We start from the raw sequence: 56,521 nt of genomic DNA on the forward strand, positions 1-56,521 counted from the left end.
CAATGGCTTTCACCCACCCCCCAACCATTGAGCAATACGCGATCGCCTGGCTGGTATCGAGGGTCGTCACTCGCTTCGACAGTGCCCGCGAGGTCGATGCCCGGCACCATCGGAAATTGACGAACAACCGGCCCCTTGCCGGTGATTGCGAGCGCATCCTTGTAGTTCAAGGTGCTGTAGGCCACCTTCACCGTCACGTTCCCGGTGGGTAGCTGGTCATCCTGCAATTCGGTGACTCGGGACGAATACTTGTCTTCCAGCTTTTCGATCAGAATGGCTTTGAACATGCTTTATCCTCATTTAGACCGTTTGTCTTTAAATTGCCCCAGAGAATCATCGAGTGATTCCCATCAGAAATCCTTGGAAAAAAATGTCCAGGGGGCGGACATGCTGCGTCAGTCGCGCGCGAAGCACGGCACCCTCCCAGCCAACCCAGAAAAAGGCCGCCAAGGCTTTGCAGTCATGTTCGCAAGATACCTCGCCCAGCTTGACCGCTTCCTCCAGGCAGGCAGACAAGCGCTGCTCCCAGTCCAGCAGGGTCAGTTCCAATTGTTCACGGAAGCTGTCTGGCAGCACCAATACCTCCTGGCCGAGATTGCCTACCAGGCAGCCCCTTCGGAACTGGTACTTGGCCATCCCGACCTTCGCTTGTTCAACGAAGTTGGAAAGCCTTCGTAGCGGCGACACGCTCAGGTCGCTGAAGCAACGATCGAGTTTTCGGGCGAAGTAGTCGGCATAGCGCTGCAATACCGCTTGGCCGAATGCTTCTTTGCTGTCGAAGTAGTGATAGAACGAGCCTTTGGGCACCTGGACGCGTTTGAGCACAGTATCGATGCCGGTGGCAGCAAAGCCCTGTTCGGTAAGGATTTCCATGCCGCAGCGCAGCAAAAGCTCTAGCGTTTCGCCATGCTCACGTGCGATTTTGGGCGGTCGGCCCCTTCGAGGAACAGGTTTGGAGTCATTCATGCGTTGTAATTTAGACTGTCCGTCTCTAATGTCAACCACTGAGCGACTCGATCTCCGATTAGCCTTAGCGTTGGATGCGTCATGAAAAAGCGTTTACCTCCCCTGAACTGGCTTCGAGCTTTTGAGGCTTCTGCTCGGCTCCTGAATTTCACCCATGCCGCCGAAGAGCTCAATCTCACGCAGGCAGCGATCAGTCAGCAGGTCAAGGCTTTGGAATCGCAGCTAGGCCAGGCGCTTTTCAAGCGTCTCCCGCGCGGGCTTGAGCTTACGGAAGCAGGAAAATCCTACTTTCCAGTAGTGAGAGAGTCGGTTGAGCGCCTCGCTGCATCGACGGATGAGATCTTCGGGCAGGGGCATCGAAGCGCGCTCAGTATCCGCAGCAGCCTGGTGTTCTTCACTCATTGGATCGCTCCCCGGTTACCCCGATTCAAAGCATTGCACCCGGATGTGGGCATCCGCGTCGCGAGTAACATCTGGGTAGATGAAACAGAATTCGATGCCGACCTCGAAATCAGGTACGGACAAGGGCGCTGGCCTGGCATGAAGGCCGAGCGTCTGACGTGGGACACGCTGGTGCCGGTATGTTCACCGGCATTGATCACTGCGCAACGTCCGTTGCAGCGTCCTCAGGACCTTGCAAAGCACCCGTTGCTGCACGTGCTGGGCTATGAAGAAGGCTGGGGTTATTGGCTCAAGAGGAGCAACGCAGAGAGCGTCGACTCTTCTCAGGGGATGCAGTTCGACACCCTTATTTCGGCATTGACGATGGCTGAACTGGGTCAGGGCGTTGCGTTGGCGCGGTCTTCATTGGTCAGGCATCTTCTGGACGAGGGCCGGCTCGTCGCACCCCTTGGGCGTCATGTACCGACCAAGGAGGCGTTCTACCTGGTCTATTCAGCACACAGCATGGTCAATCCGGATGCAGCGGCGTTTGCCCAGTGGCTGTGCGAAGAGGCGCAGGCTTTCAAGGTCGAGCCCGGCGCCGACGAGGACGAGCACCCTTAGTGATAAGCAAAGTACCCGAGCAATAAAAAAAATGGCCTCTTAGGGCCATTTTTTATTGCTTTCGCGATGCCTTCGAATTTCTGAAAGTGGCAATCACATCGCAAGCCCTTGGATGGTGCAGTCGTCCAGGTGACCGGTTAGTACGAGGTCTCAATAACAACAATAACCGCGCCGACGAATCTCGTTGGCACGGGGCTACCTAGGGTTATCGTCATGGCACACTCCAACCAATTGCCTTTGCAAGGCGTCAATGTCATCGATTTCGGACAATACATCGCAGGCCCCGCAGTAGCGATGATCCTCGCTGATCTGGGAGCGACTGTCGTTCACATCGACCCGCAGGCAGGGCCTCTCTGGGATAGCCCGGCAAATGCCACACTCAATCGCAACAAGCTGTGCATGCGCCTGGATCTGAAAACGCCAGAGGGGCTGCATCAGGCGCGTGAACTCATCTCCCGTGCCGATATCGTGATTGAAAATTTCCGGCCTGGTGTCATGCCCAGGCTGGGCCTCGATTTCGCAGAGCTGCGGCGTGCTCGTCCTGAGTTGATCACGTTGTCGATTCCAGGGTTTGCCAGTGATGACGTACTGCGTGCGCAATGGCGTGCTACCGAGGCGGTGATCGCTTCGGCCTCCGGTGTGTTCACCGACATGGGTCAAAACCGCGTACTGATGGGTATCAACCCTAGTTTCTCGCCACTTCCCTTGGCGTCAGCGTACGGCACCATGCTTGCTGTATCTTCTGTAGTGCTTGCTCTGCAGGCGCGTGAAAAGAATGGCGTTGGCGATCAGATCGAAGTTCCCTTGGCATCAGCGGTGATGGAAGGTCTGTCGTACAACTCGATCAAGATCGATGGTTACCCGCTGCGCTACAAGACCCTGCGAGAGAAGGAGAGTGAGCGTCGTCGCGCTGAGAACCTGCCGATGAACTTGAGCTATCAGGATCTGCAGGAGTTCCTCGACCCGTTCTACCGTACCTATGAATGTGCGGATGGTCGTAAATTCTACGCCGTTTGCCCATCGCATCGTGAGCATGCCAAGCGCTGCCTGCAGGCAATGGGCATCTACGAGGAAATGGTTGCCGCCGGCTTGCCGAAAGTTGATGACCCCTACCTGCCGATTGACCAGTGGGCAGGAAATGCATCCCTGGGGGTTTACCCGTTGCCTGCTGATTGGGCCGCACGCATCTCCGCGCGGATGAAAGAAGTATTCCTGACCAAGACAGCGGCGGAGTGGGAAGTCATCTTCGGTGAGGGGCGTTTCCCTGGGGCTCCGCACAGGTCGACCCAAGAGTGGCTCCATGACGAGCATTCGAATACCGCCGGGCTGATCGTTGAGGTCAATGATCGCGAGTTCGGCGTCATGAAACAGCCTGGCCCGATTGCGTGGTTGGAGGGGTGCTCAGAGCCAATGCTGAAACCTCTTTCGCGTCGCGAGGTGAGCTATGAGCAAGCGTTGGCAACACTGTCCGAGCGTTCGGCTCCTGCCTTGCCGCCTGCCAAGCTCGACAAACCTGCCGGCTGGCTGGAAGGCGTCAAGATTCTGGACCTGACCAACGTCATCGCGGGGCCCCACTCGACGTCTTTCCTGGGCCGCTTCGGGGCAGACGTCATCAAACTCGACCCTGTCGTTCCTAATTATGATCCCTGGAATACCGTGGTCTTTGGTATGTCTTCGGCACGGGGCAAGGAAAGTGTCCTGGTTGACTTGAACTCTTGCGAAGGGCGAGAGGTGTTCAATCGTCTTGTGCGGGAGGTCGATGTCATCGTCATGAACGCGCCCGATCGCCAACTGGCGCCGCTGGGTCTGGATGAGGCCAGCCTTCAGGCGGTGAATCCTGGAGTGATCTTCTGCCAGCTCGATTGTTTCGGTGGCCCCCGCCGTGGCCCTCGCACCGATTATCTGGGGTATGACGATCTCATCCAGGCCACGACCGGGATCATGCTGCGTTTTGGTGGTGGCATGGAAACCCCGGAAGAACATGCCCACGTCGGTACCATCGACGTGATGTGTGGATTTGCTGCCGCTCTGGGCGTCGCAACGGCGCTTTATCGCAAACACCACTCCGGCGAAGCCTACCGGGCGCGCACCTCTCTGGCTTCACTGGGGAATCTGGTGCAGATCCCGTTCTGCTATGACTACGCAGGTCGAGCGCCATTCAATGAGCCGTCCGGGCGCGACGTGGTTGGCTACAGCGATCTTTCTCGCTTCTACAAGACGGCGGATGGCTGGATCTACCTGGATGCTTCCGAGCCAGAACTGCACAAATTCGCCGACATCACAGAGTTCAGCGGCTTGGCATCCGCCAGTGATCGCGCTGCCTATCTGCAAGCGGTCATTGCCCGCATGAGCAGCTCTTTCCTTCAGGAGCGTCTGCAGGCGGCCAACATCGCTGCCGCGGTGCCGGACAACATCGATCACCTGCGCAGCCAGTACAGCCGAGCCGCTGATGGCCTGCCAGGTACCGAGAATGGCAGCTACTCCTTCAGCGTCTACAGCGACCATCCGAGCGGTCATCGGGTCACGCAGCTGGACCCCTACGCCATTCGCCCACGGGTAGCGCGTATTCGAGCGCTACCACCCGCTGAGAAGTTTGGCACTTCGACCCGCAAGGTGCTGGGCCGCTACGGCTATACCGAGGCTCAGATTCAGTCACTCCTGGACGCCGGCGCAATCGGCGAATCCTGGAGTGAGGAATATCTGCCGAGCTGACTGCTGAAGGCAGGTCAGGGGGCAGGCCTTTGAAACGCCCCCTTGCTTGCCGATTGACCGATCAAGCGAACACGAGCCCGAGGCTGCTCGCGGGCGCGTTCATGCCCAGGAAATGAGATAGAGCCATGACTTACAACAGCATCCTCCCACGTATCCTGCAAACCGGTGCCGGTGCCAGCCAGCAGATCCATCAGGTACTGGCCAGCCTCGGCTGCCATAAACCACTCATCATCACTGACCGAATGATGGTTGAGTTAGGTTATGCCGGTCGTATCAGCGCAGTTCTGGCAGAACACGCAATAGAGGTCGACGTATTCTCCGATACCGTCCCCGAGCCTACCGTCGCTTCGATTCAGGCCGGCGTCGCGACCGCCAGGGAAGGGGGCTATGACAGCATCATCGCACTGGGCGGCGGAAGCCCGATCGACAGCGCCAAAGCGATCGGCATCCTGGCCAGGTTCGGCGGAGTCATGCGCGATTACAAGTTCCCGCGCAATGTCACCGAGATGGGCTTGCCGATCATTGCCATTCCAACGACTGCCGGCACTGGCTCCGAAGTCACCCGTTTCACCATCATCACCGATGAGTCGACTGACGAAAAAATGCTGTGCGTCGGCGCAGGCTTCATGCCTGTCGCTGCACTGGTCGACTACGAGCTCACGCTCTCGTTGCCGCCCCGCGTGACGGCGGACACCGGTATCGATGCGCTGACGCATGCCATCGAGGCTTACGTCAGCAAGAAAGCGAATCTGTTCAGTGATGCCCAGGCGCTGGCTGCCATGCGCCTTATCGGGCCAAACCTTCGCAAGGTCTACCACGACGGGGCGGACCGTGCCGCGCGGGAGGCTGTGATGCTGGGATCGACCCTGGCGGGCCTGGCGTTCTCGGCGGCTTCTGTTGCCCTGGTGCATGGCATGAGCCGCCCAATTGGCGCCGCATTCCATGTGCCTCATGGTTTGTCGAACGCCATGCTGCTCCCCGAAGTGACGGCATTCTCGATCCCTGCTGCCCGTGACCGGTATGCCGATTGCGCGCGTGCAATGGGCGTCGCCACTGAAAGCGATACGGACCAATCCGCCGTGGAAAAACTGCTGGAAGAGTTGGTGGCTATCAACGAGGAACTGAATGTGCCCACCCCTGCGCAATTCGGAATCGACCGCGAGAAATTCTTCGAGCTGATGCCAACCATGGCCGCCCAGGCGCTGGCTTCCGGCTCACCTGGCAATAACCCGCGTGTGCCGACCGAGGCAGAGATGGTCGAGCTTTACCGCAGCCTTTGGTAATCCGGCACCAACGCATTATCTGAATAACAAAAAGTGGAGATTCACATGAATACTGTCGGTCATCTGATCAACGGCGAAGTCGTTTTCGAATCCAGGCGCACCCAGGATGTTTTCAATCCCGCTACCGGCCAGGTGGCACGCCAAGTCGCCTTGGCATCCAGCCAAACGGTAGAGCACGCCATCGCGACTGCTGAAGCTGCTTTCCCGGCCTGGCGTGATACGCCGCCGATCAAGCGGGCCCGCATCATGTTCCGTTTCAAAGAGCTGCTGGAGCAGAACGCAGATGCGATCTGCAAACTCATTGGTGAAGAACACGGGAAAATTTCCCATGATGCTGCAGGCGAGCTGCAGCGTGGCATCGAGAACGTCGAGTACGCCTGTGGGATCGCCGAGCTTCTCAAAGGCGAACACAGCAAGAATGTTGGCCCGAACATCGATGCCTGGAGCGAATTCCAGCCGTTGGGCGTGGTTGCAGGCATCACGCCATTCAACTTCCCTGTGATGGTACCGCTGTGGATGATCCCTGTGGCCATTGCAGCGGGGAACTGCTTCATTCTCAAGCCTTCCGAACGCGACCCAAGCTCCACGCTGTTCATTGCGCAACTGCTGCACGAAGCCGGTCTGCCCAAGGGCGTGCTGAACGTGGTGAACGGGGACAAGGAGGCGGTCGACATCCTGCTGCACGACTCGCGCATTCAGGCGGTCAGCTTCGTGGGTTCGACGCCGGTTGCCGAGTACATCTACGCCACCGCCACCGCCCACGGCAAACGCTGCCAGGCACTGGGTGGGGCCAAGAACCACGCGATCGTCATGCCAGACGCCGATATCGACAATGCGGTCAACCAGCTGCTGGGGGCTGCATTCGGCTCGTCCGGTGAGCGCTGCATGGCGCTGTCGGTCGCCGTTGCGGTGGGTGACGCGGCAGCCGATGCCTTGATCGGCAAGATGAAAGAAGCCATGAAAAACCTGAAGGTGGGCGCTTACACCGACAGCAAGAACGACTTCGGCCCGCTGATCACCCGGCAGCATCAGCAAAAAGTGGTTGGCTACATCAACAGTGCTGAACAGCAGGGGGCAACCGTGGTTGTCGACGGGCGTGAGCCAAACGTTGCTGGCTACGAGGAAGGTTTCTTCGTCGGTGGCACGCTGATCGATCACGTTACCCCAGACATGCAGAGCTACAAGGAAGAGATCTTCGGGCCGGTTCTGCAGGTCGTACGTGTCAACAGCATGCAGGAAGCAATGGCGCTGATCGACAAACACGAGTACGGCAATGGTACGTGCATCTTCACCCGGGACGGCGAAGCAGCACGCTATTTCTCCGACAACATCAAGGTGGGCATGGTTGGCATCAACGTTCCTTTGCCAGTGCCCGTCGCCTACCACAGCTTCGGCGGCTGGAAGCGCTCGCTGTTCGGTGATTTGCATGCATACGGGCCGGATGGCGTGAGGTTCTACACCCGACGCAAGACAGTCACCCAGCGCTGGCCATCGTCAGGTGTCCGGGAGGGCGTTGAGTTCTCCATGCCGACGATGAAGTAAGGATTGGACAAGGTGAGTGCCTGACTGCCGCCAGGCACCCATCTTTTTGTGGCAATGAGTTCCGCTCGCAGTCGTGCCGAATACCGGTGGTGTCAGTTGCGAATTGAGGTTTACCTGGTTGTGCCGCTGAAATAATAATTAAATACAATTCGAGGCGAATATGAATAATAAGCACAATATATGTTCGGGAAAGGCAAGCGGCCTTTCATTTCTCCATGGAACTAGATCTGTTTGAGCAGGGGTTTTAATTCGTGCTTGACATATTTGTATTCAACAGAGTCCTGGTGTTGAATCGAACGTTCTGAGGAGATATGCCAAATGAGTAAGTCAAAAGATGGTGCCTCGTTGGATGGTCGCGTATTTTGGCCATCGATTGCGGTGATACTTGGTGTCACGATTCCGCTTATTGTGTTTCCCGAGGCGGGGAGTGCGGTAATAAACCAGATGTTCGCGTTTGCGACCGGGAAGTTTGGCTGGCTCTACCTGGTTTCCGGCTTGATGACTGTCGTATTCCTGCTGTGGATGGCGTTCGGGCGTTACGGCAATATTCGCCTTGGACGAAAGAGTGACGTTCCGGAGTTTTCCTATTTCAGCTGGGTCGCCATGATTTTTTGCGGTGGTATCGGCATAGCCATTGTTAACTGGGCCTGGGTAGAGCCAATTTATTATTTTAATACCCCCCCTTTGAATGTGGCTGCTCACAGTCGTGAGGCGGCAGAGTGGGCGTTGACGTATGGGCAGTTCCACTGGGGGCTGACCCCGTGGGCATTCTACTGCTTGCCGGCGTTACCCATTGCCTACTCGATGTATGTTCGTCGACAGCCTGGTGTGAGATTGTCGGTGGCCGCGCGTGGTGTCTTGGGTGACAAGTCGAACGGTTGGATGGGTATTACGCTTGATACGGTGGTGGTTTTCGGTATTGTTGGCGGCGTGGGCACGTCCCTTGGTTTGGCTGTGCCCCTGGTCTCGACCTTGGCCAGCGACATCTTTGGAATACAGCAGTCCTTTGTATTTGACATGTGCGTTTTGGCGCTCTGGACATTGATGTTCGGCATGAGTGTCTGGTTTGGGCTGAGTAAGGGGATAAAGATACTCAGCGATATCAATGTCTATTTGGCTTTTGCGCTTCTTTTGTTCGCTGCGGTTGTTGGTCCCACCTTGTTGCTCATCAATGGTTGGGCCAACAGCCTGGGCCTGATGGTCAATAATTTCATCCACATGAGTCTGTGGACGGACCCTGTTGCAAAAGGTACGTTCCCTCAGGACTGGACGATTTTCTATTGGGCCTGGTGGATTGCCTATGCACCCATGATGGGATTGTTTGTTGCTCGTATTTCTCGAGGTCGGACAATCAAGGAACTCATCTTGGCGGAGCTGGTGTGGGGCAGCCTGGGTTGCTGGGTGTTCTTCGCTGTCTGGGGCGGCTACTCGCTTAATCTGCAGCTGACAGGCGAGCTGGATGTCAGTGCTATTCTGTCAGCACAGGGTATTCCGGCGGCAGTACTCGCCATCTTGAAAACCATGCCGTTTTCAAGTCTCGTTATTGGCGCTTTCGTTCTTCTTTGCTTTGTATTCCTGGCGACGACGCTTGATTCGGCAGCTTATGTGCTTGCGTCAGTTACATCCAATGAGCTGAGCGGTTATGAAGAACCTCAGCGCTGGCTGCGGATTGTATGGGCGCTGTTACTGGCGGTCATTGGCATCGGGCTTCTCAAGGTCGGCGGGCTGAAAGCTGTTCAGACTTCAACCATTGTCGTCGCGCTGCCTTTGATACCTGTGCTCGGTGTGCTGACCTGGTCTTTGCTTCGCATGATTCGTGCAGACCTTGAACATGAACTAGGATCCAGGGAAATTGTTTTGGAAGACGCGGTCGCGCTTGGCAAAACGCCCGAGATTGATGCGCTTCCGGCTGTGGAGGTTGATTTCTGCGCGACGTATCCTGAGCCTGGGCGTTAAAGCCGCCATCCAAGGTGCTACTTGCAAAAAAACCTAGGGTTTCCTAGGTTTTTTTGCTTTTTTGTTCGGCAGGGTATCGTCGAGCGTCTGTTGAGTCGGTTGATATATCGATGATCATTTATGTCCTGTTATGGCGCGCGCCGTAGAGTCATAAGGAAAACGCACCCTCAGAGATGTTTTTTATTGCGCGATGCTGGCGAGGTACGACAGTACAGCGGCGGCGGCCAAGGGCCTCACGGCTGTGACTTGCCAACCAGCACAGGCCCGGCCAGCAACAGGCTGACGTAGCCCGGCAGGGTGGTGATGGCGAAGGTCCTCAGGCCGGCGGCGGCATGATCTTCGTTGCGGTCTTTCTTGCGCTCGCGCTCGAGCCCCACCAGCATGCCGATGCTCAGCGCGACGGCACCATGGCTGACTTCACCGTGTCGAGCATGGCGCCTTCGGGGTGTCCTTGGGGCTGACTTCCGCGCCGCCTTGCTCGAGGGCTATCAAGGCTGGCAGATCGAGTATCTCGACGAGTCTGCCACGCATGCTGACGATGCCCAGCGCGCGCAAGCGGGCGACCGAGCGACACACGGTTTCCAGGCGCAAGCCCAGGTACGAAGCCATGTCTTCCCGGGACATGCGCAGCATGAAGCCGTGCGCAGAATAACCGCGGCTGACGAAGCGCCGTGACAACCCGACCAGGAAGCTTGCCAGGCGCTGTTCGGCGGTGAGATTGCACAGCATCAGCACCCGCTCATGCTCGCGCACGATTTCTCGGCTCATCAAACGGTTCAGGCTTTGCTGCAGGACGGGAAAGTCCCGCGCCAATGCCTGCAGCCGGCGATAGGGGACAGGGCACACCTCGCTGTCTTCCAGGGCAATGGCATCGCATACGTGATGCTCGGTGGCGATGGCGTCGAGCCCAAGTACATCGCCCGGCATCCAGAAATTGATCACCACGCCCTGGCCTTCGGCGCTGTTCAGGCTGGTCTTGAAGCTGCCGCAGCGCACGGCATAAAGCGTCGTCAGCGGATCGTTGGCGTTGAACAGTGCGGCGCCTTTGCGAATACGCATGCGCGGGCCGATCAGTGCGCCCAGGCAACTGTTGTCATGCACGGGCAGACCGGTGGGCAGGCACAGCCCGCTGACACGGCACTCTGTGCACAGGGTTGTTAGCGGTTTCAGGTGAATCGGGGTTGCCGGGTTCGACGCTGCAGGTTGGTCGAGCAAGGTCACCTTCAGTAGGCCAGTCATTTTCAGGCCTCCTTCGCGCATCGTAGATCTGCCTGGGCTGCCATCCCTGCATGGGCTTTGCCAACGCTGCCCATACCTGGGCGTGGTGACCAGTCGGCCAGCATGTCCCGCGAGTGGGGCGCGTTGAGGCGCGCATTCAACCGGTCGACAAAGGCTTGCGCTTCGGCGGACGTATTGAAGCTCACCCGGCAGTCGTCCATGCGGACCCACCAGCGGTTCTGCTGAGGATTATTTTCGACGTAGATTTTCATGGAAGCCTCCAAAAGCATGCATGAGCAAACCGACTGCAAATCCATGCGAAACGAAGGCATCCCTGCCGGCAACAGGGGTGTTCAGGGCGTGATGGCCATTTTCATCACGCTATCGCGCTGGTTGGCGAACGACCATAGGTGACTTCGATGGTTTTCATGAGCGCCATGGCACGCCTCCGGGGCATTCGATGATTGTTGTTGGTGTAGGGCCAGATTGCGCCGTTAACGGCCAGAAGCTTTGACCAGCATCAAATTTCCGCGCAGCGGGCGTTGCCGTTTGTCCGTCCAGTGGTTCAGTTGATAAACATCAAATCCGTCAGGTGCGGGTGATGGATGATCCAGGAACACTTCCCAACTGCTGAGGTGTGCCATGGACAACCCGCAAAGACTCCTGCTGATCGCCTCGCCCCTGATGCGGCGCACCCCGGCCTACGACCGTGCGGCTGCGCTGGCCAAGGCCAAGGGCATGGCCCTGCATATCGTTGCTTTCGACTATCTCGAAGGCCTTGCCACGGCGGGCATGGTCAACGACCAGGCGCTGGCTGTGATGCGTGAAGGTTATGTACAGCAACACCGTGCATGGCTGGAAACCCAAGCGCTTTCGATGCGCCGTAACGGGGTCACGGTCACCACCGAAGTGGTATGGGTGCAGCATCCGCTGGACGAGATCCTCGTCCACCTGCGCGAGCAGCCGTTCGCCATGCTGATCAAGGCCTTCGAGCATGAACCCTGGTGGGCGCGGGCGATGTTCACCTCGCTTGACATTCAGTTGCTGCGGGAAACCCGCATCCCCCTGCACCTGGTGCATCAGGCCAGCCACGCGCTGCCGCGCAAGATTCTGGCTGCCGTGGACCTGTCCCGCCCCGAGGACCAGTTTGAGGGGTTCAACGACCAGATCATCAGTGAAGCGCTGAAACTGGCATTACAGTGCAACGCTCAGATCGAACTGCTATATGCCTACGACCTCGGGTCCATGTACCTGGACTCAGGTGGCAGCCGCGAGCATTCGTTTCTGTTCGACTCCAACCTCGCCCAGACACTGCACGAGGCGCAAAGCGAGGCATTCCAGGCACTGGCCGAACGTAACGGTATCGCCGCCGAACACCGCCACCTGAGGCTGGGAGACCCGGCCAAGGTGCTGGCGCTGTTCATGGAGAACAATGATATCGATGTGCTGGTCATGGGCAGTTACCACCATCACGGCATTGGCTGGTTCATCGGCAGCACGGCGGAGCGGGTATTGCATCGATTGTCCAGCAGCGTGCTGGTGATTTCACCGGAGCATTCCAGAGGCTAGGCTGCAAGGCCCGAAAGGGCCTTGTTTTCAGGCGCGAAGGTCAAGTTCGTGAATGATTTCGCTGACATCGCCACCCAGGTAGCGTGAGCTGAACCCCAGTCCCTTGGTCAGCCGGTGCATGGCGTAGTTGTTCGCCAGGTCCCTGGAGATCATGCAGTGAAAGCCATTGCGCTTCGCGGCCGCGATCAGGTGCTGCATCAGCAGCCGGCCCAACCCCTTGCGTTGCCATTCTTCGTGTACGGCTATGGCGCATTCGCAGAGCCGGCTGCCGGGAACACTGGCATACCGACTGACCCCGATCTGCCGCAACTGGCCATCTGCATGGACCAGGGCAACGTAGGCTTCGCTCTGGTGATGATCCACAGGCATATGCTGCGCATCCAGGCTCGGAAGGCCGCCACTGAGGCCGGCGATGAAGCGGAAACGCCGTGCCTCGTAGGCGATCGTGCCGAGAAAGCGGCGGTCCCTTTCGCGGTCTTTCTCATCCAGCGGGCGGATCAGTACGGCAGAGCCGTCCGAAAGCTTTTCGATCCAATGCTCGCACGCGTCTGGCTGTTCAGTCTGCTGCCTGTTCATGTCGCCTCCCGGTCACCTGGTCGATGCTTGCTGCAGTGGTTGTACCGTGCTGGGCGGCGCCGGTTCTGACAATCGTCAAGTTCAGGCTCGACGGTGGTTTTTCTGATCTGCATCAAGCGCGAAGCGACCCGTCTTCGGACAATCGCCTACATCATCACGCCAGCCGCGCAAGCCCGGAGGTTCACCATGGGTCAATATCGACAACTGTTGGTGCTGCTCACCGAGGTCGATCCGCATTCGGCCGCACTGCGCAGGGCCCTGGCCCTGGCGCATGTCAGTGGTGCCAGTGTGCATGTGCTGGGCTTGTTCGAACCGACGCAGGAGCACCTGCTGCGCGAAGAGCGATTGAACGAGGCAGATATCCAGCGCCAGTTCGATCACTACCGTGTGCGGCTGGCGGGGTTGGTCGAGCGTCACCGTGGCGGCAGCATCGCCTTGACGGTCGACAGCCTGCAGGCGGACGACATCCGCAGCCAGGCCATCGACTACATCAGCGAACTGCAGCCCGATATGGTCATCAAGGACAGCGAAGCGACGCCAGCCATGGTGCGACTGTTCCGCACGCCTCTGGATTGCGCCTTGATGCGGGGTTTGAAGGGTGTCACGCATTTCGTGCCGGCGGCCGCGGTGTCGCTGCCCAAGCGCGTGCTGGTCGCCGTCGACACTTCTTTCAGCGAAACACCCGACGTCCAGGCGTCCTTCAACCGTGGGCTGATCCGTGCTGCGCAGGCGCTGGCGCTGCAATGCGATGCGCAGTTGCACCTGCTCTCGGCCTACAACCTGGCAGGCGTGTTCGCCTCGGACATGAACGTCACCCAGGCGTGGATCGATGAGATGCGCAGTGCCTTGAAGGAACCGTTCGACACCTTGGCGGACGCCGAGGGGGTCGCGGCGGATCGCCGCCACTTCATGGAAGGTGGCCCCGTGCATGTGATTCGCGAGCAGGTCGCTGCGCTGGACATCGACACGGTGGTCATGGGGGTCGTGCAACCCAAGGGCCTGGACAAGCTACTGGGCGACACTACCGAGCGCATCATCAGCCGTCCACCGTGCAGCGTCCTGGCGTTTCACCCGCAAGCGCTCGAAGCCCTGGAGCCCTGGCCATGCAACTGACATTTCTTGGTGGTACCGGGACCGTGACTGGCAGCAAGTTCCTGCTGACTCGCGACAGCAGCCGCGTGCTGATCGACTGCGGGCTGTTTCAAGGCTACAAGCAACTGCGCCTGCGCAACTGGGAACCGTTGTCGGCGGCGCTGAGCGCGCTCGATGCCGTGGTACTGACCCATGCCCATCTCGACCACAGCGGTTATCTTCCGGTGCTCGCGCGGGAGGGCTATACCGGGCCTATCTACGCAACCCCGGCCACTTGTGCCTTGGCCGAGATCCTGTTACTCGACAGTGCCCGGCTGCAGGAGGAGCAGGCCGAGCATGCCAACCGGCATGGCTACTCCAGGCATTCGCCGGCACGCCCGCTTTACACCGAACAGGATGCAAAGCGCGCCTTGGCACTGTTGCGCCCTGTGGCGCTGCATCAACCGATCATGGTCGCGCAGGGCATGGAGCTGCTGCTGCGTACGGCTGGACACATACTCGGCGCGGCGACGGTGCAGATCAAGGCCGATGGCCAGACCTTGGTCTTTTCCGGCGACCTGGGACGGCCACAAGACCCGATCATGCGTGCACCGGAACTGATCAGGACGGCAGATGTGCTGCTGGTGGAGTCCACCTATGGCGACCGCCAGCATCCAACCGAATCGACCGAGCAATTCCTGGCCCAGGTCATCAACCAGACCCTTCTGCGTCATGGCATCACCTTGGTGCCGTCGTTCGCCGTTGGCCGTGCCCAATTGCTGATGTACTACCTGTACAAGCTCAAGCGCGATGGCCTGATACCTGATATCCCGGTCTACCTCAACAGCCCGATGGCCACCGACGCAACCGTCCTGTACCAGCAGTTCAGGAGCGAGCATCGGTTGACACCGGAGGAATGCGCCGCAATGTGCAGGGGCACGCATATCATCCGCACGGTAGATGAATCCCGGCGTCTGGATCAGCTGCGTGAACCTGCGGTCATCATTGCCGCCAGTGGCATGGCGACCGGTGGGCGCGTTCTGCACCATCTCAAGGCGTTGGCACCCAACCCGCGCAACAGCATTCTGTTCTCTGGTTTTCAGGCCGGTGGTACGCGCGGCGCCGATATCGTAGCTGGCGCGCACAGTGTGCGCCTGCACGGTGAAGACGTGCCTATCCGGGCCCAGGTGCATGCGATGGATAATCTCTCTGCGCACGCCGATGCCGACGAGATCATGGAGTGGTTGCGCGGTTTCGCCCGCCCGCCACGCCAGACCTATGTCATCCATGGTGAGCCGCACGCCGCCGACACGTTGCGGCGGCGGATCAGCATCGAGCTCGGTTGGCAGGTGTACGTACCCGAGTACCACGAAACGGTTGCTATTGACCCAGTGCGCTAGCCTGGGCCGGGAGGCTGTCATGGATACACAAGCAAGGGCGAAACTGCGGGCCTGGATGCATCGGCCACGAGGTAGCCTGGGGGTGATCGTGGCAATCTTCGCATTGCTCGTCGTGGTAGCTGCCTACCGGTCGTTGAGCCCGAACTGGCGCCTGCCGATGCAACATCCACTTATGCTGCTGGCCTTGCTCGCCTTGTGCGTGGCGTTGGGGTGGGTGGTGCAGCGTGGCGTGAAACGCACGGTAGGCAAGACCATATTCAATGGCCAGGCCACGGGCTGGCAGGCTCGGCTTGCCTTCCTGCGCTCGGTCACCCAGGAGTCGAACGTGCTCTTGAGCATGTTGCTGCTCCTGGCGTTGCTCGCTGGCGGCACGCTTTGGCTGGCGGGGCGCTCGGTGGACCGTATCGTGGAGAATTGCACAGACAGCCTGCAGGCCCGGGTGAACACCCCTGAGGATGAAAAGCTCACGGCATTGGTCGGCAAGCCGGTGTGTACCTGCCTGGCGCAAACGTTTCTGGATCGCAATGGGGTAATACGCCTGGCCTTGTTGGAAACGCCGATGCGGGAAGTGAGCGCATACAAGGGGTTGACGGCAGACGACGAAAAGCGCTGCCTCGAGCAGTTCGACCTGCTGCCTGAAGGGGCCCGGGCGACGGTGCCTTGAATGGTAGTAGTGCTTGCCAGTAGCTGAAACGACAGGCGCCCGTCGCGGCGCGGGAGGTTTGCATGTCGCATGATCTTGCTCGTCGCACCCTGTACCCCGACCGTGCTGAAGCCGGTCGCTGCCTGGTGGCGTTGTTGAGCCGATATGCCGGACGGTCTGATGTGATCGTGCTCGCCTTGCCACGAGGCGGCGTGCCGGTGGCTTACGAGGTCGCTACCGCCCTCAAGGTTCGCCTGGACCTGCTGGTAGTGCGCAAGCTTGGAATACCATCGCACCCTGAATATGCCATGGGTGCGATCGCCGGGGGTGGGGTGAAGATTCTCAACGACGATGCGCTGCGGGCTTATCCGGTCGATCGCACCTTGCTGGAAAGCGTGGTTGTCAGGGAAACCCAGGAACTGATACGTCGCGAGCGCACCTATCGAGGTACCCGACCACCGCTTCGGCTCAAGGACCAGACCGTAATACTGGTTGATGATGGCCTGGCAACCGGAGCCTCGATGATGGCGGCCATTCAGGCGACACGGGCGTTGTCGCCTGTGCGTATCGTGGTCGCGGTGCCAGTCGCGCCACCGGAAACGCTGGAGGCCATGTGGGGCGAAGTGGACGAGGTGGTCTGCCCGCTGGTGCCTGAGCGGATGGTTTCGGTCGGCTACTGGTACCAGGACTTTCCCCAGACTTCGGACGAAGAAGTCATCGCGCTGATGGACAAGGCAGGGTTCGCGGAGTCCTCCAGGGTGCGTGCCGGGGAGGCTGAAGATGACTGAGGTGCAGCTGCGTTCGATGAAATGGCCGGGCGTAGAACTGCTGGCCGACCGACGGTTACCTACCGACACCCGTGCCTTGGTCATTTTTGCCCATGGCAGCGGCCGGCTGAGCGGCAGAAGCCAGTATGTGGTGGACATGCTCGCCAGTCGCGGCCCCCAAGCCTCTTCCCCCTGAGGCTTGCAGGCCGGATATTCAGACGCCGAACGGATAGGTTTCGTCTTCCGGCTCGAGATGCTGTTGTTTCGGCAGAGGCAGGGCGTTGACCGGCTGGGTCTGTTCGATCCAGAGCATGGCATCGAATTGCTCGGCCAGCACTGCTTCGAAGTAATGGCTCAGCCGTTCGCTCTCCGGTCGGTAGATGACGCCGATCGCGCGCTCGAGCAGTGGCATGGACAAGATGCGACGCAACTCCTTGCGCTGTGGGTCTCGCCAGTCGGTCAAGGAAGCCGGTACGCCTGCCAGGCGGAACTGGTGCTCCCAGCTGTCCGACCGCGAAGGGCGGATGTCCTTGATCAGCATGTCGCCATCCCAGTCACTGGCGGCGGCCACTTGACCGCGATCAGTGGCCATGCCGATCAGCACGGCCTCCCGGCCAAAGGCGTTGCGGCACAGCTGACCGATGTTGAACTGACCTTTCCAGCCCATTTCCGTGGCATCTGCGTTGCCGATGTGGGAGTTGTGTGCCCAGACCACGGCTTTGGCGTGTGGCCCGCGATGTTCCAGCAGTGCGCGCAGGGTATCGAACATATGCCGGTCGCGCAGGTTCCAGGAGGCAGTCGAGCCTCGGTAGATCGCGCGGTAATATTGCTCCGCAGCGATGATCACCCGTGCGTTCTGGGTGGCATTGAAGAACGCTTCGTCGTTGCGGATCAGGCCCGACAGCTGTTCGGCCAGCATCACATTCAGCTGTTCAACCACAGGCTGCTCGCACGGCATGACGCCACCGCGTTCGACGAAGTGGCCGTACAGGGCCGGGTCATCCTGCCAGGGCGTCAGGCAACCATAACGGCGGCGCGCTTCGCGAGCCAGGTGCGGATCTGCCCGGTCCAGAAAGGCCAGCACTTCATGAATGGAGTTGCGCAGGCTGTAGACGTCCAGGCCTCTAAACTCGACGCGGCGCTCGACGGCCAGCAGGCGATTGTGTCCATGCAGCCAGTGGGAGAATGCCTTGACCTCGCTGTTGCGCCACATCCAGGTTGGGAAACGGCTGAAAATATGGCGCTTCCATGCCGAATGGGCCAAGCCCCGCACGTACTGGTCGACGTGTCCGGCATCCGGCCAGTCGGCTTCGACGGCCACGATGTTGAATCCGTGTTGTTCGATCAGACGCCGGGTAATTGCTGCACGGGCGCGATAGAACTCGCTGGTGCCATGGCTTGCCTCGCCCAGCATCACTACACGGGCGTCGGCGTAGCGGTCGAACAGCGCAGCGAATGCGGGGGAGTTCAGGTCGGGCAAGGGTTCGGCGAATTGATGCAGCAGGGGGGCGATCTCAGCGCTGTCGACCTGGCATTGCTTGCCGTAGAGCTTTTCCATCAGTTTCCGCGAGTTGCTGTTCATGGATACCCTCCTCGTGCGGATATGGCCGGAGGTCGTGAGGCTTGAAGCGGCGGGGCAGCACGGTGGCTGCCCCAGGCGCTGGCGCAACGGCGCTTCAGGTCAGGTTGAGGCGATGGATGACCTGGGCCGGATCATCCGGATCGGTGCTGGTGGTGAATCCTGCCGCCTTGGCCAGGTCGCGCATCGCCAGGTTGGCGGCTGAGTCGATCGAGTACATCTGCCGCAGGCCCTTTGCCCGGGCATGATCGGTCAGGTGCTTGAGCAGCAGGCGGCCCAGGCCATGGTGCTGCCAGCTGTCGAGCACCGTCACGGCGCATTCGCATTCATCCTTGCCGGCAATGGCGGCATAACGCGATATGCCCACCTCCTGCAGCTCGCCGTCCACATGGGCGAGGGCGACATAGGCGGCTTGTCGGTCCTGGTCGACCGCCATCAACTGGTCGAGCATCGCCTCACCGGGCTCCTTGATCTGGCACAGGAAGCGAAAATGCCGCGACTGCGGTGACAGCCGTTCGATGAAGGCCCTCTCGCGCTCCCGGTCCTTGGCTTGCAGCGGCCTGATCAGTACATGGGTGCCATTGTCGAGGGCTTCGATCCAATGTTCGCCCGCAGGCTTGGGAAACGAGGGGGCGGTGTATTGACGGGAGGGTTCTGTAGGAGCCATGGCAATGATCCTCGTGAGTCGGGAATGAACAATGGAAGTTCAGTTTCGACGCTCGGACCTGCGCGGACTTGATAGTTGTCAATTGCCCGGTCGCCGGCCGCTGTCATCTGTCAGGCGGGGAACAACAGCGGATCATCAAGGCTCCCCCAGGCTTCGGACGCTTGCTGCATTTTCCTGTCCGGTGCATTGACCACCAAAAGGCTGCATTTGAGGTGGCTGAGCAAATATCGCAGGGTTTCGTGCTGGCGAGGGTTATGTGCATTGGCGATTACCACCAGGTCGTATTCACAACGATTGGCATACGCGCAGATGGAATGGGCGCAAGAACCGACGATCAGGTGATGTTGGAGTGTCGAAATTCCAAGCTGCCCGACAAACGCCTTGCACGTGGCGGCCAGGGTTTCGTACCTTGGGATGTCTGCCAAGCTGTACTGCTCGCTATGGCGCAGCAGCGCCGCCTGGTCGTAGACTGAAAACAGATGCATCCTGCCTTTGCGGGCCTGGCATACCGCCTTGGCTACCTCGATGACGTGGGTGTTCAATGCCCGTTCGTCGAGGTCTTCGCAGCTCGCAGGGGCGGCAACGAACAGCTTCTCCAGGCGGGGCGCGACATGCTCGCGAGCGAATAGCACCGGGCAAGGGGTTTTTTCCAGCAGTTTCAGGTCCAGGTCGGCCTGGCGCACCGCAGAGTCGGCGGCGTGGTCCATGACCACCAGGTCGGCGTTGCAGAGTGTGATTTGCGTAGTGACGCTTTTCGTCGTGGGTTTGAGTACCATGACGTCAGGACCGATACCAAGGCCTCTGGAAGCAAGATTGTTAGCCCGCTGTTTCAGGTACGACTCGACGGACAGTTTCTGCGCGCCGAGCGAGAGGGCCGGTAGCGCTGCAAGCGATACACTAGCGTCCATTGCCATTGCCAGTTCGGCGCTTAGCTCAACGGCCGGGCTGTACCGATCATCGCAGGGGGCGATCAAAAGCAAGTGATTGATTTTCATAGATTCGGCCTTCTGTCTGGACTGGGCATCAATCAAGCCGTACTGGCTGCTTGCAACCGGTCGATAATCGAGCATGAGTGCAACTCGGCGGTTTGACTTGATCTTCATCAAGCCTTGATCGACATGGCGCAACCCTTTGTCAGAGGCCCCGAAAAACCCCGGGCTAACCAGCTAATTTGTCTTGATACCCGCATGTAAAACAGCGGAGACATGATCATGTCAGGCCCTCTGGATGTGGGGGCAAGGCCCCATGTGAAGTGCCTAGCGTGTTCGTTGGGCCGGCTTTGCCTGCCCGCCAGCCTTAGTACCGAAGAAGTGGACAAGGTGGAGCGAATCGTGCGCCGTAACCGGCCTTTGAAGAAGAGCGAATATCTGTTCAAGGCCGATGAGCCCTTGGAACATGCGTACGCCCTGCGCTCAGGGGCCATCAAGAGTTTCCTGCTCGATGCCGAGGGCAACGAGCGGGTTACCGGCTTCGTCCCGCCAGGGGAGATGCTGGGGCTGGACGCCTTCGGTGCCAGGCATTACCGAAGCTATGCACTGGCGCTGGAGGTTTCTCTGGTGTGTTCCATCAGGTTGGATCAGCTCGTCGATCTGTTGGGGCAGATCCCAGGGTTGCGCTACCAGCTGTTGCATATGCTGAGTCTGGGGATTCAGGGCAAGGACGAACACTTGCGTTGCTGCCATGGATGAGCCGAGCAGCGGCTTTCGATTTTCCTGCCCGGCATGTCAGAGCGCTATCACGAACGCGGTCTGCGCGCAGACGTTTTCAACCTGCCGATGTCCCGAGGCGATATCACCAACTACCTGGACCTTACCCTGGAAACCGTCAGCCGGTTGTTCAGCCGTTTCACCCAGGCAGGGTTCGTGAAGTGCGTCGGGCGGGAAGTTCGACTGGTCGACTTGCAAGGCCTGCTGAACCTCAGCCGGTTGGAGGAGCCCACTTGAGCGCCGCCAGAACCCTGTCGTAGCGTTGGACCGGCCCATCCAGAGGGCCTCGCCCCCCCCAGATTGGCTGAGGCATATGATCGGACCGCAGCCAGATGCGCCGGGGAGAAACTCCTTTTTGCCAACACATGCGCGCCGCCTGCCGGGCCACCTGAGCCGGCGCGCAACCGTAGACCGTATCTGGCCTGAACTCCTGCAGTTGATGTGTCAGTTGCCGCCATCCGCTGGAGCTGTCGCGCGGCGCCGTCGCTTGCTTGCGAAGCCACGCCCGGCATTCGTTGGGCAGGCGCTCCAGCGGCAAGCCGTCGTGCAGTAACCGCACCTGCACCCAAGGCAGCCAGCAGCGGATTTCATCAAGCATGCACAGTAACGCCAATACCCCTTCACCACGCGTGATCGCCAGTAGCCGTGCGCTCTGCAAGGGCACTGGCCAGGCGCTGCCCAAAGGGCCTGAATACCCCAGAAGCTCGCCTGGCTGCCCCAGAGGGTGTGCGCTACGGGTGGTCACCAGGAACCGTCCGTCCACCCCGGGCAGGCTGACGTAGCTACATGGCCAGCGCTCGGTACGATTGGCCAGCAGGCAATACTGGCCTGGCATCGCCTCGCTGAACTGCGCGCTGCACAATGCAAGGCGCAGGCACTGTTGAATGCCTGGACCGGGTAGGGTTTCAAGCAAGCGGACACTTTTGCTGTCGTCCCGCTCCATAGTCGCCTCGATCTTGTCTGGATATACCGCGCAGTTTTCAGGCTATCCGCATGCCAGAGCAGGACTTTGATCAGTATCAATCCGACAAGCGATGGCGGAAGTCAGCTGATTGATAAAGGTCAAACGCGACGTTGACTGCCAGCGCAATATCGAGGCGTCTCCCAGGGAGGCATTACTCATTAGAGGAGGTCGCCATGTCCGAAGCAGCGAAGAAAGTACCTGTCACTTCCGCAACCACCCAACCTGCCAAGATTACGCCTCCAGGTACCGAGCCATCGGACCTGTGGCGCCCATTCCAGCAGTTGCGGCGTCAGATCGACAGCCTGTTCGACGATTTCGGTCGCCGGCCATTGCGCATGCCGTTCAGCCACACCCCGTTCGATGTCGAGCCATTCTGGCGCCGTGAACTGTTCAGCCATGGCATGCCGGCGATGGATATCAGCGAATTGGCCGATGAGTTTCGCATCAGCGCCGAGCTGCCAGGTGTGGACGACAAGGACATCGAGATCAAGCTGGTCAATGGCAACGTTGTGATTCGCGGCGAGAAGCAGGAAGAGGTCGACGAAAAGCGCAAGGAGTACCACCTGTCGGAGCGGCACTACGGCAGCTTCGAGCGGGTCTTCCAGTTACCCCGTGAAGTAGACTCGGAAAAGATTAATGCACAGTTCGCCAAGGGCGTGCTGCTGGTGCACCTGCCCAAGCGCGCCGAAGCGATTCACCCTGAAAAAGTGATTCCTATCAAAAGCAGCAAGTGATTGACCTGACCGATTTCAGGAGCAGGGACGCTCCGTCTTCGCATTCCAAAAGGTGAAACATCATGTCCATCGGCAAATACTGCAACCGGGATGTGGTCACGGCGCTCCCCAGCATTTCGATCTTCGCCGCAGCGCGGATGATGAGTCGGTACCACGTCGGTGACCTGGTGCTGGCCGAGCCTGTCGATCGAGACCGTTGCCGGCCTATCGGCCTGATCACCGACCGTGACCTTGCGCTGAGGATCATCGCCTGCAACCCTCCTGACCAGGAAGACCTCCAGGCCATCGACGTCCTGCCACGCCCATTGATTACCGCGAATCAGAATGAAGACCTGTTCGATGTGATTCTGAACATGCGACGGGCCAACATTAGGCGGATCCCGGTGGTCGATGACTTTGGCCTGTTGGTCGGCATTGTCACTGCAGACGACCTGGTGGGGCTGTTGGCCGACCACCTGCACGAGCTGACCTTGCTGATCCGTCAGCAGAGCCGACGGGAAGAAGATATCCGCGCCGGGGATATCTGAACGCGTACACATACGCGTGCGCGCCATCGACAGAGGGGGCGATCATGAACGATTATCCAGGTACCGAGGAACTCGAATGGCTGGATGCCTACTGGCGGGCCGCGAACTACCTTACCGTTGGCCAGATCTATCTCCAGGGCAACCCCTTGCTGGCCACCCCGCTGAAGTTGGCCGACATCAAGCCCCGGTTGCTGGGGCACTGGGGCACATCGCCGGGGCTGAACCTGATCTACACCCATCTGAACCGGCTGATCCGCCATTACGATCTCAACATGCTCTTCGTCACCGGCCCTGGCCATGGCGGCCCGGCCATGGTTGCCCAGGCGTACCTGGATGGTACCTATACCGAGCTGAACCCTGCGATAGAACGCAATGCGCAGGGGATGGCACGATTGTTTCGTCAGTTTTCATGGCCGTACGGCATTGGCAGCCATGTCGGCCCGCATGTCCCGGGTTCTGTGCACGAGGGTGGCGAGCTTGGCTATTCCCTGGTCCATGCCTATGGCGCTGCCCTGGATAACCCGCAGTTGATCGTGGCCTGCGTCATAGGTGACGGCGAAGCGGAAACCGGCGCGCTGGCGGCAAGTTGGCATTGCAACAAGTTCCTCAATGCCGCGCGCGACGGTGCGGTACTGCCGATCCTGCATCTCAACGGCTACAAGATCGCCAACCCGACGGTGCTGGCGCGGATTAGCGAGGACGAGCTGACCAGCCTGATGTATGGCTATGGCTATGACCCCTATTTTGTCGAGGGCGACGAACCGATGGAGGTTCATCGGGCGTTGGCCAGGACGCTTGATGTGATCTACGAGAAAATCTGCCAGATCCAGCGCCTTGCCCGGCACACCGAGTCGGGCGTAGCCATCGACCGGCCGTTGTGGCCAATGCTGGTATTGCGCACCCCCAAAGGCTGGACGGGGCCGAATTTCGTCGATGGGCAGCGGGTAGAAGGGACCTGGCGCTCCCACCAACTGCCCCTGGGTGATTTTCGCAAGCCGCTGCACTTGCAGCAATTGCGGCAATGGCTGGAAAGCTACCGCCCTCATGAGCTGTTCGATGCCCAGGGCGCGTTGTTGCCGGAACTGGCCGCACTGGTCCCGACCGGACGACGGCGCATGAGCGCAAACCCTCATGCCAATGGCGGGCTGCTGTTGCGGGCGCTCGACCTTCCGCGCTTCAGCGATTACAGCGTGAAGATGGACGCACCTGGACAGGTGCGTGCAGAGGCGACCCGGGTTCTTGGCAGTTACTTGCGCGACGTCATGAAGAACAGCCTGGTGTCCCGCGATTTCCGCCTGTTCGGGCCTGACGAGACGGCGTCCAACCGGCTGGACGCCGTGTTCGAGGCGACCAGCAAGGTCTGGCTGGATCCCCACGGCGTCGAAGATAACCACCTCGGGCCAGACGGCAGGGTGATGGAGATACTCAGCGAACATATATGTGAAGGTTGGCTGGAAGGTTACCTGTTGACCGGCCGGCACGGCCTGTTTTCCTGCTATGAAGCATTCATTCATATCGTCGATTCGATGATCAACCAGCATGCCAAATGGCTCAAGACCGCCGCCGAAGTGCCTTGGCGCAAGCCGATCGCCTCGCTGAACATCCTCCTGACCTCGCATGTCTGGCGCCAGGACCACAACGGCTTCTCGCACCAAGACCCAGGTTTCCTCGACCTTATGGCGAACAAGAAGGCCGATCTTGCGCGCATCTACCTGCCACCAGACGCCAACTGCCTGTTGTCCGTGGCTGACCATTGCTTGCGCAGCCGTGACTACATCAATGTGATCGTTGCCGGAAAACAGCTGGAATGGCAGTGGCTGGATGGGCAGGCGGCGAATCTGCATTGCCAGGCCGGCATTGGGCGTTGGGCATGGGCCAGCCATGACGATGACCTGCCGGAGGTGGTCCTCGCCTGCGCAGGCGATGTGCCGACGCTGGAAGTGCTGGCGGCCGTGACCCTGCTTCGTGATTCTGTTGTCGATCTGCGGGTGAGGGTGGTGAACGTGGTTGACCTGATGGCACTGCAATCACCGCAACAGCATCCGCACGGGTTGCCCGACAGTGACTTCAACGCGCTGTTTACCGAAGAGCAGCCGGTGATCTTCGCCTTCCATGGTTATCCTGCCCTTATTCACCGCCTGATCTACAAGCGTGCCAACCCGCTGCGCTTTCATGTGCATGGATTCCGTGAAGAAGGGGCAACCACCACGCCGTTCGACATGGCAGTCATCAACAACCTCGACCGCTACCAGCTGGTGCTCGATGTGTTCGAACGCGTGCCTCGCCTGCGAGCGCAGGTGGATCAGGCGCGAACCCGCTACTGGTCGACCATGGAAAAGCACAAGCTGTACCTGATCGAGCATGGAGAAGACATGCCTGAGGTTGCGCAATGGCACTGGACGCCGCACCCAGACGCCTGAACAGGCGCTATTTGGCTTTCCAGTATTTCTGCATTTCGAGGAACAGGAACGACGCGGTCCAGGTGATCATAACCAGGCCTGTCAACGCTTGCCAGGAAGCTGCCGTCGAAGTTGCCACTGAGCGTGCCCCCGCCTTCGGCGTGAATCAGTTGCAGCTGTCCCAGCTTGGCCAAGTGCACCATGCGGTGGTGTTGACGGACAGCACGGCGTTGATTGGTGGCAGTGGCACCCAGCAAGCGGTGGCTACCCGCGTTGCGCATATTCGCGCCCAGATCGACCCCACCAAAGTGGTGAGCATCGCACTCGAGAATGCTGTTTCGGTCGCCAGCATCCTGCTGCTGACCGAGGCAACCATGACCGATATCCAGGAAAAGCCAGCACCTTTGATGCAACCCCCAATCCCTGAGTGATCAGGCGAACCGTTCATTGGAGGCTACCATGAGCCACTATCAACGCCTGTTGCTGTCCTGCGCCCGGCATTGCGCCAGTCCTGTGCCTTGGAACAGGCTGCCGCCCTGGCCAGGTCAAGTTCGGCCAGCCTGTACATAGTGGGTTTGCTGGAGTCGCTGGACAAGCTCAGGTTACTGGAGCCAGGGGACCCTCGGAGCGAGCGGCAGGCTTACCTGCAATTCCAGCAAGCGCAGCTCGAGGCCCAGGCCCAGGTGCTGAGAGCCTCGGGTATGCAAGTGACGACGGAAGTCGCCTGGAGCAGCGATCTGCAGGCGGATATTCTCGAACATGCCTTGGAGATGCAGCCGGATGTACTGCTCAAGCAGGTCGAGCACGATCCGGTGCTCAAGCGGGCCTTCTTTACCCCGTTGGACTGGCAGTTGCTGCGCCATTGCCCGATCCCGGCCTTCCTGTTGGGCGCCGACAGACCGGCCTTGCCTCGCCAGATCGTACGGTGCGCCGGCCGAACGCAGGCACTCCCTGCTGGGCCGCCCGGTCGCGGTGCTGAGTGAATATGTTGAAACCCACCCGGTGGACGTGATCGTCATGGGCAGGCCGCTTGCCCGCGGGCTGGACTGACGGTTCGGCAGCACCACGGAGCATGTGTTGTACCAGATACCCTGCAATATCCTGGCGGTGTAGGGCCATGCGTCGGGGTCATGCGCCGCAGCCCCGGCCGTTGGTAAGCAACTCGGCGACCAGGGCGCTGGTATCGACGATATCCAGCTGCTGCAGGCATCGCACGGGCAGGCGAAAGGGCGCGATGCTGTCGGCCACCAGTACCCGTTCGAACACACCGCTGTCGAATAGCTCGCCACCAGTGGTGAACAGGCCATGGGTGGCAGCGGCAAGCATGCGCCTGGCTCCGGCCTGCCGGCAGGCCTGGGCAGCACGCAGCAGTGTCTGTCCCGTGCTGATCAGGTCGTCGAACACGATGACAGTGCTGCCTGCAACGTCACCCACCAGGTGTTCGCCGCTCAGGCCCGCCTGCTGGCGGTGCTTTTCCATCATGGCCACAGATACCGGGCGTCCCAGTAGGTCCGCCAGAACCTGGCGAAACTGCTCGGCGCGTTTGATGCCGCCAATATCCGGCGACACGACCGTGACCGTCTGTTCACCGAGCAGCGGGGCCAGGTGTTGGGCGAATAGCGCGGTGCATTGCAGGTTCCAGCTTGGGATTCGGTAGGCGTTGTCGAAGGCGCTGGGATTGTGTACGTCCAGCGCCACCACGCGGTCGACGCCGCAGCTTTCCATCAGGCAGGCCACATGGCGGGTGATGGTCGCATCCTGAAACTCTACCTTGCGATCCTTGCGGCCATAACACAGGTAAGGCGTGACTGCCGTCACCTGGCTTGCACCGGCGTCCTTGAGCGCACCACAGAAGAACAGCAACCGGCATAGCTTGTCGTGTGCGCTGTGGTGCGCGTCGCCATAGAGCGAGTGAAAGACGATGACCGCTCGACCGTCGACCGATTCGCCAGGCCAGCACTTGTGTTCTCCGTCTTCGTAGTCGCGCTCTTCATGTTCAGACAGTTTCCAACCCAAGCGTTGTGCCACGGCATCCCCATAGGCCTGGCTGCCTTGCAAGGCGAACAGTAACGGCGGTGTGTCATTCATGCCCTGCGCTCCAGAGGTCGTTCACAGCAACATAAGCGGTATGCCACTGCGCGGTTTGATGATTATCAAGTCGAGCATAGCCAGCGGGCGGACACTGGGCAGGTCAGAGCATGCCACGGCCTGCGCCCCTATACCCTGCACGGAGAGTACGCCAATGGACAAATACCAGAAAAGCCACAAGGACAAACTATTCAAGTCACAGCCGTTCGATCCCTATGCTACGCCACTTCGTTCTGGCGGTAGTGCGCGTTGTCCGCAATGTGGCGCTGCCTACCACGGAGGAGAGTGGCACGCGCATGGGGCGACTGGACCTGGGTCGATGGAGTCGATCGTCTGCCCGGCATGTCGACGGATCGAGGACCATGCCGCTGCCGGACAAGTGCGGGTGTCGGGCCGTTTTCTGGCGGCGCATGAAGAGGAGATTCGCCAGCTCATGCGTAACGTGGAGCAGCAGGAAAGGCAGACGCATGTGCTGGAGCGCTTGATCGCCATCGATTGCCAGCAGGACCAACTGGTGGCAACCACCACTGGCACCCACCTGGCCAACCGCATCGGTCATGAGCTGGAGGCTGCCTACGACGGTACGTGCAGCTACCGCTACAGCGACAGCGAAGTGTACCTGAGTGTCGACTGGCATCGCGACTGAGGTCATGTCGCCTGGTTTCACTCCAGGGAGGAGGTGAAACCAGGCGGGCGATCATTCAACCGTGGATAGCCAGAATGCTGGAGTGAACCTTGTACAGGGTTTGCTCTGTAGTACTGCCAACGACCTTGCTCACCCCCTCGTGGTAGAGCGTACCCATCACCACCACATCGAAGCCATGCTGGTTCGCGTAGTCGCTGACCACGTTACGGGCAGCACCTCGCACCAGGTGCAGATGATCTGCCTTGATGCCGTAACGGCCGCCGAACGTCGCCATGCGCTCGCGCGCGCGACCAGATATTTCCTCTATCAGCTTGTCAGTCCAGGCCACGGGTGCGGCGGCATAGGCAACGAAGCTGGTGCTGGGTTCATAGGCCTGCAGCAGATGCAGTTGCGCCTTGCATCGCTGTGCCAGTGCCTGTGCCGATTGCAGGATGTGGTCGTTGAGCCTGTCTATCACCGGGTCGTGCTCGACAAGATCCACGGCGACAAGTATGCGCGCTGGCAGCCTGGTTTCAGCCTGGGCCACCAGGTGCATCGGGATCGGGCAACGGCGCAGCAGTTGCCAGTCCAAGGGGGTGAGCAGGGCACGGCTCAAGGCGGTTTCGTGCCTGATGTCCTTGATCATCATCTCCACCCGGTGCAGTTGGGCCAGCCGGATCAAGTCCTTGAGCGGGTCTTCATCGTCCAGTGTCTCGGCGTAGGCGGTAATGCCCAGTTCGCCCAGCGCCTTCACCTGGTCCGCGAGCCAGGCCTTGCGGTGCTCGGCGTCCTGCTTGCGGGCATTGCTGCGCAGCACCTGGTCCAGGGTGGCCAGGCGTGAGGGCAGTTGACTGAGCACCACCAGGTGCAAGGTGGCGCCTGTCATACTGGCCAGCGCCTGAGCACGCGTCAGGGCAGGCGAGGGGTGCAGGTCTGGATGGCAGATAAGTAGCAGTCGCGAGTAAGCGTTCATGATGGCCTCCACGGCGATGGCAGCCTCGATGAAGGCCCACCGGTACAGGCCAAGGGTGACGCAGTGGGGCTTGATGGCCTTGATATTTATCAAGATTGGCTGAGCGGCAGCTTCGATAATGACAGCGGTGCGGCACCCCATATTCGCGCCAGGAGGTGGTTGATGAGCCTGTACCGCCGGATTCTTCTGGTCATGACCAAGGTCCAGGCCCATGCCGCGATGCATCGGGCCATGGCATTGGCTCACGCCTCAGGTGCCTTCTTGCACGTACTGGGCATCCACACCCCCACTGAACCTGGCCTGCCCGAGCCAGGGCAGCAAGCTTCACAACCTTCAGCCGCGTTCGCGCACTTCAGTGCCGGGCTCAAGGCTTTGCTCGACGAGCAGGCGCCCGCAGGGTTGCACACCACCTTCGAAGCGCTAGAAACCTCCACGGCGCGTGACCTCGTACCGGCGTGTATTGCTCGCTTGGCGCCTGACTTGGTAATCAAGGGGCTCCCCGCCAGTCCGGTACTTGGCCTGAACGACAAATCCTCGGTTGACCATGTGTTGCTGCATACCAGTCAGGTGCCATTGCTGCTCGTACCTGCCGAGGCCAGGGCCATGCCCATGCCCGCGAACATACTGGTGGCCGTGGATGTGGCCAAGACGGACCTTGCGCAGCAAGCGCTGAACCATGCGCTGGTGGAAGCAGGTCGGCAACTGGCGAGCCCATGCAACGGCCAGGTCCATCTGCTGTCGGTCTACGATCTGCCGTTGGCCATGCTGGCCAATCCCGACCTTGCAGCGCCATGGGCGGAGCAGGTGCGCGAGTCACTCCAGCTACCATTCGATGAACTGGCCGATATCAATGGCATTCCCTATGCGCAGCGCTACTTTATCGAAGGTGCGCCGCTGCGCGTTATTCAGTCTCTCGTTCCCACGCTGAAGATCGATGTGGTGGTGGTCGGCGTGGTGCAGCCCAGACGTTGGGCCAAGCTGATCGGCGATACTACCGAACGGCTCGTCAATCATGCCCCGTGCAGCATTCTGACAGTCAGGCCCCCGTCAGCGGGTTGATTCAGGCGGTATCGCCGGCTCGGCCGTGGCGAATCACTTCCACGCTGAAATCCGCTTCGAAAGGCGGCACATGACATTCGACGATGTCCTGCTCGGCGACTTGCAGGTGTATACCCACGATATGTGCATGCACGGGTTGCCGGCAGGCGTGACGGTCGACGAGCACCGCGCTGAGTACCCGTCGCGCCCCAAGCTCAGCCAGGTAAGCGCAGGTGCGCAGCAGGGAGTGCCCTTCGTACAGCACGTCATCGACCACCAGCAAGGTGGTGTCGGCCAGATTCAGGTTGGCCAGCTCGGGGTTCTCGGTGAGCTGCGTATGGGCATGCAGGAGGCTGAGGTCGTCGGCGTAGCGCTTGACCTTGATCGGGTAGAGCGGCAGTGGCGCGGCACCACCGGTCAGTTGTTGCAAGTGCAGTTGCAGGCGACGCGCCAAAGGCTCACCTCGGCGTTGAATTCCCACCAGTACCAAGGGTTGCGCAGGCATCAGCGCCAGGGCCTGATACGCCATTGTACGCAGCACGCTATCGAGATCTTGTTCGTCATACAGGCGAAAGCGTGAGGGAGCGGGGCGGTTCATGATTCTTGTCCGTAGCCGGCCAATGGTTATTGGCAACTTACGCTGCCACCGCCAGTTCGACTTGATAAAAGCCAAGCACAGGTCAAATCCACGACGATGCTCGCGGTCGATGTCGATGTCGATGTCGATGTCGATGTCGATGTCGATGTCGAGGGCATTGGGGCTGGCATCGCCCGATGCGCAGCGGTCTTGCAGGTTAATTACCTCAACTGTTGACCTAAGATAACTTCTGCCACCTTTGGGCTCGCCGCGCCACGGACGCAGTGATAGCGTTTTTATACAGTCGTGTCGATCACGGTGGGTTGTCATGTATCAGAATCTGGCTGTCCTGGCTGCCTTGCTGGTGCTGTACGCCAACCTGGCCGGTGCGCTCGAATCCAGACCCGTCAACGGGCCCCTGTTGTTCCTGCTGGCGGGCCTGGTGGCCGGCCCGGCTGGTCTCGGGTTGCTGAACCTTTCCCTGGACCGGCATGATCTTCGGCTACTGGCCGAGCTTACCCTGGCGATCGTGTTGTTCAGCGATGCTGCCCAGGCTGATCTGGCTCAATTACGCCGCAACCGGAGCCTGCCGCTGCGCCTGCTGACGATTGGCTTGCCGCTGACCCTGGTCGCCGGTTGGCTAGCTGCGTGGTTGATGTTTCCACGCATGCCCTGGTTGGAAATGGCCCTGTTGTCGACGATCCTGGCCCCGACCGATGCCGCCCTTGGCAAGGCAGTGGTGACCAACCCCCTCGTGCCAGCCAATGTGCGTGAAAGCCTGAATGTCGAAAGCGGGTTGAACGATGGCATTTGCGTTCCGGTGCTGCTCTTGTTGCTGGCATTGTTGATGGAAAGCCGCTCGACGATGCCCTTTGCCCTGGGGGGATACTTCTTGTTCGAGGAGTTGGGTATTGGCGCACTGACGGGGGCTGTGCTAGCGCTGATGGTGGGAGGGCTGTTGCGTCTTTCCCAACGCAGCTGCCTGCAGGTGGAGTCATGGCAACAACTGGTAATGCCCGCCCTGGCGTTGCTAAGTTTCGCCAGTGCCCAGGCAATGGGCGGAAGTGGTTTTATCGCGGCATTCTGCGCAGGATTGCTTACGGGGTACCTGTTCAACCGGGAAACGCAACTGCTGCTCAAGACCGGCGAATCCTGCGGTGAAGCGCTTTCGCTGCTGACCTGGGTGGTGTTCGGTGCCTACGTTGCGCCCAAGGCCTCGCAAATCCTGTCGCCCTCGGTATGGTTCTACGCACTGTTGAGCCTGTCGCTGGTGCGTATGGTGCCTGTCTGGGTCAGCCTTGCCGGGAGCGAACTGACTGCCGATAGCCGTCTGTTCATTGGCTGGTTCGGGCCGCGTGGTCTAGCGTCTATCGTTTTCGCTGTGCTGGTACTCGATGCACGGTTGCAAGAGGGCAGCACGATCATCGCCACGACTATCGCTTGCGTCGTGCTCAGCGTGGTATTGCACGGCATAAGCGCTGCAATTGGGTCCCGCCGGCTGGGACGCAGCGTAGGAAAGTGAGGTGTTGCACACCAGTGATCGGTTCTTCGACAGGCTTTCGCGGAGGTTGCAGCCATGCGTGAAAAAGCAAAGAAGATGGGCTTGGTCGGACTGACGACACTGGTCACGGTAAACATGATGGGGTCCGGCATCATCATGCTGCCGGCGAGCATGGCGCAGATCGGCGCTGTCTCGCTATTGTCCTGGGTGATCACGGCCATAGGCTCGATGGCTATCGCCTACTGTTTCGCCCAATGCGGCATCTACTGCACGCAATCGGGTGGCATGTCTGCCTACAGTGAACAAGCCCATGGCAAGTCTGCTTTCTTTCTGTGCTCCTACCTTTACTTTTTGTCACTGATGATTGGCAACGTGGCCATCGCCATTTCCGCCGTGGGCTATCTCACGCCTTTCATTCCCTGGCTTGGCACTGGCGGCGGGCCGCTACTGGCAGGAGCGGTGACGTTGATCTGGTTTACCACCTTGTCCAACCTGGGTGGAGCCGAGGTTACCGGTCGTATTGGCGCGGTCAGCGTGTGGGGTGTCATCGTCCCGGTTGCTGGCTTGAGCTTGATTGGCTGGTACTGGTTCAGCCTCGCAACCTTCCAGGACGCCTGGAACCCAGGTCACATGCCGGTGGCTCAGGCCATAACCAACAGCATTCCACTGACCTTATGGGCGTTCCTGGGTATGGAATCAGCTGCGCAGAACTCCGACGCGGTGGAAAATCCGAAGCGCAATGTTCCTCTGGCGTGCTTGCTCGGCACCCTTGGCGCGGCCGTGATCTACATCCTCTCGACCAGTGTCATCCAGGGCATCGTGCCTAATCCGGAGCTTGCCAACGCCAGCGCGCCCTTCGCCATGGTCTATGCGCAGATGTTCAACGACTCCGTCGGCAGCGTGATCATGGCATTGGCGGTGATCGCTTGCGTCGGTTCGTTGCTCGGATGGCAGTTCACCTTGGCTGAAACCGCCAGGGTCACCGCCGGGCAGGGGCTTTTCCCAACGCTGTTTACACGCACTACAGCCCGCGGCGTGCCACTGGCGGGCATGCTGACCTGCGCGGTGCTGCAGAGCCTGATTGCCCTGTCGACGCTCTCGCCCAATGCCAGCGCCCAGTTCAGCAAACTGGTAAACCTGGCTGCCGTGACCAACATCATTCCCTACATCACCTCGCTGACTGGGCTGTTGGTGATCATGTACAAGGCCCAGGTACAGGCAGCCATTTTTCGCCGTAACAGCGCAATCATGATGGTCGCGGTTTGCTATTGCTTCTACGCACTTTACGCCTCGGGCCTGGAGGCCGTATTCGGTGCGGCATTGATCATGGCGCTGGGTTACCTGCTGTTCGGCTTCATTGCCAAACGTTTCGTCAAGGCGCTGGACATGATCGGAGGTGCGCCATGAAGCGTGGATCGAAAGTGACCGGTTGGTGTCTTGTCAGTTTGCTGTTGTGCGCGTCAGCGGACAGCTCCTTCGCCGCTCCCGACACGTTGGGCCGGTTACGTCAAGGGCAGGTGCTCAACCTCGGATTCATGGAGGGGTTCGCACCCTTCTCATCAGGCAGCGAACAGGCTCCGGAGGGGTATTCCATCGACCTTTGCCAAGCAGTCGTCGCACGTATTCGGGAATTGCCAGGGCTCGCTGGCTTGCAGGTGCGCTGGCACTCACTGGCAGAGCCAGAGGCTGTTCGGGCCGTGGATAACGGGCAGGTCGACTTGCTGTGTACACCGATGGTGGAAACCAAAACCAGACGAGGCACGTTGGATTTTTCCATTCCGGTGTTTACCTCCGGCCTCGCGGCTTTGGTCAAGCGCGATGCACCTGCCAGCCTGCTCAGCCCCCTCAGCGGTAGCACGGACAATTCCGGACCGCGCTGGCGCGCGACGATCAATGCAGGGCTGAGCAAGCACAGTTTCGCCGTATTGCGTGGCACCTTGAGCAGCCGCTGGGCCCATGAGCGGATTCGCCAGCTTGGCTTGCAATCCACGCTCGAGGAAGTTTCGACGTACGAGGAGGGTGTGCAACGGGTGGCCGAACGCAAGGTCGACGCGTTCCTCGGAGACAGGGTGGTCCTGCTGGCCTACCAGGCCCGGCAATCCGAACGCGACCAGCTGTGGGTTCCGGATCACCTGTTCGTCATGAGCCGGGTGGCGTTGTCGATGCCAAGGGGAGATGTAGATTTTCGCTTGTTGGTGGATACCGCCTTGAGTCAGGCCCTTTCGGGGCCGCAAGGTGAGGCGCTGTTCGTTCGCTACCTAGGTCCACAGTCCGCACAGGACCGCTTGCTGCAAAGCCTGTATCCGCTGCCAGACTAGTTGGCGGGGATAGTGATGACTGGTGTCTCCGGCGCGACGCCGGTTTCGGCAAGGGACAAGAGCACGAGGATGAACAGAAACTCGGACTTGGACTTCAGGTCGCGATCATCTATCCAGAACCAGTGATCGCGATAGCGCACGGCCGCATAGGCATTGTCTGGCTTATGCTCGCTTGAGAGGATACGCACCAGTGGCGCGTCCCACTCGCTGGAAATCACAGGAAGGGCGGGCGCGGGGTTTGCCCGCCCTTCTTGCACATGGATGGGGGGGGCGTCGATGGTGGCGGCGATTTCCGAGAAGATCTCCGACATCGAGCGCGTCAGCAAGGCCACTTCGGCATCGTCCCGCTGCACCGAGCCGAAAGTAAGGTGCAGTACCTCCGCATCGGGTCGAAGGTGTAGCGACTGACGTACCAACCGGCGATCATTTTCGACGATCTCCGATTTGGTGTCGGCGATCAGCAGCAACTCACTGTCAGCCCCCGCACGTTGACTGATCCGCATACCCAGCTTTTCCGAACGCTGAATCCGCCGAAGTGCATCTAGCACCGCATAGAACTCAGGGTCTGCTGAACGTAACCGAGACGGGGAGGTAGACCTGTTGTACAAGCCGTTTGCGGCACGCGTGGTCAGGTGCAGCACGCGATCGACCGGATAGCCCGCCTGAACAAGCGAGAATATCGCCGCTGGCGAAAGTGGCGTGAGCAGATAGCGGGAAAAGCGTTCACCGGATAGCGGTGTGTAGCTGATGGTAGGACGATCCGTATAGAGGCCGGAAGCGCCCAATGTCTGGCTATTACCCTCGGCTGGTGAACCGCTGAACCAACTTGCGGAAAGGTTCACCTGACTTTGGATGGCCGTGGAACTGATCACCGATGACACCTCCAGATAAACAGGGGCATCGGCGTAGCGCAACTTGACGATGTTCAACAGGGTCTGTTCTTTCCAAGTCGTGGCTATGACGGTCGCGTAGTCGCTTCTATCGCGCTCGATAGTAGAGGGGCCGAGCGTGGAACAGGCGACCAGCATCAGTGTGGCCGCGACTAGAACGGTTCTGTTGAAACGACAGGAGCTCGAATACGCTGTGGAAACACGATTTTCATTCATCTTCTTGAATCCAGACAAATGCAGTTGGGGCACTCCCGGGCATAGGCCATGGCAGTGCTCAATCGTCTTCCTCGCGAAACGCTTTTATCCTGCCTTTTTTCTCGGCGTTGACCAGCGCCGCGTAGTCCCTGGTATTTTGCTCGGCATAAGCCAGGGCAAACTTGCCAAGGGCCTGATCGAAGGCGTCCGACTTGCCGAGATATCCGCTGATCAGTGCTGCGTCCCCTGACTTGGCATGCGCCCGCGCCAATGTCATGCCGCACACCTGCGCATACATGTTCATCTGCTCGAAAGACGCACCTTCTACCGGCAATGACATCTTCATATCGCGCAGTTGTCTGACGAAAAACTGCCGGCCCTTGCTGCTTTCGGTCCAGCCCAGAAAAATGTCGCTGGCGGACTGCGAAAGGCGCTGGCCGGTAACCACGCGCTGACCTTGATTGGCGAATTCGCTCTTACCGGCATAGGGCGCCAGCACTGATGGGCAGGCTTCCTTGAATTGCAGCAGCAGCGGATGGTTCTCGGCCGAAAAGAACAAGCCGACGAAGCAGAACGTGCCCACGCTGCCGATGCCCACGGCTTTCACTGCAAAGTCCTCGAGGCGATAACGGTCGTAGAGAAATCTGCGCTCGGGTAGCAATGAACTGCGGTAATCCTCAAGAGCCAGCTTAACGCGCTTGGCAAAACCGGCTTCATGGATATGGAACAGGATTGGCGGCTGGTCGACCAAGCGCCGCCTACCGCCCACTTCATCACTGATCTGGGGATACAGGTAGTCCCCAATGCGCGTTCTGGCCTTGGCTATCAACTCTTGCCGCGCCTTGCGGTATTTCATGCTGGGTGCCATGTCGATGATCGCTTGAGCATCCAAGCGGTCGTACCAGACGTCAAGCGGACTCATCTCCGACAATTCACGCATGCGTTTGCGGTAGGCCTGCACGCAGGCCATGGCCAGTTGTCCTGCCTCCTTGTCGTTCAGCCGATTGTCTTGGGCGGCGACGGCAAAACTGACCGCCAACCGTTTGATGTCCCATTCCCAAGGTGCAGGAAGCGTCTCGTCGAAGTCGTTGATATCGAAGATCAGGTTGCGTTCGGGGGTGGCGAACAAGCCAAAATTGAGCAGGTGGCAATCGCCGCACGCTTGGACGCGTACGCCGGTGCAAGGCAGCGTGGCGAGGTCGCGTGCCATCAGGCCGGCCGAACCGCGCAAGAAAGTGAATGGACTGCGCAGCATTCGCCCGTAACGGACAGGCACCAGTGCCGGATGTCGGTCACGGTTGGACAGTTCGAGCAAACCGACAGGATCACGCTGCCTGGGCTTGGATTTCCACGTTGCATGAGCCGCCCGCGGCACGACATCTCGTAGACGTTTGCCGGCCTCCAGTCTCTCCTTGAACGAGTGAAAATTCTTATCTTCACGGATGTCGTCTATTACCCTGGACAACCGTTTGGTTGAACGCTTCTTGAACTCAGCCATGTCGGCACCTTGGATGAGCAAAGGTTGGGCCCGAACGACAACGGAACTCGTCTGTGATGAATCACTGATGCGGCGTCGAATATTCCCGGACAGCTTTTAAAAAGCGTAGCAGTAATTCACTCATTCCAAAGACGCGATGGGCTGACTCAGACTCGGATTTCAACCGTGCTGGCCCAGCATTAAAACAAGCGTTGTATCACCCCCGTCTTTGAATCTGGAGCACTGCGAGTCTTGACCTGATAGGGTTTGGCATTGGCTGCTATCGACCCAAATCAGACCTTCTCCAAGGGCTGCTAGCGGACAGAAGCAGACACTCAAATTCATGGGGGAGGTGCGACTCGACGTTTCTGTCGCCCCCACGATTTTTGGAATGCCACCACTCTTCGCTGTAACGAAATTTTATATCTCTGGGCGAGATTTCCATGAGCGGGCACTGGAGATGGCATTCCTTCACTTACCAACCGCTGCGCCCGTAGCAGCTGATGATGCCTACAGACACCTGATCCAGACTGGGCTGTAGGCGTTCGCGGGTAAAATCCCTTTTTGGTCAGGCTCACTTTCCCGTTGTGCGGCTGACCCCATGTCAAAACTCAGAAAACCTGAACAACTCGACGTGCTTCCCTACATCGGGAAATGACTGGTGCTTGCCAGCGCCGTAGCGCTTCTTGCGGGATCGGCATCCGCGCTGTTTCTGCTCTCCCTCGATCACGCGACCCTATGGCGTGCAACCCACCGCTGGGCCATCTGGCTGTTGCCTCTGGCCGGCTTTGCGGTGGGGGGGTATCACCTGTTCGGCAAGCCAGTGAACGCGGCAATAACCTACTGAACGATGGCACGTTGACTCTCCCCTTAGGGGGAGACTTTAGACTCCCGGCCCTCGATAGACCTGGCCTGAAAACAGCTTTTTTGGCCCGATGACTTTATTCATTCAATGCGGCTTTTGTAGGGAAGCAATCAATGAACAATCCGTTGGAATTGGACAGCGTTATCAGCAGTACACAGGAGATTCTTGCGCAGTTGCTGGTGTTGGATAGGGGCGACGTGGCAGAGCACAGCAGTATCGTTGACGACCTCGGCGCCGACTCGCTGGACATCGTCGACCTGAGCTTCCAGCTGGGCCGTCAGTACGGTTGCACCTTGCCGAAAACCAGCGTGCTGGATCACGCGGTAGCGGTGTTCGGCGACGCCAGCCGGTTTGTCGAAAATGGCCGAATCACGCAGGACGGCGTGGCCTTGCTGGAGCACAGCCTCAGCGCTTATGCGCCGGGCCAGTTGCACGCGGGCATGCAGCCGGGCGATGTCTTCTCGGCCACCACCGTGCGTAACTGGGCGCAGCAGTGCCATAACGTTTTCAACTACCTCCCCGAGACCTGCCCGGAGTGTGGCGCGGTTCATGCCCTACTCAATGAACGCAAACAAGTGGTGTGTGGCGGTTGCAGTGCTCGCCTGACCCCTCTGGACGGTGACTCGATCTCGCGTCTGTTGGTTGAGCAGTACGCGGCCACCCAGTTGAAGGCTTCGGCGTAGGGGTTGCCTTGATGCAGGCCAGAGAGGTTCTGGTCACCGGCTATGGCCTGGTGGCTCCCACGGCACTGGATGCGGCCTCGCTGTTCACGACGATCTGCGAAAACCGTTCCTGCATTCGCCAGCACCCGGCGTTTGTCGAACTGGGGTTTGCGAACCCGGCGGCCGGATTTATCGATGAGCAACAATGGCAGGTCATCGCGGCGGCCTTTCCGGGCGATCTGCAGACCACCTCCCGCCAGGAATGGCTCTCGCATTACGTGGCCCGTCAGGCGCTGGCCCATGCCGGGTTGGCCGATGGTGCATTTGCCCGAGTCGCCAGCGGCATTTTCGTTGGGGCCAACAAATATTGCGCGAGCGGTGATTTGCGGGACGCCAGCCGTTACATGGACGATCAGGGGCGGGTCGATCTCGACCAGTACCTGGATAACCACACCCTCAGCGGTGGGGCGTTTGCCCGGCGGGTTGATCAGCAAACCCGCCATCTCGCCGAATGGCTGGGTGTACGTGACCATATCTCCACACATTCCGATGCCTGTGCCGCCGGCACCATGGCCATCGGCAGCGCCTATCGAGCGATCGCCCGTGGCGAGATCGACCTGGCGTTGTGTGGCGCGGTGGAGTTGATGGCCCATGAATTGTCCTACTACAGCTTTGATGGGCTGGGCGCACTCTGCCAGCGAGTGGACTTTTCCCCACAAGAACAGAGCCGGCCGTTCATGCCGGACCGTTGCGGTTTTGTGCTGAGTGAAGGGGCGGCGCTGTTGGTGCTGGAATCCCGCGAGCATGCCGAGCGTCGTCAGGCCTGTTCGCTGGGCCGGGTGCTGGGTTACGCGAATCTGTGCGAGGCAGAGAAGATCACCTCCAGCAGCCGCGACGGCAGCAAGTATGCCGCCTGCATGACGGCGGCCCTGGCCGATGCCGAACTGACCAGTGCGGCTGTGGACCATGTGAATGTTCACGGTACGTCGACACAGGCCAATGACCGTTGCGAGGCCCTGGGCCTGGCGCAGGTCTTCGGCGAAACCCTGGAGCAGATGACGTTCACCGCCAACAAATCTGCCGTAGGGCATTCGTTGGCCGGCAGTGGTGCCATTGAGGCGGTGCTGTCGTTGATGAGCATTCAGTTGGGCGTGGCCTTGCCGACCCTCAATTTCCAGTCGGAAAAATCCGAATTTCCAGAGTTGAAATTCCTTTGCGAACCGTTGCAGCAACCGATCAATGTCGTGCTCTCCAACTCCTTCGGGTTTGGTGGCGTGAACAGTTCGTTGGTGCTGGGCAGGGCATGACATGATCAGATCCAATTCAACCGCTGTTTATATCACCGCTGCGTCGGTACTCAACGCCGCCGGTACTGAATGTGCGTCCCGTGACAGTCAACCTCCGGCCGCGCAACCGCTGGATTTCGACCCGGCACGCCTGGCCCATTGTGTCGCAGCGCCCGCCTTGCCGGCCGGTGTGTACGACCGCAAGCTGTCCCGCAGCCTCGAGCCTCAGGGCGCGCGCCTGCTGTATTGCGCCGGCCGTCTCGCCGAGACCTTGCGTGGGCTGGAACTGCCCGACGAGCGGATCGCATTGATCGCTGCCATTCCGGAAGTGGATGGCCCCAGCTCGTGCTGGGATGCAGTGCAGGCCATTGGCGCACAACCGGCGGATCTGTTGGCGCAATTCTTTGCCCACACACCGCCGCTGCATGCGCTGATGATGCTCAACAGCAGCGTCATGGCCCACGCCGCTGAGGCCTTGCGTTGCAAGGGACCCATGGGCGGTTTTTGCTCCCAGGGCAATGCGGGGCTGGATGCTTTGATGGAGGCCGCCGCCCATCTGAGCGAAGGCCGTGCCGATGCTGCCGTCGTCGTCAGTAGCAGTCCGAACATCACCCCGGCGTTGTACCTGCGTGACGCTACTCACCCACCTGTGAACCCCGGCCCGTGGGTTTTCGGCGAAGGTGCTGCGGCACTGTTGCTGACGACCAACCCGGGCAGTGGTGCTCAGTCTGCGTTGCGAATTGCCGGGTTTGCCCGTGGTTACAGCGCGCAACCCGAGCGTGGACTGGCGGTTGGTCGCGACGTCATTGAGCGTGCTTTGAGCAACGAAGAACTGTGCCTCAGCGATGTCGGGCAAGTCGTCGCCGATGCACAGGATCCGCAGATTGCCGCGTTGTTTGCCCGATCGGGGCACACCCTCGAACACTCCAAGGCGTTGGTAGGTGACTTGGGCGCCAGCGCCTTGCTCAGCGAAATCGCTGTGACCTGGGCACTGGATTGCAGCCGTTACACGCTGTTGCTCGAACATAGCCGAGGCGGGCATTGGGGCGCGGTGCTGCTGGCCAGAATGTCGTCGGACACAGAGACAATGGAGAGTTACCCATGAGCCCCACACGGGTCGTGATCACGGGCATGGGCGCCGTCACCGGCTTCGGTTTCGAGTGGCAGTCCATGTGGCAAAAAATGTTGGCCGGCGAGCATTGCATTCGGCCATGGCAACCGGAAGGTGTCGAGGCGGGTGCGTTCCCCGTGCGTTACGCAGCGCCCGTGGACATGAGCTTGATGCCGGCACACTTGAAAGACCATCCGGCCTGGGGGTTGTCGCTGGAAAAACGCACCCGCTTTGGTTGGGTCGCGGCCACCCAAGCCATTGCCGACAGTGGCCTGAGCCCCGAACAGTTGCGTGGCGCGGCGGTATTGTCAGCGTCCGGCGCACCTGCTCATCGTTTGCAGGACATGCTGCTCAGCCTGGCGGATAACCCGGCGCAGGCGCCGTCCTGGGCTCAATTGATGGCGCGACAGGCGCAGGTCGATCCTGACAGTTCACTGTGTCAGAGCAACGACCGTCTTGCGCGGGTGATTGCCGATGGCGTCGGCAGTGAAGGCCCGGTGATCAATATCAGCAGCGCCTGCGCGGGAGCGTCCCAGGCCATCGGCAATGCATTCCAGATGATCCGTCGCGGCGAGGTCGAGGTGGCCATTGCCGGGGGCGCCGATTCGGTGCTGAGCCTGGACACCATGACCGCGCTGTATCTGCTCGGCGCCGCCAGCAGCGAACAGCGTTGGGGTACCGAACTGTGTCGGCCGTTCGACCGCCATCGCAGTGGCTTGATTGCGGGTGAAGGCGGTGGTTTTGTAGTGCTCGAAACCCTCGAACGGGCGCTCGCCCGAGGGGCAACGCCGTACGCCGAAGTGCTGGGTTTCGGCAGCAGCCTGGATGCCTACAAAATCACCGCACCCGACCCGCAGGGCCGGGGAGCGGTGCTGGCGATGCAGGCGGCCCTGACGGATGCCGGGCTGGCGCCGCAACAGGTCGATCTGATCAATGCCCACGGTACGTCGACACCCCTCAACGATGCCGCCGAAACCCTGGCGATCAAGACCCTGTTCGCCGAGCGCGAACATTATCGGCGGTTGCTGGTGACGGCCAACAAATCCCAGTTCGGCCACCTGATTGCGGCCGCCGGAGCACCGGAGTTCATGCTCACGGCCCTGGCCTGCCGGGATGATCGGGTCACGCCGACCCTGAACCTGCATGATGCCGACGAACAATGCGACCTCGACTACTGCGCCCATCAAGCGGTCAAGCGCAGGGTCGACGTTGCCCTGAGCAACTCCTTCGGTTTCGGCGGCCTCAACACTTCGCTGGCGCTGGGCAAGTACCGGGAGGCGCCGCGATGAAACAGGCGGTCGCGATTGCCGGTGCGGGTTGCGTGTTGCCCAGTGGCTGGGGTGTCGAGTCTTTCTGGGCGGCCGCAACCGAAGGGCGCAGTGCAATTACGGCGCTGAACGCCCGACGGTTCAGCAGCGAACGCGTGGTGGCGTTCGGGCAAATTCAGGATCAGGACCACCAACGCAGCCGACAGGACCTTGCGCAAAACCTTCAGCGTTACTGCACGCCGGCAGTGATCTGGGGTGTCAGCGCGGTACGTCAGGCGTTGGAAGAAGCAGGCCTGGCCGGTGAGCAGCCGGATGTCCGTTTCGGTTTGTATTGCTGTCAGGGCGGCTACACCCATCCGTCTCTGGAATCCTATGCCGAGTTGTTGCTCGGCTGTCGGCAGGACGGCGTGGCCGACATGGCGGCGTTCGCCAAACGGATCCTGCAAGACCGTGCCCAGGACCCTTTTCTGGTGCTCAAAGGCTTGAGCAACTGCTTGCTGGGTGTCACCAGCCTGGCGCTGAAACTGGTGGGTGAGTGCAACGCCTATATGCAAGGTGTCGCCGGCAACCTGGCAGCCTTGCGTGAGGCTACGGCCGCTTTGCAGGATGGCCGGATTGACGCGGCAATCGTTGTCGGTGCGGGCAGCGAGCTGGATGCCCTGGCGCTGTCCGGGTTGGTCCAGGCGGGTGTCATCAGCGCCAACGGCTCGAACACTCTGCTGCCGTTTGACCTTCGGGGCACCGGCGGCATTGCCGGGGAGGGCGCGGCAGCATTGGTGTTGCGCCGGCGCGAAGACCTGCCGGCCGGTCCTCAGGCGTGCCTCGCCGAGATGACGGCCCATGCCACCCTCGGTCGCTTGAGCCTGCCCGACAGCCCAACCGATGTGTTGGTGTGCAGCGGCACCGGCGATGCGCACAAAGACCGCGTGTTGTGCCAGACGCTGGCCCTTGCGCGCGCCTCGCACATCACCAGCGGGTTGGCGATCAACGGCATTCTCAGCGCGGCGCCGAGCCTGGTGGATCTGATACTTGCGCGTTGCGCATTGCAGGCCCAAAGCGTGCCGCCGATTGCCGGTTTGCAGCAGCCAGTGGCAAACCTGCCGTTTATTCAGGGCGCACCCCACGCCGCGAACCTTGCGCATTGCCTGGTGCTGAACCGCGACGACAACGGCTTCAGCGCCGCCTATCAAGTGCTCTACAGCGCAAAGGTCACTCAGGACTGCCGCTGACTACCGCCTCTTTTTTACTTTCAAGGGATATGACTGTCATGGATTATCGCGATTTCGTTCGGCCCAAATTCGTCGGCCTGCTCCAGGCACTGGGCCTGGAGTGTGAGTTTCAGCGCGCCCTCGGTAGCCAGTTGTTCTACCGCAACCGCAAGGGCGACATGGTCACGGTCACCGACTTTCTCGGCGGTTACGGTGCGGCACTGTTCGGCCACAACGACCCACAGTTTGTCGATCAGCTATGTGCGCTGCTACGCAGCGACGTGCCGTTCAACGCACAAATGTCGATCCGCGGCGCGGCCGGGCAATTGGGGCGAGAGCTCAGCGACGCCTTCAATCGCGAACTGAAGAACACCGAACGTTATATTTCGACCTTCTCCAACAGTGGCGCGGAGGCGGTGGAAATCGCCGTCAAGCACGCGGAGTTCCGTCGCCAGAAAAGCCTGCAAAAGCAGTTCGACGACATCGATTTCACCCTGGCCAGCCTGACCGCCAGCGAACGCGCTTACCGCGAGCTGGATGTGGCCGACCTCGACCTGCCTGCAGGTGTCCTGCCGGCCAACCTGAACAGCGTGACCTTGCGTCAGCTGGTTGAAGCCGTTCGCCAGCACAACCTGGCGCAGTTGCACATCGAACCGGTATTCGTCGCCCTGCGCGGCAGCTTCCACGGCAAATTGGTCAATACCGTGCAACTGACCTATGGCCGTCAGTACCGCGCGCCGTTTGCCCGTTTTGGTCTGAACGTGGAGTTCATCGACCCACAGCAGCCCCATCAGTTGCAGGAATTGCCTGCCCGGCACAGGCACCATTGGTTGAGCCTGCAATGGGACGGCGAACACCTGAACGTGCTGCAACTGCCGTTCAGTGCGATTACCGCCGTGTTGATGGAACCGATTCAGGGCGAAGGCGGCATCAACGAGTTCGCGGCCGAGTTCTACCTGGGGCTGCGCAAGCTGTGTAACGAGCAACAATGCCCGCTGATCGTCGATGAAGTGCAGTCGGGTTTTGGTCGCGCCGGGACGTTTCTTGCCAGCAGCCAGTTCAACCTGCAAGGCGACTATTACTGCCTGTCCAAGGCCCTCGGCGGCGGCTTGATGAAAATCGCCGCGACGGTGATCCGCAGCAGCCACTACGAAGGCGAGTTCAGCTACATCCACAGCTCGACCTTCGCCGAGGACGATCCGTCCTGCCATATCGCGCTGTCGGCATTGCGCCGGTTGTTCGCCAATGATGACGCGATGCTCAAAGACATACGCAGCAAGGGCGCCTACCTCAAAGCCTCGCTCGATGAACTGAAGATGGCCTATCCGGATGTGATCGCCGATGTGCGCGGGCGTGGCTTGCTGGTGGGTTTGGAATTGCACGACTTGAGTGTCAGCAGCTCGCTGGTACAGGCGTCGGCCCAGTACAACGATGCCTTGGGTTACTTGATCGCCGGTTACCTGTTGCAGTTCGAAGCGTTGCGGGTAGCACCGTCGGGCAGCAACTCCAACGTGATTCGCCTGGAGCCGCCAGCCTGTATCACCCTGAGCGAGATCGACGGGCTGATCGGTGCCCTGCAACGGGTCTGCGACATGCTGCGCCGTGGCGATGCGTTGCCGTTGGCGGCGGGTATCTGCGCAGACTCGATTCCCGCCGTGCCAGCCCGTCAGGACGATTTTCGGGTGGCCGAGCCCGTTGAAAACAACGAGGCCAAGGTCGAAGTAGTCGCTCGGGTAGCGTTCATCAACCACCTGATCGATGCCGATATCCTCGGTGACGTCGATCCCTCGCTGGCAGCCCTGAGCCCGGAACAAAAACGCACGTTCATCAACCGCACCAAGCCTGAGCGCCGCGCTGCGCCAGTCGGCCCGGTGACCATTCGGTCGCGCCTCGGCATGGCGGTGGAGTTCACGTTGTACCCGCTGTGCATGGATTCGGATGCCATGGCCGAGTACATCCTCAGCGGTGACCTGGACAGCATTCGCGAAGAAGTCGGCAGACGCGTCACCGATGCCCGCGCCGATGGCTGCAGCATCGCTGGCCTTGGGATGTACACCTCGATCGTCACCAACAATTGTCAGGCGCTGAAGATTGCCGACATGGCGCTGACGTCCGGCAATGCCCTGACCATCGGCATGGGGCTCGAAGCCATCGAGCAAGGCTGCGTACAGCAGGGTCTGGCACTGCGCGAGCAAACCGCTGCCGTTGTCGGTGCCGCCGGTAACGTTGCCTCGACCTATGCCTCGGTGCTGTCCGCCACCGTCGATCACCTGATTCTGATTGGCAGCGGTCGTGACGGCTCGGTTCGGCGCCTGGAGAAAACTGCCCAACTGATTTACGCCGACGCGGCCCGTTCGATCCTCAAGGGCACGGCCGAACACGACCGGTTGGCGCAGCGACTGCTGACCCTTGATGGTTTTTGTGACTTGTTGCGCTCACATGGGCAAAAAGCCGACCTCGGTTTGCACATCGCCCGTCTGGTGGATGAGCGCCTTGGCGCGAACGCTTTCATCACGGTCACCAACGATCTCGACGCCCTCAAGGGCGCACGGGTTGTCCTGTGTGCGGCCAATGCGCCTCAGCCATTCCTCGGCACCGAACATTTCGCCGAGCGCAGCGTGATCTGCGATATCGCCGTGCCGCTGAACGTCCATCAAGACCTGCCGAGCCAACGCGAAGACCTGCTCTACATGCACGGCGGCATCGTCCAGACGCCGTTCGACGACGGCCTGGCGCCCAACGTGCGGGCCTACCTGAAAAAAGGTCAGCTGTATGCGTGCATGGCCGAGTCGGTGTTGATGGGCTTGTCTGGCATGAGCCAGCACGGCTCATACGGCGATATCAGCCGTGAGCAAGTTCAGCAGGTCCGCGCACTGGCCGCGATCCACGGCTTCACCCTCGCGCAATTCAAAACTCAAAACTCACTTTAAGGAGCGGTCATGACTCAGAAAATAGCTGTCGTGACCGGCGGCAGTCGCGGCATTGGCAAGTCCATCGTGCTGGCCCTGGCCGGCGCAGGTTATGAGGTTGCCTTCAGTTATGTGCGTGACGAGGCGTCAGCCGCTGCCTTGCAGGCGCAGGTCGAAGGGCTCGGCCGGGAGTGCCTGGCCGCGCAGTGTGATGTCAAGGATGCGCAGAGCATTCAGGCGTTTTTCGAACGGGTCGAGCAGCGTTTCGAGCGTGTCGACTTGTTGGTCAACAACGCCGGTATTACCCGTGACGGTTTGCTCGCCACGCAATCGGTGAGCGACATCACCGAGGTCATCCAGACCAACCTGGTCGGCACGTTGTTGTGCTGTCAGCAGGTGCTGCCCTGCATGATGCGCCAGCGCAGCGGATGCATCGTCAACCTAAGTTCCGTGGCCGCGCAAAAGCCCGGCAGGGGCCAGAGCAACTACGCCGCCGCCAAAGGCGGTGTAGAAGCATTGACGCGTGCACTGGCGGTGGAGTTGGCGCCGCGCAACATCCGGGTCAACGCGGTGGCGCCCGGCATCGTCAGCACCGACATGAGCGAAGCCCTGGTCGGCGCCCATGAGCAGGAAATCCAGTCGCGGCTGTTGATCAAACGGTTCGCCCGGCCTGCAGAAATTGCTGACGCGGTGCTGTATCTGGCCGAGCACGGCCTGTACGTCACGGGCGAAGTCTTGTCCGTCAACGGCGGATTGAAAATGCTATGAGCCAGGCACGCACGATTGTGATTACCGGCGCGGCCAATGGTATTGGCCGCGCCGTCGCGGAAAATTTTGCAGCCCAGGCCGAGCACCTTTTGATCTTGCTTGATCGGGATCTGCCAACCTTGCAGAGGTGGGTCACCGAGGGCGATTTTGCCGCTCGCATCGAAACCCATGAAGCGAACATCGCCGATCTCGCCAGCCTGCAACTCCTGTTCAAGGGCCTGGCCAACCGGGTCGGCTTTGTCGATGTGCTGGTCAACAGCGCCGGGGTCTGCGACGAGAACGAACCTGAAGACCTCGACAACTGGCACAAGGTGATTTCGATCAACCTCAACGGCACCTTTTACGTCACCTCGTTGTGCCTGCCACTGATGGCGGATGGTGGGCGGATCGTCAACATGTCGTCGATCCTCGGCCGAGCGGGCAAGGTCCGCAATACCGCTTACTGCGCCTCCAAACACGGCATCATCGGCATGACCAAAGCCTTGGCGCTGGACCTGGCACCACGGCGAATCACCGTCAATGCCATCCTGCCCGCCTGGATCGACACACCGATGCTGCAAGGCGAATTGGCGGCTCAAGCGCGCATCGCCGGGATCACCCACGAGCAAATCCTGCGCAATGCGAAGAAGAAGTTGCCCCTGCGGCGCTTCATTCAGGGTGACGAAGTGGCGGCCATGGTCCGTTATCTGGCGAGCCCGCAGGCGAGTGGCGTCACGGCGCAAAGCCTGATGATCGACGGCGGTGCCGGGTTGGGAATGTAGCCATGGCTCGACTGGGATTGAACCGCGGCCTTTTGGCCGCGCTGGTCAGCCTCGGCTCGCCAGTGGCGATCGCCGAGTGGTTGCCGGGGCATCATGAAGCGGAGATCGGCGTTGCCACGGCCGTGCGTCTGCACGGGGACGACCAGGTCACGCAAAAGGCCGTGTACCTCAAGTTCAGCCTAGAGGATGCCTGGGACAGCGGCTACTACAAGGCCAAGGGCCGAGCCCGCTACGACTTCCGTTATGACGGCAACAACCCCTACAGCGCGCAAGCCCGGGACGATTACCGGGCGACTGCCGATTGGCGGCACCTTTACTGGGGGCTCTATGTCGGTGACGGCGAGCTGACGGTGGGCTGGCAGCAGGTGGTGTGGGGGCGTGCAGATGAATTACGGGTGCTCGATCAGATCAACCCGCTGGATTATCGCGAGGGTGTGATCGGTCTGTTGGAAGACAGCCGCATCGCCGTGCCGATGATTCGCCTGGTGCAGCCGGTCGCCGAGTGGGAGCTGGAAGCGCTGGTGATCACTGATTTTGTGAAGAACCAGGCGCCGGCCGTCGGCAGCGAGTTCGATGCCCCGATCTTTGCCACACCCGACCCGCAGATGTTTGTGGTCGATTCGCGGCCCGGTTATGACGGTCACAGTGGCTTCGGTTACGGCGCCAGTGCCAACGGCCGGATCGGCACGGTGGATGTCAGCTTCGTGGCCCTCAACGCCCGCCAACAGGACCCGGTTTACGCCGTCGAAGGCCAGACCGAAGAGGGCCTGATTCGCCTCGAACGGCAATTCCCGCGCTATTCCATGGGCGGCGCCAGTGTGGCCATCGATGCCGGCCACAGCATCGTGGTACGCAGTGAAGTCGCCTACTTCGACAATTGGCGCGTCACCAACCCTTACCGCGCTTACGGCAGCGACCAGACGGCGATGACCAAGTCGCTGCTGGGCGTCGATTACCTATTGCGGGACTGGCTGATCTCGACGCAGTGGCAGCATCAGCGGCTGCTCGACTGGCAGCCCGGCATGGTCCAGGACAAACGCGACGACCTGTTCACCGTGTCTGCCGAAGGCTCGCAGTTCCAGGATCGCCTCAAGACCCGTCTGGTTTTCGGTATGTCGCCGCCAGCGCAGGACGACAGTTTCGTTCAGGGGATCTTCACCTACAAACCGGTGGACTGGCTCAAGTTGGGGCTCGAAGTCGATGTGTTCTTCGGCAAGCCCGACCGCCAGTTCGGTGCGTACGCCAACCGCGACCAGGTGCGCTTGTCCGCCGGTTATCTGTTCTGACCACACCGGTGCGGTGTGCGAACCACTCAAACAATGAAAAGGAAATCGCGATGTTGCCCATCTTCAAGACCCTGACTGTAAGCGCACTGCTGCTGAGCGCCGCTGCCGCCACGGCAGCTGAAACACGCACGGCCGACGACATCATTCGCCAGGCCCGGGACCGCGATGACGGCAAGAGCTTCATGTCCCAGGTGTCCCTGATCCTGATCGACAAGCAAGGTAACACCCGCATCCGCGAGTTCAGCTACCTGCAAAAGGATTACCCGGACAGCGACAAATTCACCATGTATTTCTCCGCGCCGAGTGATGTGCGTGACGTCGCCTTCCACATCGAAAACCCGCGCGAGGCCCTGGGCCTCGAAGACAGCCAATGGATGTACTTGCCGGTCAGCCGACAGACCCGAAGGATTTCCACCACCGACAAACGCGGGGCGTTCATGGGTAGCGACTACTCCTATGCCGACCTCGACAAGATTCGCGCCGAAGACTATCGCCAAACGCTGGTTGGCGAAGAGCAGTTGCAGGGCCGCGATTGCTACGTGATCGAGCGTGAGCCGGCGACGCCTGCCGTGCTGGCCAAGACCGGCTACAACAAGCTCAAGGTCTGGGTTGACAAGAAGAACTCACTGGTGCTGCGCCAGGACTTCTTCGATGTAAAAGGTGTGATGTTCAAGCAGATGCGCACCCTGAAGACTGAAACCATCGACCAGATCGACAGCATTACCCTCAGCGAAACCGAGGACTTCATCGCCGGTACGCGCTCTCAGCTGCGCTTCAACCAGTTGCAGTACAACGTCGCGCTGGACGACCGCCTGTTCACGCAGACCGCGATCAAGCGCGGGCTGAAAGCCGGCGACTTGCCGGAATACGCCGTGTCTGCCCGCTAAGCGCCGCTCTCGATTCATCTGGAACCCTCATTCATGGAAAGATACTTGAACTTCGTCGAGCGCTATGCGCGGGCAATTGTGTTCGTGCTGGTGGCGATCACCGCCTACTTCACTTACACGCTCGGCGCGCTGATGTCGGACACCAATCCGTATCTGCTCAAGGACACTCATCCGGCGCGCAAGACGATCATTGATTTGCAGCGCGAGTTCACCGGCACGTATGACTCGGTCATGGTGGCGCTGAGCAACCCTGAGAGTGTCTTCAACACCACGTCGCTGAACGCCCAGTTCGAGCTGTCCCAGGCCATACGCCGGTTGATGCTGGCGAACGATGAGGACCGTGTCGAACTGCAGCGCATCGTCGGCCTGCACAGTGACGACCATGATGCCCAGGGCTTGCTGGTGCAGATCCTCGCCGAGGGTTTTTCGCAGAACGATTACGCTGCCGCCAAAGCGCTGCGCGACCATGGGATTGCCCGGCACTGGGACAGCCATGACCTGCAGTTCCTGAGCTTTCTTGCCGAGCGGCTCAACCCGATCCAGGAAATGGCCTCGATGGCTGACCTGGAAAACATCAGCTTGAGTGCCGATGGCGAGTTGTGGATCCACAAGACCCTGCACGCCCTGGATATGGACCCGGTCAAGGTCGAAGCGCAGATCATGGGCAACGAGCAGATGGTCGGTGGCGTCGTCTCGGCGGACAAGAAAGTCGCCATGGTCGTCGCCGAACTGGGCACCAAACAGGACGACGCTCAGGCCCAGTTGCGTGCCTATCACCAGGTCCGCGAGATCATCGCGAAGTACCAGGCGGCTCACCCGGAGTTCACCGATGAGGTGTTCATCGCCGGCATGCCGATCTTCATTGCGGCCCAGCAGGAAATCATCGATCACGACCTGGCGATGCTGTTCCCGATCGTGTTCCTGTTGGTGACCTCTCTGCTGGTTTTCTTCTTTCGCAAACCACTTGGTGTGGTGCTGCCGCTGTTCAATATCCTGTTCTGCACCATCTGGACCCTTGGCCTGATGGCGCTGCTGCGTGTGCCGATGGACTTGCTCACCAGTGTCTTGCCGGTGTTCCTGTTCACCATCTGTTGTGCCGACGCGATCCACGTCATGGCCGAGTATTACGAACAGCTCAATTCGGGTAAGTCTTTCCGCGAAGCCAACCGTGAAACCCAGCGCCTGATGGTCACGCCCGTAGTTCTGACAACGGTCACGACTATTGCGACGTTCTTGATTTCAACCACCAACAACATTGTCAGCATCCGCAACTTTGGCGTGTTCATGTCCATCGGCCTGACGGCGGCGCTGATCATCTCGTTGCTACTGATTCCGGCGTGGATTTCGATCTGGGGCAAAGACGCCGTCCCGCGCAAAGTGCAACTCAAAGAGTCGCTGATCTCCCACTATCTGGTGGTGTTCTGTGCCTGGCTGATTCGCTGGCGCAAGCCGGTATTGCTGGTGACCCTGCCGTTGTTGGCGATGATGACGGTGTTCACGTTCAAGGTGGATATCGAAGACTCGGGCATTGCCTACTTCAAGAAGGACAGCCCGGTACGGATGTCCGACGAGTTCATCAACCGGGCTGGAGTCGCGGGTACATCGCCGGGCTGGATCGCTTTCGACACCAAGACTCCGCGTGGCGCGCTGACCACTGAAACCGTGCAGTTCCTCGAACGTCTGGACCAGTTCATCAGGGCCCAGCCGAACGTGAGTTACACCTATTCGGTGGCGACCTACATCAAGCGCATGAACCTCGTGCTCAACGACATGAACCCTGCTTTCCTGCGGGTGCCGCAGGCGGTGGAGCAGGTGACGGTGGTCGATGATGACGGGAAACCGGAGACCTTCGATGTCGACGGCAACTCGCTCATCGAACAACACATCATGATGTTCGAGAACGGTGGCGGCACCGACTTGCAGAACGTGCTCAATGCCGATTACTCGAAGGCGGTGACGCTGTTCACCATGACCTCATCTGTGGCGGGCGATTACCAGGCGATGCTCGATAAACTGGACGCCTGGCTGGCCATCAACAAACCGGCCAACCTGCAAGTCACCCATGCCGGTACGCCGTACATATGGACCGGGGTGTTGCAGGAAATCACCCAGGGTCAGGTGCTGAGCTTCTCGCTGGCGTTGCTGGCCGTGACCTTGATGATGATGTTCTGGCTCAAGTCAGTACGCCTGGGCATCCTCGGCATGCTGACGTTGCTGACCACGTCGGTGACGGTGTACGGCAGCATGTACCTGTTGGATATCGAGTTGAACATCGGTACCACACTGGTGACGTTCCTGGTGGTGGGCGTCGTGGATTACGCCGTTCACCTGCTGTCACGGATCAAGATGCTGGTGCAGAAGGGCATCGAGATCGACGAGGCCATCCTGGCGGCCATGCAGGGCGTCGGGCGCTCGACGGTGGTCAACGTCGTGATTTTCTCGATGGGCTTTGTCGCGCTGCTGTTCTCCGCCTACAAACCCGTCATTGACCTGGGTGTATTGGTGATACTGGCGCTGTCATCCAGCGGCTTCATGACCATTTTGTTGGTCACGCTGATTTCGCCGTGGTTCTTTGCCTCGATTGTGCCGCAGCCAGCAGTGCAAGAGGGCGAGCAGCCGGGGGGTGAGACTGTGCCAGGCTAAATCGCCGGGGCGCCTGCGTGCTGAAAACGGCACGGGGCGCCATGGCCGTTCAGGGGCGGCGGTGCGGATTCAGCGGGCTTTTTCCAGGTGTTCGAACTGGCATTGCATCTGAGCATCCTTGAGGCTCAGCTCAAACTCAACCAAGCCGTCATGCACTTGCTGCAAGGCCTGGATCTGCCCCATCAATTCCTGCTTTTTGTTATCGATGGCCTGCATGGCCAGATCCCAGGGCAGCTCCTGGCCGCGATGATCCTGCAGAATGGCCTGCATTTCCTTGAGCTTGAAACCGAGTTGCTGAGCGCATTTGATGAAGGTCAGCAGCTCTACGCTTTGCTGGCTGTAGACGCGGTACTTGCCTTCGCGTTGCGGGGGGGGCAACAGGCCGATTTCTTCGTAATGTCGAATGCTTTTGACGGTGGTGCCCGACAGCTGGGCGGCTTTGCCGATGTACATGAAAATCCCTTTTTTTGACGCATCAGAAGCGGAAAGATGTCGCGCGCTCGTACAAGCGCGCGACATCTTTGCACAAGCGTCAGGGGGTGGGAAGCCAAGGTGGACAGGGTGTCACGGCAGGGAGGCTCGGTTGGGCAGCGCAGGGGCACGGCCCGACCGGGGCCGATCAGCGGCTGGCGACTGCCTGGACTTGTTTGAGCCAGGCTTCACGCTGTTCCGGCTTGGACCCCAATACCGGACCGAAGGTCAGGGTTTTCAGGGGTTTTATGCCGCAGAACTCCAGGGTGGTCTTGCGTATTTGGTGCAGGCCCGGCATGCGATACACCCACCGGTAGTACCACGGCGGCGTGTCCATGGTCACCAAAAGGTGAGCCGTGCGGCCCTTGAGCAGCTTGTCCGGGAAGGGCGAGCCCTTGCGGTACTTGAAGGCAAAACCGGGCAGAAACACGCGGTCGAAGAACCCCTTGAGCAACGCCGGAATGCCGCCCCACCAGATCGGGTACACCAATGTCAGGTGTTCGGCCCAGGTAATGTCGTTCTGTGCGTCGATCAAATCGGGCTCAAGCAACTGGATCTGGTTATAGCCATCGTGCAAGACCGGATCGAAGTCCAGGGTGTCCAGGCGCAGCAGGCGCACCTCATGGCCTGCTTGCGTGGCGGCCTCGACATAACGTTCGGACACAGCGCCGCAAAAGCTGTCGTTCGAAGGGTGGCCGAGGATTACGAGCATGCGTTTGCTCTTCATGACGAACTCCAGATAATGAAGTGCCAAGGGTAAAGTCTGCCCCTAACGGTAGAGTCAAGCCTTGCCGGTTAGCGGTAGAGACAAAAAGTCCAGCAGCGCTTGGGTGTAACCCGGAAAACCGTCATAAGCGTGGCTGAGGGTATCGCTGAGCGTCAGGGTGTCGAGCCCTGTCAAGGCATGATCGACCGGCATCATCAACACTTTCCCTAAAGACTGTCAGGGTCGCCGAAGAACATTTGGACAGGGCTGTGTCCATTAGGGAGTGCATTCACGATCGGCTGCTGTCGACCGATAGCGGACAAGATCAAAGCAGGTCTTAAAGTCATCGAGACGGCGCACGTGCGTGGCGAGAAAGGCGCTCCTGATTCGATAGATACACGGCTGACTGAAACTGAGCATCAGATCCAGGGAACCGTGGGTAAGCCGCGCGCAGCCACGCTCAAAACCGGTGAGCGATGGCTCACTCAAGTCCAGGCTCGGCTCGATGGTATCGATCTCACAAAAGCGACCGTTGGTCGGATAAGGTTGGATCCGGGTTTTATGCGGCTGCATTTTTTTGACGCTTTCATAGTGCTTTAAAAACAACGGGTTGTGGTGTAGTTGTTCATATTGCTTGTAAAGGTGATTGTTCGTTGACGATCGACTTGTGTCAGGCCTGAGCCTGATTTTCGAACGCCTGGAGCCTGGAGTACACGATGGATGACCGCTGTCATCCCGGCTTTTCTGCTATTAATGAATGACTCTTCGTTCGAGTGCTAGTCCTATCGGGAGCGCGTCATGAATCCGTTCATTCGTATCGGCATTGTCGACGACCATCCGTTGTTGCGTGAGGGCGTTGCCAACATACTGAGAAGACGGGCGGATATTCAGGTCATGGAACAGGGCGCCAGTGCGCAAGATGCCAAGGATATCGCCCAGAGGGTGCGTCCGGATGTGATGCTGATGGACGTCAATATGCCGGGTGATGTTTTCGCTGCGGTGCGGTTCATTTCCACTGAACTATCGGATGTGAGGGTCCTGATGCTGACGGTTTCAGAATCCGAAAATGACGCCTTTTTGGCGCTGGATGCCGGTGCGCTCGGGTATGTGTTGAAAGGTGTCAGCGGACCGGAACTGGTCACGGCTATCAGGTTAGTTGCCAAGGGGCAAACGTATATCACCCCCGATTTTGTCAACAAACTGCTGAGTAACTTCAAGAAACATGAAGCGGAGAATCACGCGTTTGATCTGACCCAGCGCGAGGAGCAAGTTATTTATGAGGTTTCAAAAGGGTTGACTAATAGGGAGGTTGCGTCAAAGCTGTTTATAAGCGAAAAAACAGTCAAGCACTACATGAGTTGTGTGATGCAGAAGTTGCACGTACGAAATCGTGTCGAAGCGGTCACGGCCCTACGTTATTACAGGGAGCGCGAAGCTCTCGGGCGATTGCACATCGGCGCAGGGAAAACACCAATGTATGCCCGGAGCCGCTCTGACTAAAGTTTGAACTGTGCATTGATCGACGTTCCTGATGTACTAGAGTCGATGCTGAACAACCCGCCCAGAGATTCAACGCGATAACGCAAACCGGCGAGCCCTAATCTGGTTCTGCCGGATATATCGAGTTGCATGGCGTCCGCCGCCATACCCGGACCACTATCCCTGACGCTGATATTTAATACCTGATCAATGTATTGCGCTTGGATGACCTGACCCTCGCCGTTGGCATGACGGTAAGCGTTGTTGAGGGCTTCTTGCACAAAACGGTACAAACAGAGTTTGAGCGGCAGCGGCGTGGCGTCAGGTAGCGGCCCTAGGGCTAAGTTGACCTTGGTGCCGGTACGTTGCTCGTGCCGTTGCGCCACCAGTTGCAAATCTTCCACCAAGTTCAAATCGTTAATTTCCGGAAGTGCCAGACCTCGTGATAAATCGCGGATCTCCCGCAGTGCGTCGGTGGCGGCACCACGAATGGTTTCGAACGCCTCCTGATCGACATCCGAGCAGTTTTCGGTCAACTCGTCGAGCCAGATTAGAATCAATGTCAATAACTGCGCCGGCCCGTCGTGCAGGTCTGCACCAATCCGCCTCAAGTTGAGTTCGTTGACTCGAGAAAACTCCTGGGTCGCCGTCGCCATCTTGAGCTGGAGTTCGGCATTGCTGATGTGTAAGCGGGTTTGCTCCTGCAGCCGCAAGTGCAGCGCCACTTGTTGCTGCTGAATAATCTTGTCACCGCGTCGCACGATGAAGAAAAGCAGCGCCAGCATTGCCAACGTCGCGGCGCCCACGACCCCCCATACCTGCTGTCGGACGCGATTGATCTCGAGCTCCAGAGTATCGGCCTTTTCATAAAATTCGCCCACAGCGATGATTTTCCTGGAGCTTAAATCCCGCAGGGGCGCGTAGATCTCGTAGAGCGGAACGTTTAGATTGCGCTCGAACTCGTTCTCATTCTGGCTCAGCTCTTCAAGGGCAGTGACCACTTTGCCCTTAAGCGCCTCGGTGATCTCGTCTATTGGGAATTTGTGGTTGGTGATGGCTTTATTCGTGCTGTAGACCACCGTGCCATCCGCTCGCCAGATCTTGATCGAGACAATGTGTTGATTTAACGCACGATTTTCCATGAGGCGGTCCAGGGACTGGACACTTGCAGTCGAAAGGCTGTTGTCCCGGATCATCTCCTGCACATAGGGTTCCAGAAACGCTTCCATGTAGTGGGCGCCTGCT

49 protein-coding genes, 4 pseudogenes and 1 riboswitch (1 of these 54 cut by a window edge) are annotated in these 56,521 nt (G+C 59.8%); of the genes and pseudogenes, 33 read left to right on the forward strand and 20 right to left on the reverse strand.

The annotated features are described in order from the left end of the window. Together J5M71_RS22225 and J5M71_RS22230 are read right to left on the reverse strand one after the other, a co-directional pair. A partial coding sequence (locus J5M71_RS22225; RefSeq protein ID WP_207837057.1) for an alcohol dehydrogenase catalytic domain-containing protein occupies window positions 1-287 on the reverse strand: 287 nt, incomplete at its 3' end. A gap of 46 nt (window positions 288-333) precedes the next feature. Continuing rightward, window positions 334-966 (reverse strand): TetR/AcrR family transcriptional regulator, encoded by a 633-nt coding sequence (locus J5M71_RS22230; protein ID WP_207837059.1) that lies wholly within the window; start codon window positions 964-966, stop codon window positions 334-336. An 81-nt stretch (window positions 967-1,047) separates the two neighbouring features. Here J5M71_RS22230 and gcvA point away from each other — a divergent pair, with 81 nt between their 5' ends. The 5 genes from gcvA to J5M71_RS22255 all read left to right on the forward strand — a co-directional run bounded on the left by gcvA (window position 1,048) and on the right by J5M71_RS22255 (window position 9,464). Next, window positions 1,048-1,971, forward strand: coding sequence for a transcriptional regulator GcvA (gene gcvA / locus J5M71_RS22235; protein WP_207837061.1), 924 nt, complete (start codon window positions 1,048-1,050; stop codon window positions 1,969-1,971). Window positions 1,972-2,184: 213 nt separating this feature from the next. Beyond that, a complete protein-coding gene (locus J5M71_RS22240; protein WP_207837063.1) occupies window positions 2,185-4,683 on the forward strand; it encodes a CoA transferase in 2,499 nt (832 codons plus the stop codon). Between the two features lie 125 nt (window positions 4,684-4,808). Next, window positions 4,809-5,966 carry an iron-containing alcohol dehydrogenase gene (locus J5M71_RS22245; RefSeq protein ID WP_207837072.1) on the forward strand — a complete coding sequence of 386 codons (1,158 nt, stop codon included), beginning with the start codon at window positions 4,809-4,811 and terminating at the stop codon, window positions 5,964-5,966. Between the two features lie 45 nt (window positions 5,967-6,011). Next, window positions 6,012-7,508 carry a CoA-acylating methylmalonate-semialdehyde dehydrogenase gene (locus J5M71_RS22250; protein ID WP_207837075.1) on the forward strand — a complete coding sequence of 499 codons (1,497 nt, stop codon included), beginning with the start codon at window positions 6,012-6,014 and terminating at the stop codon, window positions 7,506-7,508. A 318-nt stretch (window positions 7,509-7,826) separates the two neighbouring features. Then, window positions 7,827-9,464 carry a BCCT family transporter gene (locus tag J5M71_RS22255; RefSeq protein ID WP_207837078.1) on the forward strand — a complete coding sequence of 546 codons (1,638 nt, stop codon included), beginning with the start codon at window positions 7,827-7,829 and terminating at the stop codon, window positions 9,462-9,464. A 251-nt stretch (window positions 9,465-9,715) separates the two neighbouring features. Here the strand turns inward: J5M71_RS22255 and J5M71_RS22260 are convergent. The 3 genes and pseudogenes from J5M71_RS22260 to J5M71_RS22270 all read right to left on the reverse strand — a co-directional run. After that, window positions 9,716-9,847: pseudogene (locus J5M71_RS22260) on the reverse strand (MgtC/SapB family protein); the annotation flags it as partial. 34 nt (window positions 9,848-9,881) lie between these two features. Then, window positions 9,882-10,703: a helix-turn-helix domain-containing protein gene (locus J5M71_RS22265; RefSeq protein ID WP_207837080.1), complete on the reverse strand. Its 822-nt coding sequence runs from the start codon at window positions 10,701-10,703 to the stop codon at window positions 9,882-9,884. A gap of 2 nt (window positions 10,704-10,705) precedes the next feature. Further along, a complete protein-coding gene (locus tag J5M71_RS22270; protein WP_243434305.1) occupies window positions 10,706-10,954 on the reverse strand; it encodes a hypothetical protein in 249 nt (82 codons plus the stop codon). A 370-nt stretch (window positions 10,955-11,324) separates the two neighbouring features. Here J5M71_RS22270 and J5M71_RS22275 point away from each other — a divergent pair, with 370 nt between their 5' ends. Beyond that, window positions 11,325-12,251, forward strand: coding sequence for a universal stress protein (locus J5M71_RS22275; RefSeq protein ID WP_207837082.1), 927 nt, complete (start codon window positions 11,325-11,327; stop codon window positions 12,249-12,251). A gap of 27 nt (window positions 12,252-12,278) precedes the next feature. Here the strand turns inward: J5M71_RS22275 and J5M71_RS22280 are convergent, their stop codons facing one another. Continuing rightward, the gene (locus J5M71_RS22280; protein ID WP_207837083.1) at window positions 12,279-12,827 is read right to left on the reverse strand and encodes a GNAT family N-acetyltransferase; all 549 of its coding nucleotides are present in this window, start codon (window positions 12,825-12,827) and stop codon (window positions 12,279-12,281) included. A 186-nt stretch (window positions 12,828-13,013) separates the two neighbouring features. On the opposite strand from J5M71_RS22280, the gene J5M71_RS22285 reads away from it, so the two are divergent. From J5M71_RS22285 to J5M71_RS22305, 5 genes are all read left to right on the forward strand, one after another. Continuing rightward, on the forward strand, window positions 13,014-13,940 hold the full coding sequence (locus J5M71_RS22285) for a universal stress protein (RefSeq protein ID WP_087502220.1): 927 nt from the start codon (window positions 13,014-13,016) through the stop codon (window positions 13,938-13,940). Continuing rightward, window positions 13,931-15,298 carry an MBL fold metallo-hydrolase gene (locus J5M71_RS22290; protein WP_207837085.1) on the forward strand — a complete coding sequence of 456 codons (1,368 nt, stop codon included), beginning with the start codon at window positions 13,931-13,933 and terminating at the stop codon, window positions 15,296-15,298. The genes J5M71_RS22285 and J5M71_RS22290 overlap by 10 nt, the downstream gene beginning before the upstream one ends. Before the next feature lie 55 nt (window positions 15,299-15,353). Beyond that, window positions 15,354-15,962, forward strand: a complete 609-nt coding sequence (locus tag J5M71_RS22295) for a hypothetical protein (protein ID WP_207837214.1) — start codon at window positions 15,354-15,356, stop codon at window positions 15,960-15,962. Window positions 15,963-16,024: 62 nt separating this feature from the next. Continuing rightward, a complete protein-coding gene (locus J5M71_RS22300) occupies window positions 16,025-16,729 on the forward strand; it encodes a phosphoribosyltransferase (protein WP_207837088.1) in 705 nt (234 codons plus the stop codon). Continuing rightward, window positions 16,722-16,904: a hypothetical protein gene (locus J5M71_RS22305; RefSeq protein ID WP_207837091.1), complete on the forward strand. Its 183-nt coding sequence runs from the start codon at window positions 16,722-16,724 to the stop codon at window positions 16,902-16,904. Before J5M71_RS22300 ends, J5M71_RS22305 begins: the two co-directional genes overlap by 8 nt. A gap of 18 nt (window positions 16,905-16,922) precedes the next feature. Here the strand turns inward: J5M71_RS22305 and J5M71_RS22310 are convergent, their stop codons facing one another. The 3 genes from J5M71_RS22310 to J5M71_RS22320 form a co-directional block, all read right to left on the reverse strand. Continuing rightward, window positions 16,923-18,290, reverse strand: a complete 1,368-nt coding sequence (locus J5M71_RS22310) for an erythromycin esterase family protein (protein ID WP_207837093.1) — start codon at window positions 18,288-18,290, stop codon at window positions 16,923-16,925. A 94-nt stretch (window positions 18,291-18,384) separates the two neighbouring features. Then, window positions 18,385-18,954, reverse strand: coding sequence for a GNAT family N-acetyltransferase (locus J5M71_RS22315; RefSeq protein WP_207837099.1), 570 nt, complete (start codon window positions 18,952-18,954; stop codon window positions 18,385-18,387). 110 nt (window positions 18,955-19,064) lie between these two features. Continuing rightward, the gene (locus J5M71_RS22320; RefSeq protein ID WP_243434310.1) at window positions 19,065-20,057 is read right to left on the reverse strand and encodes a universal stress protein; all 993 of its coding nucleotides are present in this window, start codon (window positions 20,055-20,057) and stop codon (window positions 19,065-19,067) included. A gap of 108 nt (window positions 20,058-20,165) precedes the next feature. On the opposite strand from J5M71_RS22320, the pseudogene J5M71_RS22325 reads away from it, so the two are divergent. After that, window positions 20,166-20,897 (forward strand): annotated as a pseudogene (locus J5M71_RS22325) (cyclic nucleotide-binding domain-containing protein). Here J5M71_RS22325 and J5M71_RS22330 read toward each other — a convergent pair. Beyond that, window positions 20,872-21,603: a hypothetical protein gene (locus tag J5M71_RS22330; protein ID WP_207837111.1), complete on the reverse strand. Its 732-nt coding sequence runs from the start codon at window positions 21,601-21,603 to the stop codon at window positions 20,872-20,874. The pseudogene J5M71_RS22325 and the gene J5M71_RS22330 overlap by 26 nt on opposite strands. A 194-nt stretch (window positions 21,604-21,797) precedes the next feature. On the opposite strand from J5M71_RS22330, the gene J5M71_RS22335 reads away from it, so the two are divergent. The 3 genes from J5M71_RS22335 (at window position 21,798) to J5M71_RS22345 (ending at window position 25,305) form a co-directional block, all read left to right on the forward strand. Then, window positions 21,798-22,358, forward strand: coding sequence for an Hsp20/alpha crystallin family protein (locus J5M71_RS22335; protein WP_207837112.1), 561 nt, complete (start codon window positions 21,798-21,800; stop codon window positions 22,356-22,358). Window positions 22,359-22,420: 62 nt separating this feature from the next. After that, entirely contained in the window at window positions 22,421-22,885 is a 465-nt protein-coding gene (locus J5M71_RS22340) for a CBS domain-containing protein (RefSeq protein WP_207837113.1), read from the forward strand. 44 nt (window positions 22,886-22,929) lie between these two features. Next, window positions 22,930-25,305 carry a phosphoketolase family protein gene (locus J5M71_RS22345; RefSeq protein ID WP_207837114.1) on the forward strand — a complete coding sequence of 792 codons (2,376 nt, stop codon included), beginning with the start codon at window positions 22,930-22,932 and terminating at the stop codon, window positions 25,303-25,305. A gap of 7 nt (window positions 25,306-25,312) precedes the next feature. Here the strand turns inward: J5M71_RS22345 and J5M71_RS22350 are convergent. Next, a pseudogene (locus J5M71_RS22350) lies at window positions 25,313-25,454 on the reverse strand (two pore domain potassium channel family protein); the annotation flags it as partial. 289 nt (window positions 25,455-25,743) lie between these two features. Between J5M71_RS22350 and J5M71_RS22355 the strand changes: the two are divergent. Further along, window positions 25,744-26,397, forward strand: a pseudogene (locus J5M71_RS22355) (universal stress protein). A gap of 15 nt (window positions 26,398-26,412) precedes the next feature. Here J5M71_RS22355 and prs read toward each other — a convergent pair. Next, entirely contained in the window at window positions 26,413-27,372 is a 960-nt protein-coding gene (prs, locus tag J5M71_RS22360; RefSeq protein ID WP_207837116.1) for a ribose-phosphate diphosphokinase, read from the reverse strand. Window positions 27,373-27,526: 154 nt separating this feature from the next. Here prs and J5M71_RS22365 point away from each other — a divergent pair, with 154 nt between their 5' ends. Beyond that, the gene (locus tag J5M71_RS22365; protein WP_207837118.1) at window positions 27,527-28,018 is read left to right on the forward strand and encodes a BCAM0308 family protein; all 492 of its coding nucleotides are present in this window, start codon (window positions 27,527-27,529) and stop codon (window positions 28,016-28,018) included. A gap of 55 nt (window positions 28,019-28,073) precedes the next feature. Here the strand turns inward: J5M71_RS22365 and J5M71_RS22370 are convergent, their stop codons facing one another. Continuing rightward, entirely contained in the window at window positions 28,074-29,063 is a 990-nt protein-coding gene (locus J5M71_RS22370; protein ID WP_207837124.1) for a universal stress protein, read from the reverse strand. A 69-nt stretch (window positions 29,064-29,132) separates the two neighbouring features. On the opposite strand from J5M71_RS22370, the gene J5M71_RS22375 reads away from it, so the two are divergent. Then, window positions 29,133-30,029, forward strand: a complete 897-nt coding sequence (locus J5M71_RS22375; protein ID WP_207837127.1) for a universal stress protein — start codon at window positions 29,133-29,135, stop codon at window positions 30,027-30,029. Between the two features lies 1 nt (window position 30,030). Here J5M71_RS22375 and J5M71_RS22380 read toward each other — a convergent pair whose 3' ends face one another. Beyond that, window positions 30,031-30,606 carry a phosphoribosyltransferase family protein gene (locus J5M71_RS22380; RefSeq protein WP_207837216.1) on the reverse strand — a complete coding sequence of 192 codons (576 nt, stop codon included), beginning with the start codon at window positions 30,604-30,606 and terminating at the stop codon, window positions 30,031-30,033. A 307-nt stretch (window positions 30,607-30,913) separates the two neighbouring features. Between J5M71_RS22380 and J5M71_RS22385 the strand changes: the two genes are divergently transcribed. Genes J5M71_RS22385 through J5M71_RS22395 form a run of 3 tightly spaced genes read left to right on the forward strand, consistent with a single transcriptional unit; the run spans window position 30,914 to window position 34,404 of the window. Next, complete coding sequence (locus J5M71_RS22385; RefSeq protein WP_207837142.1) at window positions 30,914-32,107, forward strand: cation:proton antiporter; 1,194 nt, start codon at window positions 30,914-30,916, stop codon at window positions 32,105-32,107. Window positions 32,108-32,161: 54 nt separating this feature from the next. Continuing rightward, complete coding sequence (gene potE, locus J5M71_RS22390; protein WP_207837151.1) at window positions 32,162-33,493, forward strand: putrescine-ornithine antiporter; 1,332 nt, start codon at window positions 32,162-32,164, stop codon at window positions 33,491-33,493. Further along, entirely contained in the window at window positions 33,490-34,404 is a 915-nt protein-coding gene (locus J5M71_RS22395; protein ID WP_207837152.1) for a transporter substrate-binding domain-containing protein, read from the forward strand. The genes potE and J5M71_RS22395 overlap by 4 nt, the downstream gene beginning before the upstream one ends. Here the strand turns inward: J5M71_RS22395 and J5M71_RS22400 are convergent. Both J5M71_RS22400 and J5M71_RS22405 read right to left on the reverse strand, forming a co-directional pair. Beyond that, window positions 34,401-35,510, reverse strand: a complete 1,110-nt coding sequence (locus tag J5M71_RS22400) for a hypothetical protein (RefSeq protein WP_243434308.1) — start codon at window positions 35,508-35,510, stop codon at window positions 34,401-34,403. The two genes, J5M71_RS22395 and J5M71_RS22400, sit on opposite strands and share 4 nt — an antisense overlap. Window positions 35,511-35,568: 58 nt before the next feature. Beyond that, window positions 35,569-36,987 carry a DUF2252 domain-containing protein gene (locus J5M71_RS22405; protein WP_207837155.1) on the reverse strand — a complete coding sequence of 473 codons (1,419 nt, stop codon included), beginning with the start codon at window positions 36,985-36,987 and terminating at the stop codon, window positions 35,569-35,571. Window positions 36,988-37,413: 426 nt separating this feature from the next. Next, window positions 37,414-37,486, forward strand: a riboswitch (Fluoride riboswitch). Window positions 37,487-37,944: 458 nt separating this feature from the next. Here J5M71_RS22405 and J5M71_RS22410 point away from each other — a divergent pair. From J5M71_RS22410 to J5M71_RS22460, 11 genes are all read left to right on the forward strand, one after another. Continuing rightward, a complete protein-coding gene (locus J5M71_RS22410; RefSeq protein ID WP_207837158.1) occupies window positions 37,945-38,514 on the forward strand; it encodes an acyl carrier protein in 570 nt (189 codons plus the stop codon). 11 nt (window positions 38,515-38,525) lie between these two features. Then, window positions 38,526-39,800, forward strand: a complete 1,275-nt coding sequence (locus J5M71_RS22415) for a beta-ketoacyl-[acyl-carrier-protein] synthase family protein (RefSeq protein WP_207837160.1) — start codon at window positions 38,526-38,528, stop codon at window positions 39,798-39,800. A gap of 169 nt (window positions 39,801-39,969) precedes the next feature. Next, complete coding sequence (locus tag J5M71_RS22420; RefSeq protein ID WP_233687513.1) at window positions 39,970-40,884, forward strand: beta-ketoacyl synthase; 915 nt, start codon at window positions 39,970-39,972, stop codon at window positions 40,882-40,884. Beyond that, entirely contained in the window at window positions 40,881-42,179 is a 1,299-nt protein-coding gene (locus tag J5M71_RS22425; RefSeq protein WP_207837164.1) for a beta-ketoacyl-[acyl-carrier-protein] synthase family protein, read from the forward strand. The genes J5M71_RS22420 and J5M71_RS22425 overlap by 4 nt, the downstream gene beginning before the upstream one ends. After that, window positions 42,176-43,387: a beta-ketoacyl synthase N-terminal-like domain-containing protein gene (locus tag J5M71_RS22430; RefSeq protein ID WP_207837167.1), complete on the forward strand. Its 1,212-nt coding sequence runs from the start codon at window positions 42,176-42,178 to the stop codon at window positions 43,385-43,387. The genes J5M71_RS22425 and J5M71_RS22430 overlap by 4 nt, the downstream gene beginning before the upstream one ends. A gap of 38 nt (window positions 43,388-43,425) precedes the next feature. Then, window positions 43,426-46,296, forward strand: a complete 2,871-nt coding sequence (locus J5M71_RS22435; protein WP_207837174.1) for an aminotransferase class III-fold pyridoxal phosphate-dependent enzyme — start codon at window positions 43,426-43,428, stop codon at window positions 46,294-46,296. Between the two features lie 9 nt (window positions 46,297-46,305). After that, window positions 46,306-47,043 (forward strand): 3-oxoacyl-ACP reductase FabG, encoded by a 738-nt coding sequence (fabG, locus tag J5M71_RS22440; protein WP_207837175.1) that lies wholly within the window; start codon window positions 46,306-46,308, stop codon window positions 47,041-47,043. Then, the gene (locus J5M71_RS22445) at window positions 47,040-47,804 is read left to right on the forward strand and encodes an SDR family NAD(P)-dependent oxidoreductase (RefSeq protein WP_207837177.1); all 765 of its coding nucleotides are present in this window, start codon (window positions 47,040-47,042) and stop codon (window positions 47,802-47,804) included. Before fabG ends, J5M71_RS22445 begins: the two co-directional genes overlap by 4 nt. Window positions 47,805-47,806: 2 nt before the next feature. Continuing rightward, the gene (locus J5M71_RS22450) at window positions 47,807-49,090 is read left to right on the forward strand and encodes a DUF1302 family protein (RefSeq protein WP_063913478.1); all 1,284 of its coding nucleotides are present in this window, start codon (window positions 47,807-47,809) and stop codon (window positions 49,088-49,090) included. A 50-nt stretch (window positions 49,091-49,140) separates the two neighbouring features. After that, window positions 49,141-49,977: an outer membrane lipoprotein-sorting protein gene (locus J5M71_RS22455; RefSeq protein WP_207837181.1), complete on the forward strand. Its 837-nt coding sequence runs from the start codon at window positions 49,141-49,143 to the stop codon at window positions 49,975-49,977. Window positions 49,978-50,010: 33 nt separating this feature from the next. After that, entirely contained in the window at window positions 50,011-52,620 is a 2,610-nt protein-coding gene (locus J5M71_RS22460; RefSeq protein WP_207837187.1) for an MMPL family transporter, read from the forward strand. Between the two features lie 69 nt (window positions 52,621-52,689). Here J5M71_RS22460 and J5M71_RS22465 read toward each other — a convergent pair whose 3' ends face one another. The 3 genes from J5M71_RS22465 to J5M71_RS22475 all read right to left on the reverse strand — a co-directional run bounded on the left by J5M71_RS22465 (window position 52,690) and on the right by J5M71_RS22475 (window position 54,013). Continuing rightward, window positions 52,690-53,073 carry a MerR family transcriptional regulator gene (locus tag J5M71_RS22465; RefSeq protein WP_207837225.1) on the reverse strand — a complete coding sequence of 128 codons (384 nt, stop codon included), beginning with the start codon at window positions 53,071-53,073 and terminating at the stop codon, window positions 52,690-52,692. A gap of 166 nt (window positions 53,074-53,239) precedes the next feature. Continuing rightward, window positions 53,240-53,818: an NAD(P)H-dependent oxidoreductase gene (locus J5M71_RS22470; RefSeq protein ID WP_207837189.1), complete on the reverse strand. Its 579-nt coding sequence runs from the start codon at window positions 53,816-53,818 to the stop codon at window positions 53,240-53,242. Between the two features lie 54 nt (window positions 53,819-53,872). Continuing rightward, window positions 53,873-54,013 (reverse strand): hypothetical protein, encoded by a 141-nt coding sequence (locus J5M71_RS22475; protein WP_207837192.1) that lies wholly within the window; start codon window positions 54,011-54,013, stop codon window positions 53,873-53,875. A gap of 582 nt (window positions 54,014-54,595) precedes the next feature. Between J5M71_RS22475 and J5M71_RS22480 the strand changes: the two genes are divergently transcribed. Continuing rightward, window positions 54,596-55,297, forward strand: coding sequence for a response regulator transcription factor (locus J5M71_RS22480; RefSeq protein WP_207837196.1), 702 nt, complete (start codon window positions 54,596-54,598; stop codon window positions 55,295-55,297). Here J5M71_RS22480 and J5M71_RS22485 read toward each other — a convergent pair. Next, window positions 55,294-56,521, reverse strand: partial view of an ATP-binding protein gene (locus J5M71_RS22485; protein WP_207837199.1) — the 3' portion only. It continues 263 nt past the right edge of the window; the window shows 1,228 of its 1,491 coding nt (coding positions 264-1,491); the start codon falls outside the window, past its right edge; its stop codon occupies window positions 55,294-55,296. The genes J5M71_RS22480 and J5M71_RS22485 overlap by 4 nt on opposite strands.

Origin of the sequence: Pseudomonas sp. 43(2021) (assembly GCF_017490805.1) — a bacterium.
In the GTDB taxonomy this organism is placed as follows: Bacteria; Pseudomonadota; Gammaproteobacteria; order Pseudomonadales; family Pseudomonadaceae; genus Aquipseudomonas.

What these genes read in the sequence shown, in the direction of transcription:
- J5M71_RS22385 (WP_207837142.1), top strand. Translation starts at nt 30,914, where the DNA reads ATGTATCAGAATCTGGCTGTCCTGGCTGCCTTGCTGGTGCTGTACGCC.
- J5M71_RS22295 (WP_207837214.1), top strand. Translation starts at nt 15,354, where the DNA reads ATGCATCGGCCACGAGGTAGCCTGGGGGTGATCGTGGCAATCTTCGCA.
- J5M71_RS22415 (WP_207837160.1), top strand. Translation starts at nt 38,526, where the DNA reads ATGCAGGCCAGAGAGGTTCTGGTCACCGGCTATGGCCTGGTGGCTCCC.
- J5M71_RS22400 (WP_243434308.1), bottom strand. Translation starts at nt 35,510, where the DNA reads ATGAATGAAAATCGTGTTTCCACAGCGTATTCGAGCTCCTGTCGTTTC.
- J5M71_RS22435 (WP_207837174.1), top strand. Translation starts at nt 43,426, where the DNA reads ATGGATTATCGCGATTTCGTTCGGCCCAAATTCGTCGGCCTGCTCCAG.
- J5M71_RS22475 (WP_207837192.1), bottom strand. Translation starts at nt 54,013, where the DNA reads ATGATGCCGGTCGATCATGCCTTGACAGGGCTCGACACCCTGACGCTC.
- J5M71_RS22405 (WP_207837155.1), bottom strand. Translation starts at nt 36,987, where the DNA reads ATGGCTGAGTTCAAGAAGCGTTCAACCAAACGGTTGTCCAGGGTAATA.
- J5M71_RS22245 (WP_207837072.1), top strand. Translation starts at nt 4,809, where the DNA reads ATGACTTACAACAGCATCCTCCCACGTATCCTGCAAACCGGTGCCGGT.
- J5M71_RS22450 (WP_063913478.1), top strand. Translation starts at nt 47,807, where the DNA reads ATGGCTCGACTGGGATTGAACCGCGGCCTTTTGGCCGCGCTGGTCAGC.
- J5M71_RS22310 (WP_207837093.1), bottom strand. Translation starts at nt 18,290, where the DNA reads ATGAACAGCAACTCGCGGAAACTGATGGAAAAGCTCTACGGCAAGCAA.
- J5M71_RS22265 (WP_207837080.1), bottom strand. Translation starts at nt 10,703, where the DNA reads ATGACTGGCCTACTGAAGGTGACCTTGCTCGACCAACCTGCAGCGTCG.
- J5M71_RS22470 (WP_207837189.1), bottom strand. Translation starts at nt 53,818, where the DNA reads ATGAAGAGCAAACGCATGCTCGTAATCCTCGGCCACCCTTCGAACGAC.
- potE (WP_207837151.1), top strand. Translation starts at nt 32,162, where the DNA reads ATGCGTGAAAAAGCAAAGAAGATGGGCTTGGTCGGACTGACGACACTG.
- J5M71_RS22465 (WP_207837225.1), bottom strand. Translation starts at nt 53,073, where the DNA reads ATGTACATCGGCAAAGCCGCCCAGCTGTCGGGCACCACCGTCAAAAGC.
- J5M71_RS22290 (WP_207837085.1), top strand. Translation starts at nt 13,931, where the DNA reads ATGCAACTGACATTTCTTGGTGGTACCGGGACCGTGACTGGCAGCAAG.
- J5M71_RS22480 (WP_207837196.1), top strand. Translation starts at nt 54,596, where the DNA reads ATGAATCCGTTCATTCGTATCGGCATTGTCGACGACCATCCGTTGTTG.
- J5M71_RS22380 (WP_207837216.1), bottom strand. Translation starts at nt 30,606, where the DNA reads ATGAACCGCCCCGCTCCCTCACGCTTTCGCCTGTATGACGAACAAGAT.
- J5M71_RS22315 (WP_207837099.1), bottom strand. Translation starts at nt 18,954, where the DNA reads ATGGCTCCTACAGAACCCTCCCGTCAATACACCGCCCCCTCGTTTCCC.
- J5M71_RS22445 (WP_207837177.1), top strand. Translation starts at nt 47,040, where the DNA reads ATGAGCCAGGCACGCACGATTGTGATTACCGGCGCGGCCAATGGTATT.
- prs (WP_207837116.1), bottom strand. Translation starts at nt 27,372, where the DNA reads ATGAATGACACACCGCCGTTACTGTTCGCCTTGCAAGGCAGCCAGGCC.
- gcvA (WP_207837061.1), top strand. Translation starts at nt 1,048, where the DNA reads ATGAAAAAGCGTTTACCTCCCCTGAACTGGCTTCGAGCTTTTGAGGCT.
- J5M71_RS22270 (WP_243434305.1), bottom strand. Translation starts at nt 10,954, where the DNA reads ATGAAAATCTACGTCGAAAATAATCCTCAGCAGAACCGCTGGTGGGTC.
- J5M71_RS22365 (WP_207837118.1), top strand. Translation starts at nt 27,527, where the DNA reads ATGGACAAATACCAGAAAAGCCACAAGGACAAACTATTCAAGTCACAG.
- J5M71_RS22460 (WP_207837187.1), top strand. Translation starts at nt 50,011, where the DNA reads ATGGAAAGATACTTGAACTTCGTCGAGCGCTATGCGCGGGCAATTGTG.
- J5M71_RS22250 (WP_207837075.1), top strand. Translation starts at nt 6,012, where the DNA reads ATGAATACTGTCGGTCATCTGATCAACGGCGAAGTCGTTTTCGAATCC.
- J5M71_RS22300 (WP_207837088.1), top strand. Translation starts at nt 16,025, where the DNA reads ATGTCGCATGATCTTGCTCGTCGCACCCTGTACCCCGACCGTGCTGAA.
- J5M71_RS22320 (WP_243434310.1), bottom strand. Translation starts at nt 20,057, where the DNA reads ATGAAGATCAAGTCAAACCGCCGAGTTGCACTCATGCTCGATTATCGA.
- J5M71_RS22345 (WP_207837114.1), top strand. Translation starts at nt 22,930, where the DNA reads ATGAACGATTATCCAGGTACCGAGGAACTCGAATGGCTGGATGCCTAC.
- J5M71_RS22410 (WP_207837158.1), top strand. Translation starts at nt 37,945, where the DNA reads ATGAACAATCCGTTGGAATTGGACAGCGTTATCAGCAGTACACAGGAG.
- J5M71_RS22375 (WP_207837127.1), top strand. Translation starts at nt 29,133, where the DNA reads ATGAGCCTGTACCGCCGGATTCTTCTGGTCATGACCAAGGTCCAGGCC.
- J5M71_RS22230 (WP_207837059.1), bottom strand. Translation starts at nt 966, where the DNA reads ATGAATGACTCCAAACCTGTTCCTCGAAGGGGCCGACCGCCCAAAATC.
- J5M71_RS22240 (WP_207837063.1), top strand. Translation starts at nt 2,185, where the DNA reads ATGGCACACTCCAACCAATTGCCTTTGCAAGGCGTCAATGTCATCGAT.
- J5M71_RS22275 (WP_207837082.1), top strand. Translation starts at nt 11,325, where the DNA reads ATGGACAACCCGCAAAGACTCCTGCTGATCGCCTCGCCCCTGATGCGG.
- J5M71_RS22455 (WP_207837181.1), top strand. Translation starts at nt 49,141, where the DNA reads ATGTTGCCCATCTTCAAGACCCTGACTGTAAGCGCACTGCTGCTGAGC.
- fabG (WP_207837175.1), top strand. Translation starts at nt 46,306, where the DNA reads ATGACTCAGAAAATAGCTGTCGTGACCGGCGGCAGTCGCGGCATTGGC.
- J5M71_RS22425 (WP_207837164.1), top strand. Translation starts at nt 40,881, where the DNA reads ATGAGCCCCACACGGGTCGTGATCACGGGCATGGGCGCCGTCACCGGC.
- J5M71_RS22430 (WP_207837167.1), top strand. Translation starts at nt 42,176, where the DNA reads ATGAAACAGGCGGTCGCGATTGCCGGTGCGGGTTGCGTGTTGCCCAGT.
- J5M71_RS22285 (WP_087502220.1), top strand. Translation starts at nt 13,014, where the DNA reads ATGGGTCAATATCGACAACTGTTGGTGCTGCTCACCGAGGTCGATCCG.
- J5M71_RS22255 (WP_207837078.1), top strand. Translation starts at nt 7,827, where the DNA reads ATGAGTAAGTCAAAAGATGGTGCCTCGTTGGATGGTCGCGTATTTTGG.
- J5M71_RS22395 (WP_207837152.1), top strand. Translation starts at nt 33,490, where the DNA reads ATGAAGCGTGGATCGAAAGTGACCGGTTGGTGTCTTGTCAGTTTGCTG.
- J5M71_RS22335 (WP_207837112.1), top strand. Translation starts at nt 21,798, where the DNA reads ATGTCCGAAGCAGCGAAGAAAGTACCTGTCACTTCCGCAACCACCCAA.
- J5M71_RS22330 (WP_207837111.1), bottom strand. Translation starts at nt 21,603, where the DNA reads ATGGAGCGGGACGACAGCAAAAGTGTCCGCTTGCTTGAAACCCTACCC.
- J5M71_RS22280 (WP_207837083.1), bottom strand. Translation starts at nt 12,827, where the DNA reads ATGAACAGGCAGCAGACTGAACAGCCAGACGCGTGCGAGCATTGGATC.
- J5M71_RS22340 (WP_207837113.1), top strand. Translation starts at nt 22,421, where the DNA reads ATGTCCATCGGCAAATACTGCAACCGGGATGTGGTCACGGCGCTCCCC.
- J5M71_RS22305 (WP_207837091.1), top strand. Translation starts at nt 16,722, where the DNA reads ATGACTGAGGTGCAGCTGCGTTCGATGAAATGGCCGGGCGTAGAACTG.